General features: G+C 64.1%; 40 protein-coding genes, 1 tRNA gene and 2 pseudogenes. 16 read left to right on the top strand and 27 right to left on the bottom strand.

Going from position 1 to position 44357, the window contains the following annotated elements:
* Positions 1-119 precede the first annotated feature (119 nt).
* The 4 genes from P7F60_RS27535 to P7F60_RS27550 form a co-directional block, all read right to left on the bottom strand.
* Positions 120-1154, bottom strand: coding sequence for an LLM class flavin-dependent oxidoreductase (locus P7F60_RS27535; protein WP_277920800.1), 1035 nt, complete (start codon positions 1152-1154; stop codon positions 120-122).
* Positions 1155-1234: 80 nt separating this feature from the next.
* Positions 1235-2254, bottom strand: a complete 1020-nt coding sequence (locus tag P7F60_RS27540; RefSeq protein ID WP_277920801.1) for a glycine betaine ABC transporter substrate-binding protein — start codon at positions 2252-2254, stop codon at positions 1235-1237.
* A gap of 32 nt (positions 2255-2286) precedes the next feature.
* Positions 2287-3522 carry an ABC transporter permease subunit gene (locus P7F60_RS27545; RefSeq protein WP_277920802.1) on the bottom strand — a complete coding sequence of 412 codons (1236 nt, stop codon included), beginning with the start codon at positions 3520-3522 and terminating at the stop codon, positions 2287-2289.
* Entirely contained in the window at positions 3519-4631 is a 1113-nt protein-coding gene (locus tag P7F60_RS27550; RefSeq protein ID WP_277920803.1) for a betaine/proline/choline family ABC transporter ATP-binding protein, read from the bottom strand. The genes P7F60_RS27545 and P7F60_RS27550 overlap by 4 nt, the downstream gene beginning before the upstream one ends.
* A gap of 256 nt (positions 4632-4887) precedes the next feature.
* On the opposite strand from P7F60_RS27550, the gene P7F60_RS27555 reads away from it, so the two are divergent.
* The 6 genes from P7F60_RS27555 to fhuB all read left to right on the top strand — a co-directional run bounded on the left by P7F60_RS27555 (position 4888) and on the right by fhuB (position 13175).
* Positions 4888-5754, top strand: coding sequence for a LysR family transcriptional regulator (locus tag P7F60_RS27555; RefSeq protein ID WP_277920804.1), 867 nt, complete (start codon positions 4888-4890; stop codon positions 5752-5754).
* A gap of 396 nt (positions 5755-6150) precedes the next feature.
* Positions 6151-6678 (top strand): RNA polymerase sigma factor, encoded by a 528-nt coding sequence (locus P7F60_RS27560; RefSeq protein ID WP_277920805.1) that lies wholly within the window; start codon positions 6151-6153, stop codon positions 6676-6678.
* A gap of 83 nt (positions 6679-6761) precedes the next feature.
* The gene (locus tag P7F60_RS27565) at positions 6762-7712 is read left to right on the top strand and encodes a FecR family protein (RefSeq protein WP_277920806.1); all 951 of its coding nucleotides are present in this window, start codon (positions 6762-6764) and stop codon (positions 7710-7712) included.
* 147 nt (positions 7713-7859) lie between these two features.
* Positions 7860-10295, top strand: coding sequence for a TonB-dependent siderophore receptor (locus P7F60_RS27570; protein ID WP_277920807.1), 2436 nt, complete (start codon positions 7860-7862; stop codon positions 10293-10295).
* The gene (locus tag P7F60_RS27575) at positions 10292-11182 is read left to right on the top strand and encodes an ABC transporter substrate-binding protein (protein ID WP_277920808.1); all 891 of its coding nucleotides are present in this window, start codon (positions 10292-10294) and stop codon (positions 11180-11182) included. The genes P7F60_RS27570 and P7F60_RS27575 overlap by 4 nt, the downstream gene beginning before the upstream one ends.
* Positions 11169-13175 (top strand): Fe(3+)-hydroxamate ABC transporter permease FhuB, encoded by a 2007-nt coding sequence (gene fhuB, locus P7F60_RS27580; protein ID WP_277920809.1) that lies wholly within the window; start codon positions 11169-11171, stop codon positions 13173-13175. Before P7F60_RS27575 ends, fhuB begins: the two co-directional genes overlap by 14 nt.
* 25 nt (positions 13176-13200) lie before the next feature.
* Here fhuB and P7F60_RS27585 read toward each other — a convergent pair whose 3' ends face one another.
* The 4 genes from P7F60_RS27585 to P7F60_RS27600 all read right to left on the bottom strand — a co-directional run bounded on the left by P7F60_RS27585 (position 13201) and on the right by P7F60_RS27600 (position 17535).
* A complete protein-coding gene (locus P7F60_RS27585) occupies positions 13201-13458 on the bottom strand; it encodes a hypothetical protein (RefSeq protein WP_277920810.1) in 258 nt (85 codons plus the stop codon).
* 248 nt (positions 13459-13706) lie between these two features.
* Positions 13707-14681 (bottom strand): magnesium transporter CorA family protein, encoded by a 975-nt coding sequence (locus tag P7F60_RS27590; protein ID WP_277920811.1) that lies wholly within the window; start codon positions 14679-14681, stop codon positions 13707-13709.
* Between the two features lie 167 nt (positions 14682-14848).
* Positions 14849-16138, bottom strand: a complete 1290-nt coding sequence (locus P7F60_RS27595) for an FAD-dependent oxidoreductase (RefSeq protein ID WP_277920812.1) — start codon at positions 16136-16138, stop codon at positions 14849-14851.
* A 35-nt stretch (positions 16139-16173) separates the two neighbouring features.
* Positions 16174-17535 carry a glutamine synthetase family protein gene (locus P7F60_RS27600; RefSeq protein ID WP_277920813.1) on the bottom strand — a complete coding sequence of 454 codons (1362 nt, stop codon included), beginning with the start codon at positions 17533-17535 and terminating at the stop codon, positions 16174-16176.
* Positions 17536-17694: 159 nt separating this feature from the next.
* Between P7F60_RS27600 and P7F60_RS27605 the strand changes: the two genes are divergently transcribed.
* The 3 genes from P7F60_RS27605 to P7F60_RS27615 are packed head-to-tail and all read left to right on the top strand — an operon-like array spanning position 17695 to position 20122.
* Complete coding sequence (locus tag P7F60_RS27605; protein WP_277920814.1) at positions 17695-18123, top strand: hypothetical protein; 429 nt, start codon at positions 17695-17697, stop codon at positions 18121-18123.
* Positions 18124-18166: 43 nt separating this feature from the next.
* Positions 18167-19054, top strand: a complete 888-nt coding sequence (locus P7F60_RS27610; protein ID WP_277920815.1) for a polysaccharide deacetylase — start codon at positions 18167-18169, stop codon at positions 19052-19054.
* A 24-nt stretch (positions 19055-19078) separates the two neighbouring features.
* The gene (locus P7F60_RS27615; protein ID WP_277920816.1) at positions 19079-20122 is read left to right on the top strand and encodes a C45 family peptidase; all 1044 of its coding nucleotides are present in this window, start codon (positions 19079-19081) and stop codon (positions 20120-20122) included.
* 60 nt (positions 20123-20182) lie between these two features.
* Here the strand turns inward: P7F60_RS27615 and P7F60_RS27620 are convergent, their stop codons facing one another.
* From P7F60_RS27620 to P7F60_RS27670, 11 genes are all read right to left on the bottom strand, one after another.
* Entirely contained in the window at positions 20183-21073 is an 891-nt protein-coding gene (locus P7F60_RS27620) for a LuxR C-terminal-related transcriptional regulator (protein ID WP_277920817.1), read from the bottom strand.
* A gap of 25 nt (positions 21074-21098) precedes the next feature.
* Positions 21099-21878: an ABC transporter permease gene (locus tag P7F60_RS27625; protein WP_277920818.1), complete on the bottom strand. Its 780-nt coding sequence runs from the start codon at positions 21876-21878 to the stop codon at positions 21099-21101.
* Positions 21875-22732 carry an ABC transporter permease gene (locus P7F60_RS27630; protein WP_277920819.1) on the bottom strand — a complete coding sequence of 286 codons (858 nt, stop codon included), beginning with the start codon at positions 22730-22732 and terminating at the stop codon, positions 21875-21877. Before P7F60_RS27630 ends, P7F60_RS27625 begins: the two co-directional genes overlap by 4 nt.
* Entirely contained in the window at positions 22729-23769 is a 1041-nt protein-coding gene (locus tag P7F60_RS27635) for an ABC transporter ATP-binding protein (RefSeq protein ID WP_277920820.1), read from the bottom strand. The genes P7F60_RS27630 and P7F60_RS27635 overlap by 4 nt, the downstream gene beginning before the upstream one ends.
* A 60-nt stretch (positions 23770-23829) precedes the next feature.
* A complete protein-coding gene (locus tag P7F60_RS27640) occupies positions 23830-24963 on the bottom strand; it encodes an extracellular solute-binding protein (protein WP_277920821.1) in 1134 nt (377 codons plus the stop codon).
* A 38-nt stretch (positions 24964-25001) separates the two neighbouring features.
* Entirely contained in the window at positions 25002-25790 is a 789-nt protein-coding gene (locus P7F60_RS27645; RefSeq protein WP_277920822.1) for an SDR family oxidoreductase, read from the bottom strand.
* 96 nt (positions 25791-25886) lie between these two features.
* Positions 25887-26882, bottom strand: coding sequence for a PDR/VanB family oxidoreductase (locus tag P7F60_RS27650; protein WP_277920823.1), 996 nt, complete (start codon positions 26880-26882; stop codon positions 25887-25889).
* Entirely contained in the window at positions 26879-27919 is a 1041-nt protein-coding gene (locus P7F60_RS27655; protein WP_277920824.1) for a Rieske 2Fe-2S domain-containing protein, read from the bottom strand. Before P7F60_RS27655 ends, P7F60_RS27650 begins: the two co-directional genes overlap by 4 nt.
* Before the next feature lie 146 nt (positions 27920-28065).
* The gene (locus P7F60_RS27660; protein ID WP_277920825.1) at positions 28066-28536 is read right to left on the bottom strand and encodes an AsnC family transcriptional regulator; all 471 of its coding nucleotides are present in this window, start codon (positions 28534-28536) and stop codon (positions 28066-28068) included.
* A 276-nt stretch (positions 28537-28812) separates the two neighbouring features.
* Positions 28813-29064, bottom strand: a complete 252-nt coding sequence (locus P7F60_RS27665) for a hypothetical protein (RefSeq protein WP_277920826.1) — start codon at positions 29062-29064, stop codon at positions 28813-28815.
* Positions 29065-29152: 88 nt separating this feature from the next.
* The gene (locus P7F60_RS27670) at positions 29153-30334 is read right to left on the bottom strand and encodes a LysR family transcriptional regulator (RefSeq protein ID WP_277920827.1); all 1182 of its coding nucleotides are present in this window, start codon (positions 30332-30334) and stop codon (positions 29153-29155) included.
* Positions 30335-30492: 158 nt separating this feature from the next.
* Here P7F60_RS27670 and P7F60_RS27675 point away from each other — a divergent pair, with 158 nt between their 5' ends.
* The 5 genes and pseudogenes from P7F60_RS27675 to msrA all read left to right on the top strand — a co-directional run bounded on the left by P7F60_RS27675 (position 30493) and on the right by msrA (position 35997).
* Positions 30493-31854: a UbiD family decarboxylase gene (locus P7F60_RS27675; protein ID WP_277920828.1), complete on the top strand. Its 1362-nt coding sequence runs from the start codon at positions 30493-30495 to the stop codon at positions 31852-31854.
* Between the two features lie 102 nt (positions 31855-31956).
* Positions 31957-33477, top strand: coding sequence for a histidine ammonia-lyase (gene hutH / locus P7F60_RS27680; RefSeq protein ID WP_277920829.1), 1521 nt, complete (start codon positions 31957-31959; stop codon positions 33475-33477).
* 577 nt (positions 33478-34054) lie between these two features.
* Entirely contained in the window at positions 34055-34570 is a 516-nt protein-coding gene (gene msrB / locus P7F60_RS27685) for a peptide-methionine (R)-S-oxide reductase MsrB (RefSeq protein WP_277920830.1), read from the top strand.
* Between the two features lie 212 nt (positions 34571-34782).
* Positions 34783-35273: pseudogene (locus P7F60_RS27690) on the top strand (hypothetical protein).
* A 49-nt stretch (positions 35274-35322) separates the two neighbouring features.
* On the top strand, positions 35323-35997 hold the full coding sequence (msrA, locus tag P7F60_RS27695) for a peptide-methionine (S)-S-oxide reductase MsrA (RefSeq protein WP_277920838.1): 675 nt from the start codon (positions 35323-35325) through the stop codon (positions 35995-35997).
* A 511-nt stretch (positions 35998-36508) separates the two neighbouring features.
* On the opposite strand, the gene P7F60_RS27700 is transcribed toward msrA, so the two are convergent.
* From P7F60_RS27700 to P7F60_RS27720, 5 genes are all read right to left on the bottom strand, one after another.
* Positions 36509-38602, bottom strand: a complete 2094-nt coding sequence (locus tag P7F60_RS27700; RefSeq protein ID WP_277920831.1) for an ATP-dependent helicase — start codon at positions 38600-38602, stop codon at positions 36509-36511.
* A gap of 324 nt (positions 38603-38926) precedes the next feature.
* Positions 38927-39202, bottom strand: coding sequence for a hypothetical protein (locus P7F60_RS27705; protein ID WP_277920832.1), 276 nt, complete (start codon positions 39200-39202; stop codon positions 38927-38929).
* A gap of 160 nt (positions 39203-39362) precedes the next feature.
* A complete protein-coding gene (locus tag P7F60_RS27710; protein WP_277920833.1) occupies positions 39363-39743 on the bottom strand; it encodes a DUF6481 family protein in 381 nt (126 codons plus the stop codon).
* A gap of 31 nt (positions 39744-39774) precedes the next feature.
* Positions 39775-39999, bottom strand: a complete 225-nt coding sequence (locus P7F60_RS27715; RefSeq protein WP_277920834.1) for a hypothetical protein — start codon at positions 39997-39999, stop codon at positions 39775-39777.
* Between the two features lie 135 nt (positions 40000-40134).
* Complete coding sequence (locus P7F60_RS27720; protein ID WP_277920835.1) at positions 40135-40344, bottom strand: cold-shock protein; 210 nt, start codon at positions 40342-40344, stop codon at positions 40135-40137.
* A 470-nt stretch (positions 40345-40814) separates the two neighbouring features.
* Here P7F60_RS27720 and P7F60_RS27725 point away from each other — a divergent pair.
* Positions 40815-40940, top strand: a pseudogene (locus P7F60_RS27725) (DUF3363 domain-containing protein); the annotation flags it as partial.
* Positions 40941-41029: 89 nt separating this feature from the next.
* Here P7F60_RS27725 and P7F60_RS27730 read toward each other — a convergent pair.
* Positions 41030-41773, bottom strand: a complete 744-nt coding sequence (locus tag P7F60_RS27730; RefSeq protein ID WP_277920836.1) for a helix-turn-helix transcriptional regulator — start codon at positions 41771-41773, stop codon at positions 41030-41032.
* Positions 41774-42084: 311 nt separating this feature from the next.
* On the opposite strand from P7F60_RS27730, the gene leuA reads away from it, so the two are divergent.
* On the top strand, positions 42085-43755 hold the full coding sequence (gene leuA, locus P7F60_RS27735; RefSeq protein ID WP_277920837.1) for a 2-isopropylmalate synthase: 1671 nt from the start codon (positions 42085-42087) through the stop codon (positions 43753-43755).
* Positions 43756-43895: 140 nt separating this feature from the next.
* On the opposite strand, the gene P7F60_RS27740 is transcribed toward leuA, so the two are convergent.
* Positions 43896-44273 carry a hypothetical protein gene (locus P7F60_RS27740; protein ID WP_277920839.1) on the bottom strand — a complete coding sequence of 126 codons (378 nt, stop codon included), beginning with the start codon at positions 44271-44273 and terminating at the stop codon, positions 43896-43898.
* Between the two features lie 7 nt (positions 44274-44280).
* Positions 44281-44357 (bottom strand) — tRNA-Met (locus P7F60_RS27745).

Raw genomic sequence — 44357 nt, forward strand, 5'->3', positions numbered from 1 at the left:
TCGACTGGGAGCGCCGCCACGACGACGGCGCGATGCGCAACGGCCTCGACGGATGCATCCGTCTGGTCAACGCCGTCCTGCCGGCGGATTGACGACCCCGTCATCGCCGACCCTCACGCTCAGGCGACGGCGGTCAGGCCGCTGCGGGCGAAATGCGGAGCGACGTCCGAGGCGAAGCGATGCATCATCTCCAGCATCTCCGCCTGACTCTGACCGAAACCGCCGCTCAGGATGACCTCGTCGATGCCGGCCTCTTCATAGGCGCCGAGCCGGTCGACCAACTCGCCCGGCGGGCAGACGAGGACGTTGCGGGTCAGTTCCTCGATCGTCTGCTTGCGCGGCAGGGCCTCGATCAGGCCGTTGCGCACGGTGCCGGGGCCGGAGAAGACGTTGTCGAAGCGCTTGTAATAGTCATGGATCAGAGCGATGCACCGCTTCGCATCTGCCTCGTCGCGCGCCGCATAGGCGACGCGTTGCAGCGACAGCCGGCTGCCCCTGCCCTTTTCGCCGGCCGCCGCCTTGCCGCGTTTGAAGGCATCGACCTGTTCCAGCAGCACGGAATGGGATTCCTGCAACGGCGTGGTCTGTACGCTGAGGCCGCGGCTGGCGGCGCTGTAGATCGCCTCCGGCGCCATGGCGGCGACCATCATCGGGATCGGCCGTACCGGGCGCGGCATGACCGTGATCGGCTCGAAGCGGTAGTATTTGCCGTCCCAGGAAACCTCTTCCCGCGACAGCAGCGCGCAGAGCACGTCGAAGGATTCGTCGAATTTCTGCCGCGTCTCGGCAATCGGCGTGCCGAGGCGGTCCACCTCATAGGCAAAGGCGCCGCGCCCGACCCCAAGCGTCAACCGTCCCTTGCACAGGATATCCGCCTGGACCACCTCGCCGGCAAAAACCCGCATGTCCCGGATCGGCAGGACGACGATGGCCGTCGCGATCTCCACCCGGCTGGTCAGCGCCGCGATCTTCACCGCCAGTTGCAGCGGCGAGGGCACCAGCAGGACGTTGACCAGATGATGCTCGGGGATCGAGACGGACCGGAAGCCGAGACGGTCGGCCAGCACCGCCTGCTCGACCATGTCGCTATAAAGCCGCTCACCCCCGTATTCCTTCGTGGGCAGGTAACTTGTCAGGAAATAATTGAAATCCACGGGAGCAATTCCTCGTCGCATGTCTTGAGGGCAGCATTGCCCGGCCGGCAGCCGGACAATGTCAATGTCATGATTTCACGTTATTTTTCCGTCCAGGCCTTGACGCGATCGGCATGGGCCGCCACCCATTCCTTGGCCACCGCCGCCGGTTCCTTCTTCTCGATGGTCATGGCGTAGATCCAGGCGCCGACATCCTCCGGTTCGATGGCCACCCGTTTCAGGAAGGCGGCGATATCGGGCGCCCGCTGCTCCAGCGATGTGGAATAGGCGATGTAGATCGGCTGCGGCGGGGTGGCGCAGGTGATGCGGCTTTTCGTCAGCCAGTCAGGCGATTCCTTCGGGTCGACATAATTGTAGCAGCCGTCGGCCTTGTATTCCGGCGTGCCCTTCTTGCTGTCCATCGCAAAACCGTCGAAGGGAGGCTCCTGGAGTTGTACCAGGTCGTAGGCCTGGTGCAGGGCTTCGGGCTTCCAGTAATAGAACAGCAACCCGCCCTCCTTCTTCGCCTCAACGCTGGCAAGCTGGGTTTTCAGCAAGGCGTCGGAGGCGACGATGGGATCGTAGAGCGCTTCCAGCCCGTAGCTGACGCCCTTGATGCGATAGATATTGGTGACGCCCCAGCCCGGCGCACCGGGCCAGTAGTCGCCGCGACCGTCGCCGTTGATGTCGAACAGGGCGGCGATCTCCGGCTTCTTCAGATCCTCGATCGATTTGATGTTATGCTTCTCGGCGAAGAAGCGAGGGATGTAGAAGCCATCGGTCGCGTTGTAGGGCTTGGCATTGAGCCGAACCTTGCCCTCGCCGGTCACGAAACGGTCGATATTGCTTTGCTGTGCGCCGGACCAGACTGCCGGATGCACGTCGACGGAGCCGTCGCCCTTGGCCATCGCCGCGAAGACGGCCGTCTGGTCGGCGGCGATCAGGCCGACATCTGCGCCATAGGTGGTGGTCAGAATTTCGGAGAGAACCGCATTCACCGCCCGCGGCTCGTCCCAAGTCAGGTCGGCCAGCACGATCTTCTCACCGGCGCTGGCAGCCGATTGCAACAATGTCAGCCCGGCGGTCATCGCCAGCGCGCGGATCCATGTTTTCATCTGCATTGTAAATTTCCCCTGTTCTATGGAAGTGATTGTCAAGCGCCGCCCTTGCGGCCGCTGCCCGCGAGGCGATCGAACAGCACGGCGCAGAAGACGATGCCGAGGCCGGCGAGAATGCCCTCGCCATACTGGACGTTCTGCAGCGCGAAGAGCACGTTGTAGCCAAGCCCGCCGCCGCCGATCAGCGCCGCGACCACCACCATCGACAGGCACATCATGATCGTCTGGTTGATCCCGGTGCGGATGGAAGGCAGCGCCAGCGGCAGTTCCGCCTTGAGCAGGGTCTGCAACGGCGTCGCCCCATGGGCCTGCATCGCCTCGCGGACGTGCAGCGGCACCTGCTCGATGCCGAGGCATGTCAGGCGGACGAGCGGCGGCAGCGCGAAGATCACCGTGGCGATCAACGCCGGCGGCTTGCCGATGGAGAAGAAGGCCACGGCCGGCAGCAGGTAGACGAAGCTCGGCATCGTCTGCATCAGGTCGAGGACCGGCGAGGCGATGGCGCGGCTCACCGGGCTTTTCGCCAGCAGGATGCCGACGGGAATGCCGATGACGAGGCAGACGCATAAGGAGGCCAGCACCAGCGCGGAGGTCTGCAATGCCTCCGCCCAATATCCGAACAGGCCGAGATAACCGAGCGCCGCCCAGACCACCGCGAGCAGCATCGGGCCGCCGCGTTTCCAGGCGGCGAAGCCGATCACGGCAAACAGCACCGGCCAGGGCGTCAGCGTCAGGATCGCCTCCAGGCCCTTGAGCAGCGACAGGAGCCCGCGCGTCACAACGCGGAAGAAACCGTCGCCCTGCACGGTGAGATAACCGACCGCCGCGTCGATGGCGGTCGCGGCGCTCACCCGCAGGGCCTGCGAGGCCGGAAAGCCGGAGAGCGAGGCCGCAAACGACCCCGTGCCGTTGGCCGCCGCGACGACGGCAAGCGTGAAGAGATAGAGCAGCGCCTCTAGCCATGGCCGGCGCGCGGCCACGAGACCGCGCCGCGCGGAGCGCCGCCCGGCGGCAAGCCGGCCGAAGGCGACGGCAAGAAGGCGCGACAGGCCGAGAAGCACAAACGCCTGGGCAACCAGCCCTGTTGTCGCCAGCCAGACGGCGATACCGTCGCTCAGCAGATAGAAGGCAAGGCCGCGCCGCGTCGCCTGCGAAAACGACAGCGGGCCGACCAGCAGGTCGAAGGACTGAAGCGGCTGGTTTCGGCGGGCGGTTTCCGACGCCGGTGTTTTCGCAGCGATGGTCGTCGCCCCGGCTGGCTGAAAGGTCATGCGCAGGTCTCCTTCTGTCGCTCGCCGCGCCCGCGCATGGCGAGGAGGATTTCCCGCGCCCCGACCGCGCCGACGACGGTTGCGCCCTCGACGATGGCGATCGGGCTGCCGCTTTCGGTTTGCAATTCGATGAGCCGGTCGAGCCGGGTGTCGCGCCCGGCGACCGGCCATCCCATGGGGGTGTCGATGGCGTAGCGGGCGGGCGACACCATGATGCGCTGGGCATCGACGAAATGGACCGGCGAGATGCCCTCGACGAACTGGGCGACATAATCGTTCACCGGCGCCAGCACGATCTCGGCCGGCGTGCCGGTCTGCACGATCCGTCCATCACGCATGATGGCGATGCGGTCGCCGATGCGGATGGCCTCGTCGAGATCATGGGTGATGAACAGCGCGGTCTTACCGAGCGTCTTGACCAGCCGCCGGAATTCGTCCTGCAACTGCTTGCGGATCAGCGGATCGAGGGCGCTGAAGGGTTCGTCCATCAGCAGGATATCGGCATCGGCGGCGAGCGCTCGCGCCAGACCGACACGCTGCTGCATGCCGCCCGACAACTCGCGCGGAAAACGATCCTCCCAGCCCGAAAGGCCGACGATGGCAAGCGCCCGCCGCACGGCGGCATCGGCAGCCGCCTCGGTTTCACCGCGCAGTTCCAGCGGCAGGCGGGTGTTTTCCTCCACCGTGCGGTGCGGCAGAAGCGCGACGTTCTGGAACACCATTCCGATCCGGCGGGCGCGAAGATCGCGAAGCGCCCTGGCATCAAGGGCGTTGATCGAGCGCTCGTCGATCAGGATATCGCCCGAGGTCGCCTCGATCAGGCGATTGACGTGGCGGATCAGCGTCGATTTCCCGGAGCCCGACAGGCCCATGATGCAGAAGACTTCGCTCGGATAGACGTCGAAGCTCGCGCCGTTCACGGCGACGACGCAGCCATGGTCGCGGCGGGCGCGCTCGCCATCGATCCTGCCGGCCCGGAGGTCGTCCAGGATGCGCTCGACGGTCGGACGATGCCCGAACACCTTCCAGACATCGCGGCAGGAAACGACGGGTTTCGACAGCCCGGCGGCAGGAGACGTCTCGAAGTGCATCTTGGGTACCGCGTTCATTCGACCTCACCGATGACAGGAAGCAGGGCGCCGGCGCGCTCCGCGCATGTCGCCTCGATCCCGCCTCCGGCATCGGCCGGCGGGTCGGATACGACGATCGTCTTCAAGCTTTCGCGCCGTCCCGAGATGCGGGGCGATCTCCCCGCCACGACGACAGGAAAAAATTGACAGAATGCAACAATCGTGTAAATCAAATTATTATGGCAATAATATTCGGATTTTTCGAATTTTAGCCATGACGGGAAGATAGGAGCCGATGAACCTTTCGCATGTGCAGACATTTCTCGTCGTGGTGGAAACCGGCAACCTCAACAAGGCCGCCGCCAAGCTCCATGTGACGCAATCGACCGTGACGGCGCGCATCAACGCCCTGGAGGACATGCTCGGCCAGAAGCTGCTGCGGCGCATCAAGTCGGGCGCCGAACTGACGGCGACCGGCTCCAAATTCGTCAAGCACGCGCAAATCCTCGTCCAGGTCTGGAATCAGGCGCGCCACGACACCTCGCTGCCGCGCGGCTTCGACGACGTCTGCAACTTCGGCTGCACAGATCCCTTGTGGAGCGGCGCGGGCGAGTTCTGGCTCAACATGATCCGCTCCGACTGCCCCTCTGTCGCGGTCAATGTCGAAAGCGGCAGCGAGGCGGACATGCGCCCCTGGATCGCGAATTCGATGGTCGATATCGCCATCGCCTATGAGCCGTTGCCGGCGACGGGCTTTTCGATCAGCCCGCTGTTCGAGGACGTCTTCATCGAGGTGGCGACCGTCGAGCGCGACCTGATGCGCTGGGATCCGATGTATGTCTATGTCGATTACGGCGAGGAATTCCGCCGCTGGCATGCCGAGGCCTTCCCCGTCGACGACACCGCCGTCGTGACCTTCACCAACGGCGTCTTCGCCCTGAACCACATCCTCAGATGGGGCGGCTCGGCCTACCTGCCCTATCGGATCGCCCGGGAGCCAATGGAGGCCGGGCGGCTGTTCGAGGTGAAGGCGGCGCCGCGTTTCCGGCGCACCGCTTACCTGGTTCGCAATACGATCCGCACGGCCGGCTGGCCATGGTTCGACGGCGTGCATGCGCGCTTCCAGCAGGCAATAGCCGACCTCGCGCCGGAGTCGCGCTGAGCGCCGGCAAGGCGCCTATAGCCGCCTGGAACTGACCACCGCCTAAGGCGGCGCAACCGGCACAAACCCGCAAACAACAACAGCCGCATGCGCCGCCGCGCTTTACGGGGCCGATGGTCATTGCCAGAAAAGGAACGACTCGTGGACTTCGAACTTCAATTCTCCATTTTTCCTCTACGAAAAGCATGCTCGCCTTCGGATTTTCCGGCCAGAAGCGCCACCGATGATCGCGATTTGCATCGACCTGCTCGGAAAATCGAATTGTGCAAAACGATCCGCAAGCATTCATCCCCCATATAACTTGACAACCATATACATGTTTTGCGATTGCCATCTCTGTATCCGACATGTGGACCGATAACGGCGAACAGGGGGCTAAAGGGGTCGGTGGGCGCAATGAACGCTGCGGCGGACGGCATCAGAGACGATCTCATGGCGCTTTATCTGCGCCAATGGCGTGTGTTGCGTGCACAATTGCGCAAGCGCACCGGTTCGGACGAGCTTGCCGACGATGCGCTGCAGGAAACCTGGATCCGGGTCGCCAATCTCGGCGAGCCGCCGGCGATCCGGGATCGCCATGCCTTTCTGATGCGCATCGCCGCCAATATCGCCATCGATCTCATCCGCCGCGAGCGGCGCCATCAGAACCGCTGTGTCGATGACGAGGGTATTCTGGCCTCCATCGAGGATCTGGCGCCATCGCCGGAAACCGTCCTCATCGACCGGCAGCGGCTCGGTGCGCTGGTCAGGGCGCTGATGCAGCTTGACGAAAAGCCGCGCGCCGCGCTGCTGATGAGCCGCTGCGACGGGCTTTCCCACCGCGAGATCGCCGGGCGGCTCGCCGTTTCCGAAAGCATGGTCGCAAAGTATCTGGCGCAATCGCTGCGCCATTGCCGCGATGTCTTTCGGGCGCTTTCGGAATAATATCGACGGCCGGGCTGCAAGTTCCGCCTTCCCGTTTCGTCCTGTAAGATGACGAACTGCAACGCCCCGCCTGGAACGCCCGCATGACTTCTTCCGAACGGATCGACGAAGCCTTGAGCGACAAGGCGATTGAATGGGTGGTGCTGCTGCATTCCGGCCACGAGACGCCAGCCGACCATGAGGCTTTCGCCCGCTGGCGCGCGATCGACCGCCGGCACGAGATGGCCGCGCGCGAGGCCGAGGCGATCTGGCAGGGCATCGGCGCCGCCGGCCGCACGATCCGCGGCGACGCCCGCGGCAAGAGCCGGGCGAGGATGACCCGCCGCGCCGTGCTCGGCCTGGGGGCGGTCGGCCTGGTCGGCGGCGGCCTCGTGCAGTCCGGCCTGGTGCGGCTGACCCTCCTTTCGGACTATGCGACCGGCATCGGCGAATGGAAGACCATCGCCCTTTCCGACGGATCGACCGTACAGCTCAATGCCCGCTCCGCCCTTTCGGTCGGCTTCGACCGGACGCGGCGGCTGGTGTCGCTGACCGAGGGACAGGCCGCTTTTTCGGTCGCCGACGATCCGGCAAGACCGTTTCTGGTCTCGGCCGCCGGCGGGCAGACCATGGCCGCCGGCAGCCAGTTCGACGTCGATATCCGCCCCGATGACGTGGCCGTCACCATCCTGCATGGCGATGTCTCGGTCAGCGCCGAGGCTGCCGGGCGCGCCGTCACCGCGACGACCAACCAACGCATCCTCTACGATGGAAGGGGCGGGCTGACCAAGGTGGCGGATGTCGATGCCGACACCGAAACGGCCTGGCGGCGCGGCAAGCTGGTCTTCAACGATCGCCGCCTGACCGATGTCGTCGCCGAGGTCGAGCGCTACCGCTACGGCAGGATCGTTCTCGTCGGCGCCGCGCTGCGGCGCCTTTCCGTGTCAGGCGTCTTCGATCTCACCGATCCGCAATCGGTGCTGACCACCATTCGCCAGACATTGCCGGTGCGCGTGACCGAATTGCCGTTGGTCACGATCATCCGCAGCGCCTGATAGGCAAGTGATATCAATCCACTACAAAAATCTTGAAAATTCTCTTCATCTTTCGCTGCAAGATCGCCGGCTTGGCTTCGTCTAACCGATAGAAGCTGCCGGACCCGACCCGTCCGGCCAGGACAGTCACGGTCGAAGAGGCGTTGCATGAAGAAAGTTGAAACGGGGCGCGGGGCAAGGCCCGCAACGGTGCTGATGGCCTCGGTCGCGGTGGCGGCGTTGCTGGTCATGGCACAGGCGCCGGCGATGGCGCAGGATGCGGCAGGCCGATCATCCCGGGTGACGGCCTACAGCATTCCGGCGCAGCCGCTCGGTTCGGCGCTCACCAGTTTTGCCGATCGCGCCGGCCTCAAGCTGCTGTTTCCAGCCCAACTGGTGGCCGGACGCCAGAGCGGCGGGCTTTCCGGCCGGCTGAGCCCCGAGCAGGCATTGCATAGACTGCTGGCTGGAACCGGCCTGACCTACCGCTTCACCAGCGCATCGACGGTGACGATCGCCGGCCAGCCGGCGAGCGGATCGGCGGATATCGGCAATGCCACCACACTCGCGCCGATCATCGTGCAGGGCGGACAGGAAAATGCGCTCGGGCCGGTCGACGGCATCGTCGCCACACAGAGCGCGACCGGCACCAAGACGGCGACGCCGCTCATCGAAACGCCGCAATCCGTTTCTGTCGTCTCGGCGCAGCAGGTGCGCGACCAAGCGGCGAAAGGCGTCGGCGAAGCGCTGCGCTACTCGCCGGGCGTGGTCGCCGAGGAATATGGCGGCACCGACTCGCGCATCGACCGCTTCATGGTGCGCGGTTTTGCCGACAGCAATCCCTATCTCGACGGCCTGACCACCAACACCTATTACACGCTGCTGTCGGCGAAACTCGAAACCTATGGCCTGGAGCGCATCGAGGTGCTGAGCGGCCCGGCGTCCTCGCTGTACGGCGCCAACACGCCGGGCGGCCTCGTCAGCGCGGTCAGCAAGCGGCCGACCGAGACGCCGCTGCATGAATTCCAGCTTCAGGTGGAATCGCCGAAGGGCGTTTCCGGCGCCTTCGATCTGGGCGGACCGCTGACCGATGACGGCACCCTGCTTTATCGCCTGACGGGTGTCGCGCGCGCCGCCGATACCCAGGTCGATTCGGTCGATACCCGCAACTACTATCTTGCTCCCGCCTTCACCTGGAAGCCGGACGAGGACACCACCCTGACAGTCCTGCCGAAATTCCAGCGTTCGGACGACGGCGTGCTGGTCCAGAACCTGCCGGCGCTCGGAACCCTCTACGACGCTTCCTTCGGCAAAATCCCCACCGATCTGTTCATCGGCGAGCCCGATTTCAACACGATCGCCCGCTCCAGCCAGTCGATCGGCTATGCCTTCGAACATCGCTTCGACGACGTCTGGACCGTCCGCCAGAACCTGCGGTATTCGAACACCGGCACCCATATCGAGCAGATCGGCACTGCCGGCTATCTTCCGGGTACGACCGAACTCGACCGCTGGACGCTTGGCGCCGATGCCAGCCTGCATGACTTTGCCGTCGATACGCAGGTGGAGGCGAAATTCGACACCGGCCCCGTGGATCACACTCTTCTCGCCGGCATCGATCATATGCGCTCGCACAGCCGCTGGTACGAGCGCGACGGCACGGCCTCGCCGCTCGACGTGCTGAACCCCGTCTATGGCCAGCCTTTCACGGTTCCTGACGTCGACTTCGCCACCGAGGACCACCTGCGCCAGACCGGCGTCTATGTGCAGGATCAGATGCGTTTCGACAATTGGCGGATTTCCGGGGCGCTGCGCTACGACTGGGCCTTAACGCGCGACGCCGACCTGCTGGCCGAGGACGGCACCGGCGTGGAAAACAGCGACCGCCACCTGACGGGCCGCGTCGGCGTGCTGTACCTGTTCGACAACGGCTTTGCCCCCTATGCCAGCTACGCGACCTCCTTCAAGCCGACGCCCGGCCTCAACGCGACCACCGGCGAAGCTCTGAAGCCGACGACCGGCGAGCAATATGAAATCGGTCTGAAATACCAGCCGCCCGGCTCCGACAGCTATTTCACCGCGTCGCTCTATACGATCGACCAGGAGAACGTGACCTCCACCAATCCCGGCCCGCCGGCCACCCAGACGCAGACCGGCGGCGTGCGTATGCGCGGCATGGAGCTTTCCGGCGTCGCCGATCTCGACAACGGCCTGAAGCTGATTGCCAACTATTCGCTGAATGCCGGCGAGATCACCAGGGACGAGGACGAGACCATTCGCGGCAATCGTCCCAAGGACGTTCCCCGCCACATGGCCAATCTCTGGCTCGACAAGACCATCGAGACGGGAGCTGCGGAAGGTCTCGGTTTCGGCGCCGGCCTGCGCTATGTCGGCGACCGCTACGGCGACAACACCAATACGCTGAAAATTCCGGGCTACGTGCTCATCGATGCCGCCGTGCATTACGACTACAAGGACTGGCGTTTCGCGCTCAACGCCACCAATCTTTTCGACAAGAAATATGTCGGAACCTGCGACGGCGACACTTTCTGCTATTATGGCGAGCGTCGCGCCGTCGTCGGGACGATTTCGGTGAAGTGGTGAGCCAGGCGGCCCCTGCAGGCCTTCGCAACATCGCGCGCCGGCAGTTTCTGTCCGGCGCCGCGGCGGCCATGGCCCTGCGGCCCCACCCGGCGAAGGCCGCCGGTCCGCGGCTGGTATCCTTAAGCTGGGCCGTCAGCGAGACTCTGTATGCCATGGGCGTCGCGCCGGTCGCGGCGGCGGAAACCGCGCTCTATGATTCCGTCGTCCGGCAGCCCGAAACGCCGGCCTCGACCGTCGACATCGGCCTGCAGGGCGCGCCGAACCTCGAATATCTGGCGCAATTGTCGCCCGATATCGTCATCATCCAGTCCTGGCAGGACAATCTGCGGCCGGCGCTGGAGCGATGCGCCGATGTCGAGACGGTCGATATCTATACCGGCGCGGGCGATGCCTTCGCCCATGCCCGCGACGCAGCACGGAAACTGGGAACGATCGCAGCCATGCCGGCAAGGGCGGACGGGCTGGTGCTGCAATGCGACGCCCGGCTGGAGATGCTGCGCCGTCGGCTTCGGCCCGGGGCGAATACCGCCTGCCTCCTCGTCCAGATGATCGATGAAACCAACCTCACCGTCTTCACCGCGGGCAGCTTGTTCGACGGCGCGCTGACCCGGCTGGGCCTGCAAAACGCATGGCCGGGGCCGCCGAGCCTTCTCTGGGGCGGGGCGGTCGTCGGCCTGGAGCAACTGGCGGAGCATCCGGATGCCACGCTAATCCTGATCGATTCTCCCGGCCTTTCGCCCGATGAAACCCTGACCGGCAGCCCGCTCTGGCAGGCATTGCCCCCCGTGCGGGCGGGCAGAAGCCATCGCCTTGCCTCGCTCTGGGGCTTCGGCGGACTACCGACGGCGCTGCGCTTTGCCGAAGCCTTGACCAATGCCATCGCCTGACAATCTGGCACCCCTTGAAAACGGCGGAAGGCGCCAGCTTCCAATCGCCCTGTCCGCGACCGCCGCTGCGGTGGTTGTCGCGCTGCTGCTGACCGCGTTCAATCTGGATGCGGCCTTTCCCGGCCTTGCCTGGCGCGCGCTCGTGCGACATGCCGGGATGGGCGAACTGCCAGCGGTGATCGCCCTTTACAGCGCTCTGCCCAGGATCGCCGTCGCCCTGCTCTGCGGCATGGGGCTGGCGCTGTCGGGAACGCTGTTCCAGCAGATCCTGCGCAATCCCCTTGCCGAACCCTCGACGCTCGGCGTTTCCTCCGGCGCCTATCTGGCGGTGGTGGCATCCGCGATTTTCTGGCCCGGCCTGCTGCTCGCCGGCAAGTTCGCGATTGCGATTGCCGGAGCCGGCACAGCGATTGCGCTGGTTCTCGCCGCCTCCTGGCGGCAGGCGCTTTCGCCGGTCGCGGTGTCGCTTGCCGGCATGACGCTCAATCTGGTCTTCGGTTCGCTCGCCTCGATTCTCGTGACCTTCCATCGCGATGGTTTCGTTTCGCTGTCCTTCTGGGGATCCGGCAGCCTGCGCCAGAACGACTGGAGCGTCACCGGCTGGCTCGCGCTCGGCATGCTGCCTGCGCTTCTGGCCCTCGTCCCCTCCGCCCGCGCCCTCACGCTGTTCAACCTGAAGGACGAGGCGGCCTCCAGCCTGGGGGCCGATATCCGCCGCCTGCGGCTGATCGGCCTGGGGCTCGCCACCTGGCTGGCGGCCGTCATCGTGGCCGGCATCGGCATGATCGGCTTCATCGGCCTTGCCGCCCCGTGGCTGGCGCGCCGGCTCGGCGCGGCCGGCCTGGCAAACCGGTTATGGCTGTCGGCACTCTTCGGCGCCGCTCTTTTGCTCCTCGCAGACCAGACCCTGATCGCGCTCGGGCCGTTCGCCCACGCCCTGCCCGCCGGCGCCTTCACGGCATGTCTCGGCGCGCCGCTGCTGTTCTGGCTGCTGCGCAAGCCGCTCCCGATGGCGATGCCGCCGGCCGGCACGCCGGCAAGCATGGCGACTGGAGGACATCGGGCTCGAACCACCCTGCTCATGATCGGCATCGGGCTCATCATCGCCCTCTCCGCGACCGTCACCGCCGATGCCGGCGGCTGGCGCCTGCCCGATATGCGGGAGTTCGCCACCGCGTTTCCCTGGCGCTGGCCGCGCATCGTCGGCGCCGGCGCCGGCGGCGCGGCACTTGCCCTTGCCGGCGCCATCCTGCAGCGCATGACAGGAAATGCCATGGCGAGCCCGGAAGCGCTCGGAATTTCCAGCGGCACGCTTATCGGGGCGGCACTCGCCCTGTTCGTCCTGCCGGCTGGCTTCGCCGCCGGCCCCATGCTCGGCGGGATCGCCGGGGCAGCGGCGGCATTCGGCCTGATCGTATCGATCGGCCGCCGTTCCGGCCTGTCGTCGAACCGGATGCTGCTGGTCGGCATCGGCTTCGGCTCCGTCCTCAGTGCCGTCTCCGGCCTGCTGGCGCTGCTGCCCGATCCACGGCTGCAAAGCCTGCAGACCTGGATGCTCGGCTCGACCAGCCTCGTCTCACCCGACGCGGCGCTTCTGACGCTTGCCGGCACCTGCGCCGGCCTTGTCGCCGCCCTCCTGACCGCCCGCTGGCTGGATATCCTGCCACTCGGCGGCGCGGCAAGCCTCTCTCTCGGCATCGCCCTGCCGGCCCGCCTTTGTCTACTGCTCCTGACCTGCGCGCTCTCGGCCATCGCCAGCCTGACCATCGGCCCCTTAAGCTTCGTCGGCCTGATGGCGCCGCACATGGTCCGCGCCATGGGCATGCGCCATGCGCGCGCCCATCTCAAACTCTCGGCCCTGCTCGGCTGCGGCATCATGATCCTTGCCGACGCCGCCGGCCGCCTGCTGGTCTTTCCCTACGAAATCCCCGCCGGCCTCCTCGCCTCCCTGGCCGGCGGCCCCTATCTGATATGGGCATTCCGGCATCGCTGAAAACTTGCAGCAGGCTCGCGAGAACTTAGCGCGCTCTCCTGACCGGAAACATGTCTTCTCCGTAGTGATGAAGTCTCGTGTGGTGCCGGCGGCACAGCCACCGCACTTTCAAAGGGTCGTCATATTGATCGTGATGGGCATCCACCGCTTCGAGACCGCAGACCTCGCATGGCTGCTTTTCCAACTCGCCGGCCTTCACGGCTCGCTGCACGGCAAGGTGGGCATCATATTTGACCGGATTGGCGCGACGCCAGTTGGCCTGGCGGGTATCGGTTTTCAGCATGGCGGGCGTCCTGGCCTGTAAACGCAAAGCTCTGTTCCGGGATATACACCCTCGCCAAAGAACATCAATGGGCCCGCCGAAGGAACGCGGCCGCCATCCTGTTGCACCGTCGAGGTAAGCATAAGCGAGACTCGGTGTCGCTTTTTCTCGACATGGGATTGAGATCAGGCGCCCCGAAGCCGGCGCTGGAGCGCTTTTGTCTGAAGCATAATCTTGTCGATCTCGTTTCACTCCGGTCGGATTATGCTCTAGAACCAACCCTTGAGTTTGAACCACACCAAGGGAATGACGGTGCTCAGGATGATGACAGCCCAGGCATAGGGGTAGCCCCAGGCCCAGTCATATTCAGGCATGAACTTGAAGTTCATGCCATAGATCCCGGCGACCAGCGTGGGCGGAATACCGGCGATGGAGACGATCGTCAGGACCTTGATCACATCATTCTGGACGATGCCGATCAGCCCGACGAGAGCGTCGAGAACGAACTGGACCTTGTTTGCGAGCTGCTCTTCATACTCGGTCAGCGAATGAATGTCCTGATGCAGGCTGGCAATGGCGGATTTCGGCGCTTCCGTAAACCAGACACCGCAGTTTTGCTCGACATAGGCGACGACCCGCGCCAGACCCTGTATGCCGTCTCGAACCTCCGACAGTCTGTCGCCGAGCCGGCCAACCTGGCGAAGCTGCACCCGCAAAAGCCTGTTGGAACGAGCCGCATGCCGGCCGCGCGTATCTTCGGCTTGAAATGTGTCGACGGCCAGGACATTCAGTTCCCCGGCCAGGTGTTCGAGGATGTCTGCGACCCGGTCTACGATCTCTTCGCAGAGAAGAACAAAGACATCGAGGCTCGATTTCGGCGCTTCCCGCCCCGACGCAAACTTGTCGGCAACGGCGTCGAAGGTGGCCAGCGCCATGAATCGAACCGTGATCAGCTGATCGCGCGACAGGACAAACCCCAACGGCGGCGTCACCTGGCTTTGTTCAGGATGCATCGCGGCGGATGGCGTACTCATATACAGGACGCCATGTTCGTTCCTGAGGCGACGCGAAGCCTGGATTTCGCTGAGCGCTCCCACGGATGGGAGCACCGCGCCGGTCATTTTCTCGATGTGCGCGACCTCATCGGCGCTGGGATCGAAAACGTCTATCCATAGCGGCGGCTTGGTTCCCCCTGCTCCCTTCCCGCCCGTCCGGTCGCTGTCGGCTGGATAGAAACGCAGCATTGTCAATCACTCCCAAACTTATCCCGTCATTTTCCATATCGGCCGCCAGGACCGGCCGGCATGTTCGCGGCCGCCTTGGCCGGCTGTCTGGGGAGGACGAATACATGACTATGTTGGCGCGGAGCTGTAGCCTGTGCGACCGGGCATCCATCGGTAACGCGCTACCTCTAGCGCAGCTTTTCACGCTGCTGGAAATACCACATGCCGATGGCGAGCGCCTGGTTGCCCAGGAAACGGCCGATGGGCAGACGCCAGTGGCGAACGTCGGCGAAGACGTCGAAATCGCCGGTGTCGCCGGTCATCGCCCGCGCCATGATCTCCCCGACGACATGCGAGGTGGCGACGCCGTGGCCGGAATAGCCCTGCGCGTAAAGGACATTGGGGGCGACGCGGCCGAGCTGCGGGATGCGGTTAATGGAAATCCCGTCCTGCCCCTGCCAGGCGAAGGCGATGCGCACATCCGCAAGCTGCGGAAAGGTCTTGACGATCGCCGGGCGCAGCACCTCGGCGATATCGGCGGTTTCGCGCCCGGAATAATTGGTGCCGCTGCCGAACAGCAGGCGGCGATCCGCCGTCAGCCGGTAATAATCGAGCACGAAGCGCGTGTCGTAGATGGCCAGATCCTGCGGATTGATCGCGCGTGCGAGATCCGCCGACAAAGGCTCGGTCGTCACGATGCCGAGCGAGGCGGGAAACAGCATGCCGGCGAGCCTCATCGGCGCCAGCCGGTGCAGGGCATTGCCGGCAATGAGGATCTTGTCGGCCCGCACACGCCCGGCCGCCGTCACCAGTTCCGGCCGCCGGCCATGGCGGATCCCCTCGACCTTCGTATCCTCGAAGATCTGCGCGCCGAGGCCGCGGGCCGCCTCCGCCTCTCCGAGACACAGATTGAGCGAATGGACATGCATGTTGCGCCGGTTGACGAGGCCGGCATGGTAGATATCCGTGCCGACGAGATCGCGAACCGCCGGCCCGCGCAGGAATTCGACCTCGCTCTCCATGCCGTGCGCGCAGGCGGCGCGATACATGTCTTCCAGCTCGGCGACATGCGAGGGCTGATAGGCGGCTTGCATGTGGCCGAATTTCAGGTCGCAGCGGATCGCATATTTTTCCACCCGCCGGCGGATGATGTCGTGCCCGCGCCAGCGCAGGTTCAAGACGAAATCCGCCGCATCGCGTCCGAGCTTGCGGGCGAACTGCCTTTCCATCGCCCGGTCGCCGGAGAGCGAGCCGGTGATCTGCCCGCCATTGCGGCTCGATGCGCCCCAGGCGATGCGGTTCGCCTCCAGCACCGCCACCCGCACGCCGCGCTCGGCCAGCTCCACCGCCGTCGAAATGCCGGTAAAACCGCCGCCGACAATGGCGACATCCACGTCGATGCTCTCTTCAAGCCGTGGGAAGGGCGGGACGGGATTGGCGGTGGCGGCGTAATAGGATTTGCAGTAGCTCTCGGCCATGATCGGGCACTCGGTCTTGAATCGATTGGAATGGCTTATACCGAAAGGCGATAGGTTTCGATTTCGAAATCGGTCACGCGCGCGGCAAAAACATCCTGCTCCTGCTGCTTGCAGGCGGCGAAGGCGGCGGCGAATTCCGGCTGCAGCAGCCGCGCCGCGCGCTCCGAGGCCCGGAACCAGTCCAGCGCCTGCCGCCAGTCGCGCGCCAGCGTCGGGGCTGCAACCTCATGCGAGTTGCTGCCGACCGGTGCGCCGGGCGCGATGCGGTTTTCGATGCCGTCGAGGACGGCGCCGAGAATGGCCGACAGCACCAGATAGGGATTGGAGTCGGTTCCGGCGACACGGTGTTCGATTCGGCGGGCGGCATGCGGGCCGGCGGGTATGCGCAGCGCCGCCGTGCGGTTCTCGTAGCCCCAGGCGACGGTGGTCGGCGCAAGGCCGCCGGGCGCAAGCCGGCGATAGGAATTCAGGTGCGGCGCAAAGACCAGCGTCATCTCGGCCATGGCGGCGAGAAGCCCGCCGACGCCATGCAGCATGGCGTCCGAGCCGCGCTCGGTGCCATCGTCGAAGATGTTGCGGCCGTCGCGGTCGAGGATGGAGAAATGGACATGCAGCCCGTTGCCGGCATGGTCCGGATAGGGTTTGGCCATGAAGCTTGCCAGATGGCCGTGCCGGCGGGCGGCGCTGCGGATGATCTGCTTGAAGAACAGCGTGTCGTCGGCGATGCGCAGCGCATCCGCCTTGTGCTGCAGGTTGAACTCGAACTGCCGCGGCGCGCCTTCGGCAATCGCCGCATCGACAGCGATGCCGTTTGCCGCCGCCATGGCATAAACATCGTCGAGGAAGGGCGCGAAATCGTCGAGCTCGGCCAGCGAATAGATATTGTCGACATGCCGCGAGGGGCTGGATGCGCTGCCGCGTGCCGGCGCGGGATGGGCTTCCGTGGGATCGATCAGGTAGAATTCCACCTCGGTCGCCACGACCGGGGTGAGATCCAGCCGGTCGAAACGGGCGAGCATGTCGGCCAGCAGCCGGCGGCCATCGGCGAAATAGGGCGCGCCGTCCTCCTTCTTCATCCACATCGGCAGGAGAAGGCCGCCCGCGCCGGAAAAGCCGAGATCGAGCGCCGCCCGGCCGGTCGCCTCGCAGATGCCGTCGAGATCGCCGCGCTCCAGCGTCAGCCGCGTACCGGCGACATCCGTGCCCCAGATATCGACGCCGACGGAGGAGAGCGGCATGCGGATGCCCTCGGTTCCGAGCTTGGCCAGCTTGCCCCCCGGCACGCGCTTTCCACGAAAAATGCCGTTCATGTCGCAGATGGCGGCAAGCGCGTAGCGATCGCCCGCCTTGTCCGTCGCCGGGGCGTCGTGGCGCCCGGCGAGATCGATGTTGAGCATAATATACTCCTTGGGGAAAGATTCGCGGGCGTCGGTCGAAGCGCCTTTCCTCCATCCCTAGCCGCCCCGGCCGGGGTGGAGAATAACCCGGCGGAGGTAGTGACCCCCGCCACCGCCTTTGCCAGAGTGCCCCCATCGACAGCGCAAAGGGAGACCGACATGTCGGAAAAGGACGTAACAGGGGTACGCGCCGCCATCGACGCATGGCTCGACGGCTGGACCTTCAGCCCCCGCAATCCGTGGAGCATCGAGAAATTCGCCCGCATCCTCGACAAGGACGCCATGGTGATCGACGATTATGGCGGGCAGCTGTCGCTGCTTTACGGCCATAAGGACTATGTCGGCATCTGGGGCGAGATGGTCAAGCAATACATGGTCGAATGGGCGATCAAGGCCGAGGAGGAATCGGTGCAGATCTGGGTCGACGGCAACATCGCCTGCGCCTCGTTCATCCTGCGCGGCGGCGGCATGCTGGCCAGCGGCCCGGCGAAGCTGCGCCAATGGTGTACCTTCCCCATGGAAAAGCGCGACGGCAAGTGGATCATCCTCAAGGAGCACATCACCACCGACCCGGACTATTCCACCTGAGGCGGGGCAATCCCGAACGCAAGCGACGAAAGGAAGAACGACGATGCCGACACGCTGTGCCCTGACCTTCGATTTCGACGCCATGTCCGTGTGGCTCGGCTCCTACAAGACGCGCAATCCCTCAATGGTCTCGCGCGGCGAGTTCGGCGCCATCGCCGTGCCGCGCATCCTCGATCTTCTGGGCAAACACCGCCTGCCGGGAACCTTCTGCATTCCCGGCCATACCGCGCTTGCCTATCCCGATATCGTCAAGCGCATTCGCGACGAGGGCCACGAGATCGTCCATCACGGCTGGGTGCATGAAAACCCGGCGGAGTTCGACGAGGCCGGCGAGCGCGAGAATATCGAAAAGGGGCTGGAGGCCCTGCACAGGGCCGCCGGCGTGCGCCCGAAGGGCTATCGCTCCCCCTCCTGGGATTTTTCCGAGCGCACCATCAAAATCCTGCTCGATTACGGTTTTAGCTACGATTCAAGCCTGATGGGATCGGATTTCATTCCCTATTATGCCCGCATCGACGACCGCTTCGACGACAAGACCCCCTATCGTTTCGGGCCGAACGTCGATCTGGTCGAACTGCCGGTCGCCTGGGTGATGGACGATTTCCCGCATTTCGAATTCGTCGACAAGGACACCTACGGTCTCTCGGCCCCCTCCAAGGTCGAAGAGATCTGGCGGGACGAATTCGATTATGTTCACAACAACATTCCGGATGCGCTGTTCTCCATCACCATGCATCCGCAGGTGATCGGCCGGGGCCACCGGCTGATGATGCTGGAACGGTTGATCGAGGATTTCGGACGCCGCGACGGCGTCACCTTCTCCACCATGGGCGCCTATGCCGACCGCTGGCGCATGGAAAACCCACTTGCCGAATGGCTGACATCCGGTGCGCCGCAGGCGCAATCGGCATGCGGCCGCGACGCGCTTTAATCCTTCAAATCAAGGCAGATATTCATGGTGACGATCTATCGCTCCACCGAGATGGAGCCGCGCGCCCGCGGCCGGGAATTCGGCAACCGGTTCGCGGCCAAGGTAAAGGCCAATGTCGAAACCTATGGCACGCTGTTTACGCGCTTTTCCGGGGGCAGCATCGATATCCCGGCCGCCGGCAAGGCGGCGCTGGCCGCGACCGCCGGTTTCGCACCGGCACTGCATGCGGAAATGCTCGGCATCGCCGAGGGCGCCGGCGTCGATCCGGTGCTGATCGGCGCGCTCAACGCCCGCACCGAAATCCTCGCCATGGCCAAGGCTGCGACACGCGGCGAATGCTCCGCCGTCATCCACCTGACGCCGGAACTGACGGCTCCCGTCGCGGTGCAGACCTGGGACTGGTATCACAGTTTTGACGATGCCTGGCTCGTCTGGGAAATCCCGCTGGCCGACGGCAGCGTCACCAAGACGATGACCGAATACGGCATCGTCGGCAAGGCCGGCCTCAACACGCGCGGCCTCGGCCTGTTGTTCACCATCCTGCACCACACGGCCGATGGCGCGGAGATCGGCGTGCCCGTGCATGTGGCGGCGCGCGCCGTGCTCGACGGAGCGGCCAATCTTTTTCGCGCGGCGCAGATGTTGGGGACGGCGAAGGTTTCCGCCTCCAGTTCGCTCAATCTCGTCGGTTTCGAGGGCGGCGTCGGCAAGGCGATGACGGTGGAGATGCATCCGGGCGGACCCAGCTTCGTGCTGCCGGATGCCGAGGGCTTCATCGTCCACACCAACCACTTCCTCGCCCCCGGCCCGGCCGCGCACGACACCGAGCCGCGCGCCTTCCCCGACACGCTGCTGCGCCGCGATCTGCTGCGGCGGGAACTCGGCGGCATCGGCCGTCCGGGCGTCGAGGATGTGCTTGCGGCGATGCGCCGGCATGAGGGTTTCGAAGGCGCGGTCTGCTGCCGTCCCGAGCCCGGCGAAGACCCGGCCACGGCCTATCAGACGCTGGCGACCGTCATCCTCGATCTCGCCGGCGGCGAACTGACCGTCCTCAAGGGACGGCCCTGAGAAGAATTTCCTGTTCCGAAAGCGGTGCGGACGGGCTCGTCCGCACCGCTTTTCGCATGGTCAATGCACCGCCTGCATCGCCGGCTCGCCGGCATCGAGGATGTGGTTGATAAACAGCAGGAAAAGCTCGGCCTGCGAGGAGATGCGCACCTTGCCGTAGAGATTGCGCCGGTGGACTTTTACGGTCTCGATGCTGATGTTCAGCGTCAGGCCGATGGAGGTGTTGGAATGGCCGCGCAGCACCATGGCGGCGATCTCGGCCTCGCGGCTGGTGACATTGTAGGCGGCAAGCCATCGACCGGTGATCGGCAATGCGGCCGGCTGGCTGGCCTCCCCCGCCGCCCATTGCTCCAGCCGGCTCCGGACATGGCGCTTCAGGAGGGATTCGAGCAGCGGCGCGATGTGGCGAATGCGCCCGGCATCGGCCGGCGTGTAGTGCTCGGATTTCGCCCGCCGCCCGAGAGAGAGGTGGATGACTCGCTTGCCATCGACCGGAAACAGCAGCCCGATCTCGTCGATCATCTGCACCTTGCGATAATAGGTCTGGTAGAAATCGCTTTCGTTAAAGCTGTCGGGCGCGATCTCGTCGAGCAGGAAGGCCCCGCCGCCATGTTGTTCGAGGCATAGCCGGTAGAAAGGATCGAGCACATAGGCGCCCTGGCAGTAGAGCATCTGGAAATAGTTCGGCTCCTGCGGCGACCACTGGTGCAGGATGAGCGGCGGCTTGTCGACGGCGAAGACGAGCGCCACGCAATTGTCGATCGCCACCGAGGCATTGATGAAATCCCGGAGCGCGGCGAAGAAATACTCCGTCTCGATGGAATCGACCAGCCGCGCCAGCAGCATCGGCTCGGAAAGGCCGGGGGCGCCGGAGGCTGGCTCCGGCGCCTGCGTTTGACGGGCGGGATTGTCGGGCCAGGTGTCCGCGACGGTGCAATTGCTTCGTGTCATGCCGGGCTCCCTCCCGTTTCGGCGTTTATCCCCGGTAGCGTGTCAGGCGCAGCGCAAGCGCCGAACTGCCGATGGTCAAAAGCAGGATCAGCGTGCCCAGCGCATTGATCGACGGATCGAGCCCGGTGCGCAGCATGCCCCAGACCAGCGTCGGCAGGGTGTTGCCGCCGCCGATCAGGAAGAAGGTGATGACGAAATCGTCGAGCGACAGCGCCATGGCGATCAGCGCCGCGCCGAACAGCGTCGGCCGGATCAGCGGGAAGGTGACGGTCAGGAAGGTCTTCAGCGGCGAGGCGCCGAGGTCGCGGGCGCTGTCGATGACCGCATAGTCGAAATCCCTCAGACGCGCCGTGACGATGAGGATCACGAAGGGCATGGTGAAGGTCAGATGCGCCAGCACCACCGTCACCAGGCTGAGCTTGACGCCGAGCACGGAAAACAGCGACAGCAGCGCCAGCGCCAGCACCAGCGGCGGCATCATCATCGGCAGGCCGAAGAGGAAGAAGGCGGCGGCCGACTGGCGCGGGCGCAGGCGCACGATCACCATGGCGGCGGCGGTGCCGATGACGGTCGCCGCCACGCCGACCGCGCCGGTGACGGTGGCGCTGTTGGCGAGCGCGCTCCAGAAATCGTCCCGCGCCATCAGCGCGCCGTACCAGCCGAAGGTAAAGCCCCGGATCGGGAAGGTCATCAGGCTGGAGGAGCCGAAGGAGAACAGGACGACCAGCACCAGCGGCGCGACCATGAAGATCATGCACAGGATACCGATCGTGGTATTGGCAAGGCGGCCATAGGCGATGTTCATTTGGGCCTCAACACGGTTTTGAGCGCGAGCCAGACGAAAGCGATCACGGCAATGGAAGCCGTAATGGTGAGATAGGTCATCGCCGCGCCGAGCGGCACGTTCATGCGCAGGCCGAACTGGCTTTCGATGAAGTTGCCCATCATCATCGTGCGGGTGCCGCCGACCATGCGCGGCGTCACGTAATCCCCCGCCGTGACCAGGAAACAGAGCGCGAAGGCGGTGACCAGCGCCGGCACGCAGCGCGGCAGCACCGCATCGCGCACCGCCCCCCAGGGCGAGGCCCCGAGATCGCGCGCCGCCTCGATGGTCTTTTCCTCGATGGAGCGCAACGCGCCGTAGAGCGGCAGGATGGCGAAGGGCAGCAGGTAGCTGACCAGCACCAGAACCACCGCGACCGGGCTGTAGAGCAGCGCCTCGATCGGTTCGCGCACGATGCCGAGGCCGACCAGCGTGTTATTGACGATGCCATCACGCCCGAGAAGGGTGCGCCAGGCATAGATCTTGACGAGATAGCCGCCGAACAGCGTCAGCAGCGTCGCCGCCAGCAGGATGCCGCTGAAGCGGCGGCCGCGCGTCCAGATCAGATGTGCGACGATAAAGGCGAGCACGGTGGTAACGCTGGCGATCAGGAAGCCGATGCCCATGGTGAAGAGGATGGGCGGGCCATAGGAGCCGACCACCTTGGCGTAATTGCCGAGATCGAAGCCTGGCACGATCTTGAACAGCGAGACCTTGAAGAAGGACACGACGAGGAAATAGAGCATCGGGCCGATGAACAGCCCGGCGAGCACGGCGGCGGCCGGCAGCAGCAGCGCCCCGTCGCGTTTCAGGGAAAACGGTGCGCCGTCGCTCATGGCGTCACCACCCATTGATCGGCGGACATCCAGCCGACATCGATGCTGTCGCCCGGCAGAAGATCGCCCTCCTGCAGACAGGCGACGAAGGTCTCGCCGTTTTGCAGGCGCACGGTGTATTGCACCTGCGCGCCGAGGAAGATGCGCTGTGTCACCGTGCCCGAAAAGCGATGGTCGCAGCGCGCGGCGGCAGCGCCGAGGCGCACCTTTTCCGGCCTGACACCAACGAGCACGTCACCATCCGGCCCCGCATCGTCGAAAGCGAAGGCGCCCTCGATGCTGACGCGGGCGAGCTTGCGACAGGCCTTCAGGAAATTGGCCTCGCCGACGAAGGTGGAGACGAAATGCGTCTTCGGCCGCAGATAGATCTCCTCCGGCGTGCCGACCTGCTCGACCTTGCCGCGCGACATCACCACCACCTTGGTGGCGAGCAGCATGGCTTCCGCCTGGTCGTGCGTCACGAAGACGAAGGTGCCGCCGATCTCGGCGTGCAGGCGGCGCAGTTCCTCCTGCATCGCCTGGCGCAGCTTGAGGTCGAGGGCGGCGAAGGGCTCGTCGAGCAGCAGCACTTTTGGGCGCATGATCAGCGCGCGGGCCAGCGCGATGCGCTGCTGCTGGCCGCCGGAAAGCTGCGGCGGCAGCTTGTCGGCGAAGGCTTCCATCTGCACCAGCGCCAGCATGTCGCGCACGCGGGCGTCGACCTCGGCGCGCGGCGTGCCGGCGATGCGCAGGCCATAGCCGACATTCTGGCGGATGGTCATGTGCGGAAACAGGCCGTAGCCCTGAAACACCATGTTGGTGGGCCGCTTTTCCGGCGGCAGCCGCGTCACGTCGCGGCCGCCGATGAGGATCGCCCCTTCCGAGGGCTCGACGAAGCCGCCGAGCATCTTCAGCAGGGTGGTCTTGCCGCAGCCCGAGGGGCCGAGGATGGCCAGAAAGTCCCCCTCGTGAAAATCGAGGTCGAGCGGATGGACGGCCCGGTAGATGCCGTAACTCTTGGAAAGTCCCTGAAGGCGGACAAGCGGCTCAGCGCTCACACGACCCACTCCATTCCCGAGGGCGGCGATTGTTGGCGGTAAAACGTTCACGGTCATACCTCAGGCTCTCTGATAGCTCTCGAAGGCGGCCAGCACGTCGTCCCAGGTGACGAACTCGCCCTCCTGTTCGAGCGGGAACATGCCCGGCAGGAACTTGTCGGCGAAATAGGCGTCGAGATCGTCGAAGTGGTAGATGCCGGCCACCGTCTTGTCCGTCACCGCCTTCATCGCATCCTGGTTGACGATACCGAGAATATTGCCTTCGGCAAACGTCTTCTGGTTTTCCGCCGACAGGCCCCAGTTGATCAGGGCGTGGTCCAGCTCCCGGTTGGGCGCATCCTTGGCGATGTTGACCGTGTCGAAATAGGCGAATGTGCCTTCCTTCGGCGAGGCGATCTTGAGATTGACGCCCTTGTCGCCGGCCCATTTGATCATCGGCTCCCAGCCCATGCCCATGACGATCTCCTTGCGGCTGAACATGTCGGAGATCTCGCCGAGGCTGGAGGGGATGGTGCGCGAGTTCTGCTTGACCTTGATCATCAGCTCGACCGTCTTGTCGAGCTGCTCCTTGGTCATGCGGCTCGGGTCGTCCAGCCCGTTCGCCACCTTCGACCAGGTGACGATCATGCTCATGACATCGGGATAGCCGACGACCTTGCCCTTGTATTCCGGCTTCAGCAGGTCGAGCCAGCTCTTCGGCTCCTCGACGAGATCGGGATTGTAGAGCAGCGGAATGGCGCTGAAAGTGAAGGGCACGCCGTAGAGCTTGTCGTCGACGCGCAGGAACTTGTCGAGCGCCTTGACCCGCGGGTGCATGGCGGCCAGGTTCGGCACCAGGCTTTCGTCGATGGCGCCGAGCAGGTCGCTCTGGCCGCAGAAGGAGACGTATTGATAGATCAGCGTCGTCAGGTCGATGGAGCCGATGCCGCCGCCGCGCAGCTTGGTGATGATGTCCTCGATGGCCGAGATATAGGTCGGCTGCATGTTGACGCCGGCCTTGCCGAGCAGGTCCGTCGACTTGAAGGCAAGGTCGTATCCTTCCCAACCGAGGAAGGCGACGTCCCGGGCCGCGGCGGCGGGGCGGATTCCGAAGCCGGCGACGGCCGCAAGCCCCGCCGCGCCCATCATGAAATGACGGCGGCTGACCGTGAGCGAACTGGCGAATTTCGAGGCGTTGTGCTGATGGTTTGTCATGGTCGTTCCCCTTTTTTCAGCGTTTATTCCTGGCGCGGTCAGCGGACGATGTGCCCTCCGTCGATGACCATTTCCGATCCGGTCGTGTAGGGACTGCGGTCGGAGGCGAGATAGACCACCGCCCAGCCGATATCCTCGGCCGCGCCGATGCCGAGCGGCGCCAGCGTCTGCCATTCGGCGCGCACCGACGACGTGTCGGGATCACCGCGTTTGGCCGCGACATCGACGATCTCGCGCTCCAGCATCGGCGTATCGATGCAGCCCGGATGGATCGAGTTCACGCGGATGCGCGTGCCGCGCTGGGCGCAATCGAGGGCGGCGGCGCGGGTGAAATGGGCGACCGCCGCCTTCGAGGCACAGTAGGCGGTGTTTAAGCCATCGGCGATATTGGCGAAGTTGGAGGCGATGTTGACGATCGAACCGGTCTTCTGCGGCAGCATGGCCTTCACCGCCGCGCGCGTGCCAAGGAAGACGGATTCGACATTGACGCCGAAGACATGGCGGAAATCGTCGAGCGAGGTTTCCAGAAGGCCGCGCGTCAACTGGATGCCGGCGCAATTGGCGAGCACGTCGAGCCGGCCCTGTTCGGCCAGAACGCGGGCCATGACCATCTCCCAGGCCGCCTCGTCGCGCGCATCCTGCGCCATGGCGCAGGCCGGGCCGCCGATGGCCTCGGCGGTGGCTTCCGCAGCCTTGCCGTCGATATCGGTGAGATAGACGGTCGCGCCTTCGGCGGCGAGCAGGCGGGCGGCGGCACGTCCAATCCCGGAGCCCGCTCCGGTCACGACCGCGACCTTTCCCTCGACCCATCCCCGTCCTGCGTTCATCGGCGCGCCTCTTTCCAGAACAGTCGAAAAAGCATTCATAGTGTTGTCACCAGTGCTTGAGGCGGGACATACCCCCGCCGGGTTATTGCCGAAGGCTCAGATGTCGAGCGTCAGCGTCGGTGTCAGCGCCCGCGATACGCAGGGCATCATGACCGTGCCGGCGGCGCGCTCCTTTTCGGTGAGCAGCGCGTCGCGATGATCGGGCGTGCCGGCGAGCACGCGGCATTCGCAGGTGCCGCAGAACCCCTGCTCGCAGGAGGAGGGCAGATCATGGCCCGCCTGCCGCACGGCTTCGAGGATGCTGCAATCGGCCGGCACGTCGACATGACCGCCGCTGCGGGCGAGGAAGACACGGATCGCGCCATCGCCGGGCAGCACCGGCGGGGCGGATGCGCCGAAACGCTCGATATGCAGGTGTCCGGCAAGGTTGCTCGCGGCAAACTTTTCCTCCAGCGCATCCAGCAGGCCGCGCGGGCCGCAGGCATAGACCTCGCTTCCACCGCGTGCCGCCGCGACGATGCCGTCGACATCGATATGCGCCTGTTCATCGGCGGGCCTGAGATCGATGCAGCCCCGGTCGAGGCCGTGAAGCGCATCGAGGAAGGACATGCGCTGGCGACTGCGCCCGCCGTAAATGAGACGCCATTCCGCGCCGCGCGCCGCCGCGTGGCGGACCATCGGCAGGATCGGCGTAATACCGATGCCGCCGGCGACGAAGAGATAGCGCTCGGCCGGCGCGAGCGCAAAGGCATTGCGCGGCCCGACAAGGCCGACCGTCTGGCCGACGCGCAGGGCCTCATGCACCTCGCGCGAGCCGCCGCGCCCACCCTCCTGGCGCAGCACCGCGATGCGGTACTGGCTGCGATCGGCGGGATCGCCGCACAGCGAATATTGCCGGACGAGGCCGGAGGGCAGACAGAGATCGACATGTGCGCCCGGCGTCCAGGCCGGCAGGTCGCCGCCATTAGCGGCGCGCATGGTGAAGGAGACGACGGCATCGGCTTCGAGCGTGATCTGCACGATGCGGGCTTCGAGGCGGGCGGGCATGGCCGCTTCCTCCGGCGCCCGCATCGCCAAGGCGGCCACCCTCACCGCCCCTCCTCCGCCAGCGCCGCCTCGACGAACTCGTTGAAGGCGCGGCGATAGTTGAGGGTGAAGAGGTCGGCGGGAACGGAATGTTCGACATAGGTGCCGTCCCAGTCGATCTCGCGCGGCTCCAGCGCGCCGGCAATCGGCAGATCCTCGCGATAGACCATCTCCTCGACGCGCAGGCACTCTTCGAGGTTCGCGCCGGTATAGGTCCGTTCGTTGGCCACGCCCCAGAAGATCATCACATGATCGTAAGCCATAGGTGACGGAAAACCGGCGACGATGCGCTTGCCGTAGCGGGCATAATCATAGGTGATGGTGGCCAGCCCCGGCGCGGTGCATTGATAATACATCTCGCAATCGCCGTCGTTCGCCCAGTCGCCGTTGCCGGCATGCAACGTGCGCTGCATGAAGATCTCCAGCCCTTCGCGGCGGACCTTCAGCGGCTCGACGATATGCGGCGACGGCCCCATCGACACTTCATGCACGAAGGGGAAATGCGCGACATCGCGGAAATTCTCGATGGCCACGGCAACGCCGGTTTCGGAATCGAGCGGCGGGCCGGCGAGCCATTCCAGATCAAGCCCCTTCCAGGCCTCCATCTCGTACAGCGGCATGGCCGGCTGTTCGAGCACAGTCCAGACATGGCCCCATTTCTCGACCGCCGGATAGGTGGCGATGGCGGCGCGCGGCGGGATCTTGCACTGGTCTTCCAGCGAGGGGATATGCGTGCATTTGCCATCGGCGGCGGCGAACTGCCAGCCGTGATAGGGGCAGGCGATCGCCTCGCCATGCACCTTGCCTTGCGTGAAATCCCCACCGCGATGGGGACAGCGGCGCGACTGCACGACCGCCTGGCCGGACGCCGTGCGATAGACCACCAGCCTTTCGCCCAGAAGCACGGCCGGCTGCGGCGTATCGAGATCGGCGGAACGCGCGACGGCCCACCACTGGCGGCGCATGGCGCGCTCGGCGGCCTCGCGTTTCGGGCCGGTGAGCGGCGGCAGTTCACTGAAGGGTTTGCGGACCATATCGAGCATGCGGGTCTCCGTCGTTTTCGGACGGCCACTCCCAGGCCGTCGGAATGCGTGAAGATTGCAGACGAATTCTGCGCATGTCAATTATTTTTGGCGTTTATCAATTATTTTTGCGCATAAAAAGCGCCTATTTTCTGCGCATTTGAAAATTATTGAGGAATATCAAGCGGTAACGCGAAGCGGATTTTATGCACGTCGACCTCGCTGAGAATACGCACTGCCGTCACCCCTTCGAGTGCGCAGACTTTCTGGCGCATGTCCCAGAGCGCCGGCTGGTCGGCACAGACGACCTGGGCGCAGATATCCGCATCGCCCAGCGTCGTGGAAAGGTAGGAGACCTCGATCCAGTCGCTCAGTTCCCGCACGACATCCGCATGGCGCGCCGGCGTCACCGTCAGGAACAGCAGCGCCATATGCGACGGCCCGAGCTTGGTGGGATCGGCGAAGGCGACCACCTGCAACATGCCCTCGTCCTGCAGCCGCTTCAGCCGCAGCCGCACCGTCGCTTCGGCGATGCCGAGATTGCGGGCGACCTCGCGCAAGGGGCGACGGCCGTCGCTCTGCAGCTCGCGAATGATGTTGCGGTCGAGTTCGTCGATCCGGTTCGAATGGGTGATCATGGCGCATCCGTTTTCTTGACGTCGGCTCAGGATGTACATCTCCGGCGCAAGATTGGCGAGAGCAATGCGGGATATCGACGACCTCTGCCACGTCCCCGAAGTCCGGTTCGCACATCCCGAAAAACCCCTCGTGCCAACGAATCGCTTTGCTGAAACGATAAAGCACCGCGAATTGCCAACCCACGGGACGGTATTGCCATGTCGGAAAACGGGACGAACCCCGGAAGATCGGCATGGCAAAGGGCGATCGCTCGCCGCGCACCGCACCCGGCCTGATCACCAGAAACTTCCGGTCGCTGCGAGGCTCTTCCACAGGCAGCCTCCAGCGCCATCGTAGGTCGCGAAGCGGCGAATGATCGGGTTGCGGTCCCGGCAAGCCAGTTGCTCCAGTTGACGAGAGGGCTGGTGAAGTTCTCTGATTGAAGGAGGAGCGCCCGCGCAGGTCATCAGGTTCACCGTCGACGCCATCTGGTTCAGCATCATCCCGTCGCTGATACAGAGGCGGTTCGACATCGCCATGGTGGACATGTTCCGCATCCCGGCACGCGCCGTTCCGGCCGACCTCACCGAGGCGCACGACGAACCCGCAACACACGGTTCGTCGGCGCGGATGCGCTCAGGTCTGATACAGGTCGCCGCCGAGCGATCGGTGGACCGCGTTCAACAAAGCCTCCGGCAGACCTCCCCGCCGCCAAGCCATGGCAAGGGTCAGCATATGGCCGGGCGCGAGGCTGACATGGCCGAGATCGAAGGGCAGCCGAGCGATCGCGCTTTGCGGCAACACGGAGAGATAGCCGTGTTCGGCGACGAGATTGATGATCACCGGAATGGAATCGATCTCGACGATCGGGATTGCCGCCAGTCGTTCCCGGCCGAGCCTGCCTTCCATGTAATGCATGGCCTCCTGCCGTATACCGTTGCGCTGGCTGGGTAGCACCACCGGATGATCGGCCAGCAGCGCCGCGACATCCGATGTGCGCGCCATCAGCCTGCGCTGTCCCACCAGCGCGAGCGGTGTGGTGGATAGCGTTGTGCTGATGAAATCGCTGGGAATGCGGTTGTGATCGACGACGATCAGGTCGGAGCGCCGGCTCTTCAGCCCTGCCATCAGTTCTTCCGCGCTATGGCTGGAGATGTGCAGCGGATGGCGCGCCTGATGCGGCGCCCAGTTGATCGTCAGTCGGGCCAGCATTCTTGCGATGCTGCTTTCATGGCCGAGAGGCACAACCGTGCCGATGCGCCATGTCGCCAGTTCCTTGCGAAACCGTTCCGAGGCTGCATGCGACAATGCCTCCCATTCCATGACGATGCCTTCGGCGATCGGCAGCAGGCGTTCGCCGAGCGCGGTCGGCAAGGCGCCCGCGGCGGAGCGGGTAAGCAGCGTCGCGCCAAGCATGCGTTCCAGATCGGACATCTGCCGCGTCAGTTGCGGCTGACCGATCTTCAGGCTCCGGGCGGAACCGCGGATGCTGCCCGAATGGGCGATGGCGGCGAAGCGCAGCAGAGCCTTGATGCCGACCGCCGGCGGCCTTTCTCCGACCGGCCGACCCGCCTCGCGCAGAAAATCCCGGATGCGGCCGACGAGCGCGGTCAATGCGGGAAGCCGATGCTGCGCCTCCAGCGTCAGCACGAAGCTGGCCGCGCGATCCCGGCGCACCAGCGGCACGGCGACCGCAGCCTCCAGGCGTGACAGGGCACCGCTGACCGTCGACGGTGCGCATCCGGTCTGGCGCGCAACCTTGCGGATGCTTTGCAGCGTCAGGACCTCATGCGCCAGACACAGCGTCAACACATCCATGACAATTCCATCTCGTCGTGACCCGGCGCGTATCCGGCATCATCTGTGCGACAAATGCAATAGAGAAGCCTCTTGTCAGGGGCGACGGCAGATGGAACAACATGGGAAGACCGGCAAGACCGGAGCGGACGGGCAGGAATGACGCAAAGGGCGGGGCAGTGGTCGATCAGAGCATGCGCGGTTTCATGGCCGGTTTGGAGACGGCAGGTGATCTCAGACGCATCGCGCGGCCAGTGGACACGCGTTTCGAGATCGCCTCGGTTCTGTCGCTGCGCGAACGGGGCCCGGCACAATTTTTCGATCATGTGTCCGGCAGCGCCATGCCTGTTGTCGGCAATCTCTGGAACAGCCGGCAGCGCTTCGCGCAAGGCCTGGGGATCGCGCAAGAAGCACTCGACGATGCTTGCCAGCATGCCTTGCAACACCCGATCCCGCCCGTCATCGTTGCCAATGCCCCGGTGCAGGCCGTGATCCATCAAGCGCCTTTCGAGCTTTCGGCGCTGCTGCCCGTCCCGCACTGGTTCGAGAAGGAAGCCGGCGCCTATATCACCGCCGGCGTCATCGTCGCCAGAGATCCGGAGACGGGCCGCCGCAACGTTTCCATTGCCCGGCTGCGCCTTGAAGGCGGCGGCGGGATCATGGCCGGAATCGCCAAGAACCACCATCTGGCCATGCTGGCGGAGAAGGCCCGGCTGCGCGGCCACCCGCTGGAAATCGCGGTGGCGATCGGCAATCATATCGCCGTTCTGCTCGGATCGCAGATGTATGTGGGGTTGGGCGACGATGAGTTCGATATCGTCGGCGGTCTCCTCGGCGAAGGCGTCGAGCTGGTCAAATGCCGCACGGTCGATCTGGAGGTGCCGGCCCATGCCGAGATCGTCCTCGAAGGCGTGCTTTTTCCAGAAGACCTGATCGAGGAAGGGGCGGTTTCGGAATTTCCGGGCTTCTACGTCTATTACGGACCGGGCATCGGCGGGGAAATCCGCTGCGTCACCCACCGGCGCGATGCGATCTATCAGGCGATCCTGCCCGGCTATGCCGCCGAACATTGCCTTCTGGGTGCGGTCGCCATCGGCGCCACCCTCACCCGCGACCTGAAGCGTTCGATCCCGGCGGTACGGCGCGTGCTCGTCACCGAAGGCGGCATGGGGCGCCTGCATGCGGTGATTTCCATGCATCGCCCACGCCTTGGGGAGGGCAAGCGGGCGGTGATCCTCGCCATGGGTCTGGTCAATCTGCTCAAGCATGTCGTCGTCGTCGAGGATGATATCGATATCGAGGATCCGCGACAGGTGGAATGGTCACTCGCCGCGCGCTTTCGCGGCCATGAGGATCTGGTCGTGTTGCCGGGTGTCAAGGCCGATCGCTGCGATCCGCTCCATGAAGCCCTGACCGTGACCAAGATCGGCATGGTGGCGACGACGCGGCCCGGCGACGGCGAAGCCGGCGGCCGCGCGGAGTTCGCCCGCCCGCCGGCAGACGTATACGAGCGGGTGCGTCGCGCTCTGGACGACTACTGAAAAGGTCCGCGCCCGCATGGTCCTGCCCGATTGCGCCTGTCGCATCCGCGGCGGAGCGGCCCAGCCTGATGCCCGCCGGCAAGTGCAGCGAGAAGAAGACATATGACCGCCTCCCCCACCATCCTCCTCGACGAAAAGCCGCTCGATGCGGATGCGATCGCCACCATTGCCCGACGCGGCGCCCGCCTCGGACTCGGACCGGCGGCGCTCCACAGAATTCGCGAAGGCCGCGCGCTGATCGAGCGGTTCGCAGCATCCGGAAAGCCTGCCTATGGGCTGAATACGGGCCTTGGCGCCAGCGTCGACACATCCCTGTCCGCCGCCGATCTCGTAGCCTTCCAGCGCAGCGTCACCCACAGCCATAGCGTCGGCATCGGCCCGGCCTTGCCCGTCGAGGCCGTGCGGGCGATGCTCGCGGCCCGCATCTGCGGCATGGCTGCCGGCGGAACGGGGGCTTCCGAAGCGGTCGCTGCCGGGCTGGTGGCGGCTTTGAACGCCGGCATCCATCCCGTCATTCCCTCCTGGGGATCGATCGGTGCTGCCGACCTGCTGCCGCTCGGGCATCTGGGGCGCGCGCTCGGCGGCGAGGGCGAGGTGAATTATCAAGGGCGCGTCATGCCCGCAGCGCAGGCACTCGCCCTGGCCGGCTTGCCGCCGCTCGACCTGCGCGAGAAGGACGGCCATGCGCTGATCGTCGCCAACAGCCTGTCGACGGGAACGGCTTGCCTGCTGATCGAAGACGTTCGCCTTTTCATCGATTGGTCGCTGGCAGCCGTCGCACTGAACTATGAGGCATTCCGCTCACCTCTGAGCGTGATCGATGCGCAAGCGCTGGCCGCCCGCCCCGCCTTCGGGCAACAGGTGATCGGAGCACGCCTGCGCGCGCTGCTCATCGGTAGCGATCTGTGGCGGGAAGGAGCCGCGCGGCGTCTTCAGGATCCGCTCAGCTATCGATGCGTGCCCCAGGTCTGGGGCGCGCTTTCCCATGTTCTGGAACAGGCGCACGCGGCCACGGAAATCGAACTTCACCATTCCGGCGACAACCCGATCGTCCTTGCGGAAAGCGGGCGCATCGTTTCAAACGGAAATTTCGACCTGACGAGCTTTGCCCTGTGCTGGGAACAACTCGGCCAAGCGCTGGCGCATTGTGCGGCGGGCATCGCCAATCGCTGCCTCCGGCTGATGTCGCCCGCCGCTTCCGAACTGCCGCGCTTTTTGTCGGCAAGAGGGCAGAGCCGGGCCGGCTATGCCGAACTGCAAAAGCCGCTGGCGGCGCTGGAGGCGGAAATCCGCCATCTCGCCAATCCGATGTCGATCAGCCCGCTGGCCGTTTCCGACAGCATAGAGGACCAGTCGTCCATGGCGCCGCGCGTGGTCGCCAAGGCCTCGGCGATCGTCGAGCGGCTGCGCTATCTCGTGGCGATCGAGATGATGTGCGCGGCGACGGCGATCGAGCTGCGCGGGGTGACAGGCAGGCTCGGCCCGCAGATGCGCCAGCTTCACGACGCCATCCGCGACCTCGTTGCGCCGTTGAAGGAAGACCGGGAATTGAGCCGCGATCTCGAGAACATCTCCCGCATGGTTTCCGCGCCCTGGCCGTTTGCCACCATTGCTTGGCCTTGAGGCCGTCGGCGCGCTGCACCGGTCGATCCGACGGTCAGGAACGGCGCGCCTGGACCCGGTCGCTCCATCGGCAGATTTCCAGCTTTCTTGATTGTGACGCCGGATTTGGCGACCTGTTTCAAGTCGGCTTTGATTTGGGAGTGTTCCGGAATGACGGGTGCCGAAAAAGCCACACCCCTTCCGCTGCCAAGCACCGCTTCGAACCCAGCGGTTGGCCGCAACCGTGAGAACCGCCGAGAAGGCGAGAAGGGCTGCGCTCACCACGGACAGGTTCGCTCGCCTTCCCACCGCGATGGTCGCGCCGAGCGGCAGGATATCAAGCCACCGGCCGACAAGCACGACGCCGCCGAGCGCAATCGCCAGCACGACCATCCACAGGGTCGCTTCCTCACGCCGCACCGCATAGGTCGAGCCCGACAACCAGCCAGATGACGCCGAGCATTGCCCCGGAGGAGACGCCCAGCGCCTCAGGCGACCCAAAGCGGGTTGCCTGTCATGCGCCATCCGAAGAGGGTCATGTAACAATCGGGCAGCGGCGTCCGTATTCATCGGCAGGACGCCATTGAAGGAGTGCATCATGATGAACAGACGCGGGCTTCTGGCAGCAAGCGTGGCAACCTTTACGGCTGGGTTCCTGGCTATCGGGACAGGCCCATTGCTCGCAGCGACGCCGGGGAGTTTCACCGTCAGCCGAAGCAAGGACGAATGGCGAAGCCTTCTGACACCGGAACAGTTCAGCATTCTTCGCGAGCAAGGCACGGAGCGGCCGGGTTCGAGCGCGCTTTTGGCCGAGCATCGCAAAGGCACTTTCTCCTGTGCCGGCTGCAACCAGGCACTCTTTTCCTCGGACACCAAGTTCGAGAGCGGCACGGGCTGGCCGAGCTTCTGGGCGCCGCTCGACAATGCCGTCGGCATGACACGCGACGCGTCCCACGGCATGGTCCGGGTGGAAGTGCATTGCAGCCGCTGCGGCGGCCATCTCGGCCACGTCTTCAACGACGGACCGCGGCCGACGGGGCTGCGCTATTGCATGAACGGCTTTGCCATGACCTTCACCCCGGCGGCGGCGCGATCCGGAAAAGCTGACCCATGACCCTTGCCGTCCTGGCCTATTTCGCGGGCATCCTCAGCCCCTGCATCCTGCCGGCCCTGCCCTTTGTCTTCGCGCGGGCTGGACAGCCCTTCCTGCGCGGCACCTTGCCTATGCTCGTGGGCATGGCGCTGACCTTGGCCCTCGTCGCATCGCTGGACGCGCTCGGTGGCGGCTGGGCGGCAGAGGCCGACGAATATGGCCGGCTGGCGGCGATGATCATCCTCGCCGGCTTCGGGATCATCCTCCTGTTTCCAGCCATTGTCGAGCGTGTGACGCGCCCGATCGTCTCCCTCGGCGCACAGAATTTCCTCGGCGCCGATGGAATCGTCAACGATACCGTTCACGTCTATGTCGCAGAGGATGCGCGCCGCAACGAATGGGGCCTCACCGGGCGCTGGAAGGTCGCCCCAGAACGCGCCGATCTGACGAAAGAAGGTGGCATCCACTATCGCTTCCGCGCCCGAGACCTGCATCTCGTGCTCGGCCCCGGCAGCGGGGACAAGCAGGTCCGCTTCCCGGTAACCATCGACGGCAAGGCGCCGGGCGGCGACCACGGTCTCGACACAGGCCCGGAGGACAATGGCACGGTGACGAAACAGCGCTCTACCAGCTTGCGCGCCGGGACGGGCCGATCACCGACCACACAGTCGAGATCCGCTTTCCCGATCCGGGCTTCGAAGCCTACGCATTCATCTTCGGTTGAGGATACCGCCATGAAACGCATTGCCAGGATTTCCACTCTTTTCGCCGGAATGAGCATCGCCTTTGCGGGGCTGCTGTCCGAGACAACAAGCGCCGGCGCGCAGGAGGGTCTCGCCATTCCCGCACCTGTCCTCGACGAGGAGAACGCCGCAAGCCGGGAAACCGCCGTCTTCGCCGGCGGCTGCTTCTGGGGCGTCCAGGGCGTCTTCCAGCATGTCGAGGGCGTCAGCAACGCCGTTTCCGGCTATGCAGGCGGCGCGCAGGAGACCGCGCATTACGAAATGGTCAGCAATGGCAATACGGGCCATGCAGAAGCGGTCCGTGTCACCTTCGATCCCGCCAAGGTCACCTATGGCAAGCTGCTGCAGGTCTATTTTTCCGTTGCTCACGACCCGACCCAGCTCAACCGGCAAGGTCCCGATACCGGCCCGCAATACCGCTCGACACTCTTCCCGACCAGCGAGGAACAGGCCGGCGTTGCGAAAGCCTATATCGAGCAGTTGAACAAGGCCCGCATCTACGACGCCGCCATCGTCACGACGATCGAGCCGGACAAAGCCTTCTACCCGGCCGAGAACTATCATCAGGATTTCCTGACCAACAATCCGACCTATCCCTACATCGTCTACAACGACATGCCCAAGATCGACAACCTGAAGCGCTTGTTCCCGGCGGACTTCCGGAGTGATCCGGTCCTTGTCGCAAAAGTGGGAATCGGCGAATAGGGCTCGTCACGAAATCTCACTGGAATGGCTTCGCAAAAACAGGTTTGTCGTTTTGGTTTCGCATCCGGCAGAGGCAGCATCCGCTTTTCCCGCCGGGGTCTGGTCCGTCCGGCGCGAGGTCATCGATCATGTCGCCGGGCAACGGATTGCGTTTGTAGGAACAGCGACCATCACCGGGGACACATTTGCCGAAAGGCGTGAAACTCTGGTCGAAGGGCGAAAACTCTCCGCTGTGCGACGGTACAGGTTGCGGCGAGGCCAGACCGCGACCGAGGTCTTCCTCCCTGATGGCCGGCCTTTCATGACCTTCACGGAGTTTTCAAGCCAGCGGATCGAACATCATTGCGGCAACGATCTCTGCACAGGCCGCTTCGTTTTCGTCCGCCCGGAGTTCTGGCACGTTCGGGGCGACGGAAACGCTACTCCAGCCTTACCTGGTTCGAACGGATACCGGACGGCGTACCGGTGCTGACGATTTCATCGGCGTTCAACGTGCCGGCGTCGTCACGCGCTACCGCCACATGCCGCGCATCTTTGCCTTGAGGTCGACGCGGATACCAGGTTGCGGCGCGCGATCGCGCGTGGTCGCGGATGGCGGCGGCCAGGATGTCGGCGTGAAACGGTCGAGGATATCATCGGGGATGAACCGCGTGCGGGACGCATAGACGTGCCTGTCGCCGCGCGATGCCTGCCCATGCACGAAGAAGCGCTGCGGCGTGATCAGGTACAATCCATCCTTCGCACGCGTCATCGCCACGTAAAGCAGGCGACGTTCTTCTTCGAGTTCGTCGCGCTCGCCCACGGCCAGATCGATCGGAATGCAGCCGTCGACGCCATTGACCACGAAGACCTTGGTCCACTCCTGACCTTTCGCCGAATGAATGGTCGAGAGGATGAGGTAATCTTCGTCGAGATGCGGAGGACCGGCCTCGTCGCTGGTCGCGTCCGGCGGGTCGAGCGTCAGGTCGGTAAGGAAGCGCTCGCGCGACGCATATCCAGATGCAATCTGCTCCAGTTGCAGGAGGTCCGCACGTCTGGTCGGCGCATCCTCGTGGATGCGCTCAAGATGCGGCTCATACCATAGCCGGACCTGCTCCAGATCGGCGGGCCAGGCCCCGCGCGACCGGAGAGCCGCGAAAAGGTCGACAAAGCCCGGCCAATCCACCTGCGCGCGAGCCGGCGCGCGGAAGAATTGCAGGCCGAGCGCCGGATCGAGCGAACGCGCCATCGCCTCCATCGCAGACGCCGCAGCCGATGGGCCGATGCCGGGAACGATCTGCATCACACGGAAAGCGGCCACCCGGTCCTTCGGATTTTCGGCGAAGCGCAAGACAGCAAGGATGTCTTTCACATGGGCGGAGTCGAGGAACTTCAATCCGCCGAATTTGACGAAGGGAATGTTGCGGCGGGTCAGCTCGATCTCGAGCGGCGCGGAATGATGCGAGGCGCGGAAAAGGACGGATTGCTGTTTGAGCGCGACACCCTCCTCCCTCGCCTCCAACACGCTCTCGCACACGAAGTTTGCCTGCTCGACTTCGTCGCGCACGGTGACGATCTTCGGCTTTTCGGCCGAGCGCCGATCGGTCCAGAGGTTCTTGGTGAAGCGCTCCGGCGCCTGACCGATCACCGCATTCGCCGCGTCGAGGATCGCGTCGGTCGAGCGATAATTGCGATCGAGCGTGACGACCTGGGCGGGGATCGGAAAATGCCCCGGAAAGTCGAGTATGTTGCGGACCTCGGCGGCGCGGAAGGAATAGATCGACTGCGCGTCGTCGCCAACCACCGTGAGGCCGCATCCATCCGGCTTGAGCGCCAGGAGGATCGACGCCTGCAGGCGATTGGTGTCCTGATATTCGTCGACGAGGATGTGGTCGAAACGGGCGGCGAGATGTTCGGCAATGGCGGGTTCGGCACACATATGCGCCCACCATAGCAGGAGGTCGTCGTAATCGAGGACGTTTTGCGCCTGCTTGGTGTCGACATAGGCCGCAAAAAGCTGCTTGAGCTCCTCCGCCCAACCGGCGCACCATGGAAAGCTTTTTGCGAGAACCGGTTCCAGCTCGGCCTGCGCGTTGACCGCGCGCGAATAGATCGCCAGGCAAGTGCGCTTTGCCGGAAAGCGGCTTTCGGTCTTCGACAGGCCGAGGTCATGCCGGACGAGGTTCATCAGGTCGGCGGAATCCTCGCGGTCATGGATCGTGAAGGCCGGATCGAGACCGATTTCAAGCGCGTAGTCACGCAGCAGCCGCGCGCCGACAGCGTGGAACGTGCCCGCCCAGGTCAATCCCTCCGTCAGCGTCGCGGCCTTGTCGCCCATCACGCGTGCCGCGATCCGTTCGACCCGGCTCTTCATTTCCGTTGCCGCGCGCCGTGAGAAGGTCATCAGCAGAATGCGGCGGGGGTCCGCGCCGCGAACGATCAGATGCGCGACGCGATGCGCCAGCGTGTTGGTTTTTCCCGAGCCGGCGCCCGCGATCACAAGCAATGGTGCAGCAATGCCGCCGTCACCATGCTCGACGGCCGCCCGCTGCTCGGCATTCAGCGAGGCCAGATAGTCGTCGGCAAGGGTCGCCAGTTGCGGCGAATCATGGAGGGCCAGGTTCATGATCCGGAATGAACTCTGTTTCCGGTTCGTTCGCAACTCCGACATTCCACTTTCTGGCGGTGACGTCTTGCGTGCCGGCTATGGTTTGCTGGCCGGCGTAAGCCAGTTCGCCGCAGGCAGCCGCAGAAATCACGCAGATTATATCAGATCCTCCGGGCCGCCCCCGGCGATAATATGCGAGCAATCCATACGAGTTTCACGACCAGAGAGCGACTGCTTTCGACCCTTATTGTTGCCGTTTGGGGAGGTTTCGTCGCTATCGGAAACCAGCCATTCGTTCGGACCACTACATACGCCAGAGAGGATCTGACATCTCAGTCTTCATCAGGCGCGATCATATGTGAACGAAGTCAGCAGCGACGTGACGAAATTGCTCGCATTGTCCTTGACAAGCACTTCCGTCCATTCACTTGTTCCACGCAGCCGCAAGTCCGTATAAATGCTATCGACCGCGGCCTGTTCGATACGCTTGAGATTTGCCAGGAAGGCCTCCTCTCCGGCCGCAAGGTACATGTCGCGGATAACCATCCGCAGGATTTCCTGGATCGCGATCTGCCAAGCTGTGTTGATTGCCTGGAGCTCGCCGGAATTTTCTGGCATGGGATTTTCTTTCGATGTGACGGATCCTGGCGGCGACTTACGCTACGATGGCGGTTGCGGATTGCGACCCCGCCGAAAAGCTGCCGAACGCGACCGGCGGACCCTGTGCGGCAGGATCACATGAACTGACAGGTCCATTCAGATGCCCGAAACCTGGAATTCAGGCGCGCCTGGCCTTGCGGTTGGCATAGCGCCGGTCGCGCTCAGCCTTGCGGGCGGCCTCGTCTTCGAGCACCCGCGCGATGCGATCTCGTTCCGTCGCCTCGCGCGCCTCGGTTTCGGCACGGGCTGCGGCTTCTGCGGCCGCCTTCCGCTCGTCGGCCTCGGCTACCCGGCGTTCAGCCTCGTCGCGCTTTATCCGCTCGCGCTCTAGGCGCCGCTCTTCTCTCGCGGCCGCGATACTCGCCCGCTCTGCCTGCCTCGCCAGTCTGGCGGGTTCGTCAGCGGCCCTTGCCGCGCGATAGGCATTCAGGAGAGCGGACTTCGCTTCGGCGGCCGCGGTACGGCGATCGGAAAAGTCGTTGTTTCTGGCGTTCTTCAAATCATTATCCTGGAGAAAGTGTTGCGGCAGGTCAGACGGACTTGGCCCGTCTGGCAAGAAGAGAGGCGGTTGCCGCCTCGCGGTCGTTCATTTCCTTCGCAAGGCGGGCTTCGCGAAGCCGCCTGGTCTTTTCCTCGCGGGCCAGAATGAGGGAATCGAGTTCCTCGACAGCGCTATTGCGGGCGAAGAATTGCGACTGAGCATTGGCGAAGGCGATCTCCGCCTTCTGGCGAGCTTTGCTGTGTGTCTGGGACATGGTCTTTTCCGGATTGGACGCCGCAAGATGACGCGGCAATAAAAAAGGCCAAGCGATCTGCCTGACCTTGCTGGTATCATGCTCTCGACAGTGCCAGTACATCCGTGGTCAACGGAGAGCGGATACCGGGATGCTTCAAGCGGACTGCAGGTTGCAGGCCGACATCTTGCCCGACTTATTGTCGCGCTCCAGTTCGTAGCCAATCTTCTGGCCTTCAACAAGGTCGCGCATTCCAGCGCGTTCGACGGCGGAGATATGGACGAACGCATCGGCGCCGCCGTTGTCGGGCTGAATGAAGCCGAAGCCCTTGGCGGAATTGAACCATTTAACTGTGCCAGTGGTCATGATGAACCCTTTCATAGCAATAAGAGAACCGCTGCGCCCGCGGCGCAACAGATGCGATAGCGATTTTTGAAAGAAAAGGTTCGTTCAGGGCACGGTGCCAGACGCGCGATAACCAAAGCTAAGCAAGCAAATATCGTCAAATTAATGTATAGGTAATTTCCACAGGTATGTCAATTTTTAGTTTTTGACGTCAGATATTCTCGGAGTCTGATTGTAATTTCGTTGATTATTTTCGCAGCTTGAACTGTAGAGACCGGGCCGAGTGGCTCGGCATTCCGGTTTGGCTATGGAACTATGGTTGTCCAAAGGTAGAAATAGCCTCCGGCCCCGAGTGGAAACCAGCAGTCTCTTGCCGAATGACGCCGGGCATGAACCGGAGGAGGACAGCGCGAGATTGATTTGAAAGTGGCCGGAAAGCGGTTTCAATCTTGCCGTGACATATACGGCGGAAGAAAGCATCGGTCTGCCTCACCTCTATCCCATGGCGGCCGGTCATCGACCGTCAGCTAAGCAAGTACATCAGCGGCATCGTTCAGGGTGGTTCCGTGTCGTGGCAGTTGGGCAAACACCGGGAGTTGCGATTGTGGGTGGCGTAAGCCCGAGTCCGTCTCATGCGCTCAGGGTCGACTCCCTTGCGATAACCGCTTCCGGGATAGAGAACGCCCAAACCCGAATGTCGCATTTTTCAGAAATAGGCGCTTGGCGGTCGACCTAGGGTCCGACGAAACATCGCGGAAAAGGCGCTCGGGCTACTATAGCCGCATTCCAAGGCAACATCGAGAATGCTTCGGCCATCGGCCAACAACTCAAGAGCGTCGAGCATTCTCGCCTGCTGTCGCCAGTGACCGAAGCTCATGCCTGTTTCCCGTTTGAAGAGCCGCATGAAGGTCGCGCGACTTATGTGCAGCATGGCGGCGGCGGCTTCGACGGAGGTCGCCTCCGTCAGATCCTCACGCATCTTCGCGCATAATCGGACCAGATCGGGTCGCCTCGGCATCGGCAGATTGAGAGACTGGGCTGGCTGAAACGATAACTCCATCAGAAGCAGCTGGACGACTGCATCTGTTCTTTCGCGACTTCCCGGCGTTATGGCGAGGTCTGCAAGCTTCAAGATGAGTTCCCGAAGAAGAGGCGTGATCTCCACCACCATGCACTCTTCGGGAAGCCCCTGGAGTCCGCCCGTCTCGATCAATAGTGAACGGAACTGAACACCCGCGCGGCTCGTCGTCTCGTGCTCCAGCCTGGGAGGCAGCCAGACAGCCCGGCTTGGCGGCACAACCCAGCTTCCGACGTCCGTTTTGATCGAGACGACTCCGCTCACCGCGTAGAGCAGCTGGGCTTCTTGATGGCTATGCTTCGGACTGGAATATCGATGTCCGTCGTGTGCGATGACCGCGATTTCTTCCGTGAGACGGACACCGTTCTTCAAGAAATTGATCCTTTCACGACGATTTCTGATCGTATGGCGTTAGATTATCAAATTGCTGGCGGCTAAGGTAGGCCGTCCAACAGCAGGAAGTTTTGTCAGGTGCCCGTTCGCAATCGCCCCTTTGACCGCATCGAAGCGCCGCATTCCGCGGCGCTTCGCTTGGTCGCTGCCGGCGCGTTTGTGACCCAGCCGCTTCGCTGCCCGGTGATTTTCCTTGCGCTGCGACTTACCGGCGGTCGTCGGGCCTGACGGCTTCCTGGCGACCGTAGTCGGCCGTGCTCAACCTTTCGCACATCGCAACAGGCTTCATCATGTTGACCAATCCCGAAATAAAATATCGTCCTTTCGTATCTCCTATCGAACTGGCGGATCGCCGCTGGCCGTCCAACCGGCTGACGAAAGCGCCCCGCTGGCTGTCGACTGACCTGCGCGACGGGAATCAGGCGCTCGCCGATCCGATGGATGTCGAGCGCAAGCTGCGCTTCTACGACATGCTGCTCGCGATTGGATTCAAGGAAATCGAAATCGCATTTCCATCGGCCTCCCAAACCGAGTTCGACTTCGTGCGTGCGCTGATCGACGGCGGTCGAATTCCCGATGACGTGACGGTTCAGGTGCTCACTCAATCCCGGAAGGACCTGATTACCCGCACCTTCGAGTCTCTCGAAGGTGCGCGGCAAGCGATCGTCCATCTCTACAACGCAACGGCTCCGCTGTTTCGCCGCGTCGTCTTCGGTATGGAACGCCATGAGATCATCGAGTTGGCCGTCATCGGCGTCACAGCGATGCTGGAGGAAAGCCTGAAGCGGCCAGGGACCGACTGGACCTTCGAATACTCGCCGGAAACCTTCTGCTTCACAGAGCCAGACTTCGCGCTGGAAATTTGCGAACGCGTGCTCGATGTGTGGCAGCCGACGCCGGAGCGCCCGGCGATCCTGAACCTGCCGGCGACGGTCGAGGTGGCGACGCCCAATGTCTACGCCGACCAGATCGAATGGTTCTGCCGCAATATCTCCCGTCGCGATGCCGTGGTCATCAGCATTCATCCCCACAACGACCGGGGAACCGCCGTGGCCGCAACTGAGCAGGCCTTGCTCGCCGGCGCGGATCGCGTCGAAGGCTGCCTGTTCGGCAATGGCGAGCGTACCGGCAATGTCGACCTGGTGACACTGGCGCTGAATTTCTACACGCAGGGGATCGATCCGAAACTCTACTTTCCGGCCATCCGAGAGGTGGTCAGGACCGTGGAGTATTGCAACGGGTTGCCGGTCCATCCGCGCCATCCCTATGCCGGCGACCTGGTGCATACCGCCTTCTCCGGCTCGCATCAGGACGCGATCCGCAAGGGTTTCGCCGCCCATGGACAGCGCAATGACGGCCTCTGGGAGATGCCTTATTTGCCTGTCGATCCGGCAGACATCGGAGAGACATATGAGGCGGTAATCCGCGTGAACAGCCAGTCCGGCAAGGGCGGCGTCGCCTGGGTGATCGAACAGGACAAGGGCTTGAAACTGCCGCGGTCACTCCAGGTCGACCTCAGCCGCCGTGTCCAGGAATTCGCCGACAGCAGCGGCAAGGAAATCACGGCCGCGATGATCTGGTCGATCTTCGAACAGGCCTACCATTTGACCGGCCCACAAGAGTTCAAGCTGGGCAGCTATCAGGGTGGAGGCTCGCGTAAAACCGGGAACCAACGCATCTTTGCCGGACGCATTCGCCACAAAGGCCGTGAAATTGCGATAACCGGCCGTGGAAACGGGCTGATCTCCAGTGCCATATCCGCGCTCGAAGAAAGCTGCGGCGTCGCGCTGGAGGTGCTCGACTATCACGAGCACGCCCTGAAACGCGGCACGGATTCTCGGGCTGTCGCTTATCTCGAGTGCCGGACCCGTGACGGTCGCAAGGTGTTCGGCGTCGGTATCGATGACGATATCGCAACGGCTTCCGTGAAGGCGGTTCTCAGTGCAGCCAGCAACGGCTGATGTCGTGATGCGGCCAGACTTTCGCAGTCTGGCCGCACCTCAAGCTCTCAACTTTCAGAAAAGGAAACAAACAGGCGTGTGTAGTGTGACCGCCACGCGGATCTCAACCTGATCAAATCGAAGAAATAGCAAATCGTCAGCTACGGCAGCCAAGGACACGCACATGTTTGAATTTGCATGACAGTGGCATAGATCCCGAGCGGATTGGCCCGGAGCTTTTCGGCGTCTCGTGGGGTCTGCACGACGACGGTGATGATGGCGGACCGCCTCCCCTTCTGCATCCCTCGATGGCGCTGCAATACCGCAAACGGGTCCACCAGCTCTACGAAGCCTTGCAGGATGAAGAGGAAGAGACGCGGATAGAGGCAGCGGACATCCTGCGCTCGCTGGTGGACAAGATCGTGCTGACGCCGGTGAATGGGAAGATGCAGATCGACGTCCAGGGTGATCTCGCTGGCATTCTGACGATTACCACACAAAAGCAAAACCCCGCAGCGGGCAAGGCTGCGGGGTTGCAAGTAAAGCTGGTTGCGGGGGCAGGATTTGAACCTGCGGCCTTCAGGTTATGAGCCTGACGAGCTACCGGGCTGCTCCACCCCGCG

The sequence above is a fragment of the Rhizobium sp. YJ-22 genome, assembly GCF_029601685.1.
Lineage (GTDB): Bacteria > Pseudomonadota > Alphaproteobacteria > Rhizobiales > Rhizobiaceae > Metarhizobium.

Bases quoted from the DNA above. Each gene is read 5' to 3' on its own strand.
- P7F60_RS27590 (WP_277920811.1), bottom strand. From the start codon at position 14,681: ATGCTGCGTTTCTATCCAGCCGACAGCGACCGGACGGGCGGGAAGGGA.
- P7F60_RS27660 (WP_277920825.1), bottom strand. From the start codon at position 28,536: ATGATCACCCATTCGAACCGGATCGACGAACTCGACCGCAACATCATT.
- P7F60_RS27595 (WP_277920812.1), bottom strand. From the start codon at position 16,138: ATGGCCGAGAGCTACTGCAAATCCTATTACGCCGCCACCGCCAATCCC.
- P7F60_RS27615 (WP_277920816.1), top strand. From the start codon at position 19,079: ATGGTGACGATCTATCGCTCCACCGAGATGGAGCCGCGCGCCCGCGGC.
- P7F60_RS27630 (WP_277920819.1), bottom strand. From the start codon at position 22,732: ATGAGCGACGGCGCACCGTTTTCCCTGAAACGCGACGGGGCGCTGCTG.
- hutH (WP_277920829.1), top strand. From the start codon at position 31,957: ATGACCGCCTCCCCCACCATCCTCCTCGACGAAAAGCCGCTCGATGCG.
- P7F60_RS27540 (WP_277920801.1), bottom strand. From the start codon at position 2,254: ATGCAGATGAAAACATGGATCCGCGCGCTGGCGATGACCGCCGGGCTG.
- P7F60_RS27560 (WP_277920805.1), top strand. From the start codon at position 6,151: ATGAACGCTGCGGCGGACGGCATCAGAGACGATCTCATGGCGCTTTAT.
- fhuB (WP_277920809.1), top strand. From the start codon at position 11,169: ATGCCATCGCCTGACAATCTGGCACCCCTTGAAAACGGCGGAAGGCGC.
- P7F60_RS27625 (WP_277920818.1), bottom strand. From the start codon at position 21,878: ATGAACATCGCCTATGGCCGCCTTGCCAATACCACGATCGGTATCCTG.
- P7F60_RS27640 (WP_277920821.1), bottom strand. From the start codon at position 24,963: ATGACAAACCATCAGCACAACGCCTCGAAATTCGCCAGTTCGCTCACG.
- P7F60_RS27720 (WP_277920835.1), bottom strand. From the start codon at position 40,344: ATGACCACTGGCACAGTTAAATGGTTCAATTCCGCCAAGGGCTTCGGC.
- P7F60_RS27545 (WP_277920802.1), bottom strand. From the start codon at position 3,522: ATGACCTTTCAGCCAGCCGGGGCGACGACCATCGCTGCGAAAACACCG.
- P7F60_RS27620 (WP_277920817.1), bottom strand. From the start codon at position 21,073: ATGACACGAAGCAATTGCACCGTCGCGGACACCTGGCCCGACAATCCC.
- P7F60_RS27665 (WP_277920826.1), bottom strand. From the start codon at position 29,064: ATGTCCACCATGGCGATGTCGAACCGCCTCTGTATCAGCGACGGGATG.
- msrB (WP_277920830.1), top strand. From the start codon at position 34,055: ATGATGAACAGACGCGGGCTTCTGGCAGCAAGCGTGGCAACCTTTACG.
- P7F60_RS27705 (WP_277920832.1), bottom strand. From the start codon at position 39,202: ATGCCAGAAAATTCCGGCGAGCTCCAGGCAATCAACACAGCTTGGCAG.
- leuA (WP_277920837.1), top strand. From the start codon at position 42,085: ATGTTGACCAATCCCGAAATAAAATATCGTCCTTTCGTATCTCCTATC.
- P7F60_RS27550 (WP_277920803.1), bottom strand. From the start codon at position 4,631: ATGAACGCGGTACCCAAGATGCACTTCGAGACGTCTCCTGCCGCCGGG.
- P7F60_RS27715 (WP_277920834.1), bottom strand. From the start codon at position 39,999: ATGTCCCAGACACACAGCAAAGCTCGCCAGAAGGCGGAGATCGCCTTC.
- P7F60_RS27555 (WP_277920804.1), top strand. From the start codon at position 4,888: ATGAACCTTTCGCATGTGCAGACATTTCTCGTCGTGGTGGAAACCGGC.
- P7F60_RS27670 (WP_277920827.1), bottom strand. From the start codon at position 30,334: ATGGATGTGTTGACGCTGTGTCTGGCGCATGAGGTCCTGACGCTGCAA.
- P7F60_RS27645 (WP_277920822.1), bottom strand. From the start codon at position 25,790: ATGAACGCAGGACGGGGATGGGTCGAGGGAAAGGTCGCGGTCGTGACC.
- P7F60_RS27570 (WP_277920807.1), top strand. From the start codon at position 7,860: ATGAAGAAAGTTGAAACGGGGCGCGGGGCAAGGCCCGCAACGGTGCTG.
- P7F60_RS27565 (WP_277920806.1), top strand. From the start codon at position 6,762: ATGACTTCTTCCGAACGGATCGACGAAGCCTTGAGCGACAAGGCGATT.
- P7F60_RS27605 (WP_277920814.1), top strand. From the start codon at position 17,695: ATGTCGGAAAAGGACGTAACAGGGGTACGCGCCGCCATCGACGCATGG.
- P7F60_RS27610 (WP_277920815.1), top strand. From the start codon at position 18,167: ATGCCGACACGCTGTGCCCTGACCTTCGATTTCGACGCCATGTCCGTG.
- P7F60_RS27700 (WP_277920831.1), bottom strand. From the start codon at position 38,602: ATGAACCTGGCCCTCCATGATTCGCCGCAACTGGCGACCCTTGCCGAC.
- P7F60_RS27600 (WP_277920813.1), bottom strand. From the start codon at position 17,535: ATGCTCAACATCGATCTCGCCGGGCGCCACGACGCCCCGGCGACGGAC.
- msrA (WP_277920838.1), top strand. From the start codon at position 35,323: ATGAGCATCGCCTTTGCGGGGCTGCTGTCCGAGACAACAAGCGCCGGC.
- P7F60_RS27585 (WP_277920810.1), bottom strand. From the start codon at position 13,458: ATGCTGAAAACCGATACCCGCCAGGCCAACTGGCGTCGCGCCAATCCG.
- P7F60_RS27655 (WP_277920824.1), bottom strand. From the start codon at position 27,919: ATGCTCGATATGGTCCGCAAACCCTTCAGTGAACTGCCGCCGCTCACC.